The 57,039-nt window shown below is 61.1% G+C and carries 51 protein-coding genes, 2 tRNA genes and 1 pseudogene (1 of these 54 only partly in view); 26 read left to right on the top strand and 28 right to left on the bottom strand.

Annotated elements, in window-relative coordinates; translation table 11 throughout:
• Positions 1–56, top strand: the 3' end of a protein-coding gene (locus HKD24_RS07710) for a hypothetical protein (RefSeq protein WP_322783297.1). Its footprint begins 481 nt before the window's first position; 56 of the gene's 537 nt are visible here — the last part of the coding sequence; its start codon lies beyond the left edge, outside the window; its stop codon occupies positions 54–56.
• A gap of 32 nt (positions 57–88) precedes the next feature.
• Here the strand turns inward: HKD24_RS07710 and uvrA are convergent, their stop codons facing one another.
• Positions 89–3,133 carry an excinuclease ABC subunit UvrA gene (gene uvrA, locus HKD24_RS07705; protein ID WP_194259760.1) on the bottom strand — a complete coding sequence of 1,015 codons (3,045 nt, stop codon included), beginning with the start codon at positions 3,131–3,133 and terminating at the stop codon, positions 89–91.
• A gap of 132 nt (positions 3,134–3,265) precedes the next feature.
• Here uvrA and ssb point away from each other — a divergent pair, with 132 nt between their 5' ends.
• A complete protein-coding gene (gene ssb / locus HKD24_RS07700; RefSeq protein ID WP_194259759.1) occupies positions 3,266–3,835 on the top strand; it encodes a single-stranded DNA-binding protein in 570 nt (189 codons plus the stop codon).
• A 96-nt stretch (positions 3,836–3,931) separates the two neighbouring features.
• Here ssb and HKD24_RS07695 read toward each other — a convergent pair whose 3' ends face one another.
• From HKD24_RS07695 to gyrA, 4 genes are all read right to left on the bottom strand, one after another.
• Positions 3,932–4,108, bottom strand: coding sequence for a hypothetical protein (locus tag HKD24_RS07695; protein ID WP_194259758.1), 177 nt, complete (start codon positions 4,106–4,108; stop codon positions 3,932–3,934).
• A gap of 186 nt (positions 4,109–4,294) precedes the next feature.
• Positions 4,295–4,780, bottom strand: coding sequence for a peptidylprolyl isomerase (locus HKD24_RS07690; RefSeq protein ID WP_194259757.1), 486 nt, complete (start codon positions 4,778–4,780; stop codon positions 4,295–4,297).
• 31 nt (positions 4,781–4,811) lie between these two features.
• Entirely contained in the window at positions 4,812–5,342 is a 531-nt protein-coding gene (coaD, locus tag HKD24_RS07685) for a pantetheine-phosphate adenylyltransferase (RefSeq protein WP_194259831.1), read from the bottom strand.
• Positions 5,323–8,166: a DNA gyrase subunit A gene (gyrA, locus tag HKD24_RS07680; RefSeq protein WP_194259756.1), complete on the bottom strand. Its 2,844-nt coding sequence runs from the start codon at positions 8,164–8,166 to the stop codon at positions 5,323–5,325. The genes coaD and gyrA overlap by 20 nt, the downstream gene beginning before the upstream one ends.
• Positions 8,167–8,440: 274 nt before the next feature.
• Here gyrA and HKD24_RS07675 point away from each other — a divergent pair, with 274 nt between their 5' ends.
• Positions 8,441–11,470 carry a Hint domain-containing protein gene (locus HKD24_RS07675; protein ID WP_194259755.1) on the top strand — a complete coding sequence of 1,010 codons (3,030 nt, stop codon included), beginning with the start codon at positions 8,441–8,443 and terminating at the stop codon, positions 11,468–11,470.
• 156 nt (positions 11,471–11,626) lie between these two features.
• Here HKD24_RS07675 and HKD24_RS07670 read toward each other — a convergent pair whose 3' ends face one another.
• Together HKD24_RS07670 and arfB are read right to left on the bottom strand one after the other, a co-directional pair.
• Complete coding sequence (locus tag HKD24_RS07670; protein WP_194259754.1) at positions 11,627–14,269, bottom strand: TonB-dependent receptor plug domain-containing protein; 2,643 nt, start codon at positions 14,267–14,269, stop codon at positions 11,627–11,629.
• A gap of 334 nt (positions 14,270–14,603) precedes the next feature.
• Complete coding sequence (gene arfB, locus HKD24_RS07665) at positions 14,604–15,026, bottom strand: alternative ribosome rescue aminoacyl-tRNA hydrolase ArfB (protein WP_194259753.1); 423 nt, start codon at positions 15,024–15,026, stop codon at positions 14,604–14,606.
• Positions 15,027–15,198: 172 nt separating this feature from the next.
• On the opposite strand from arfB, the gene HKD24_RS07660 reads away from it, so the two are divergent.
• Together HKD24_RS07660 and HKD24_RS07655 are read left to right on the top strand one after the other, a co-directional pair.
• Positions 15,199–15,274, top strand: a tRNA-Lys gene (locus HKD24_RS07660).
• A gap of 113 nt (positions 15,275–15,387) precedes the next feature.
• Positions 15,388–15,549, top strand: a complete 162-nt coding sequence (locus HKD24_RS07655; RefSeq protein ID WP_167494581.1) for a hypothetical protein — start codon at positions 15,388–15,390, stop codon at positions 15,547–15,549.
• A gap of 22 nt (positions 15,550–15,571) precedes the next feature.
• Here HKD24_RS07655 and HKD24_RS07650 read toward each other — a convergent pair whose 3' ends face one another.
• Both HKD24_RS07650 and HKD24_RS07645 read right to left on the bottom strand, forming a co-directional pair.
• Complete coding sequence (locus HKD24_RS07650) at positions 15,572–18,229, bottom strand: 2-oxoglutarate dehydrogenase E1 component (RefSeq protein WP_194259752.1); 2,658 nt, start codon at positions 18,227–18,229, stop codon at positions 15,572–15,574.
• 132 nt (positions 18,230–18,361) lie between these two features.
• Positions 18,362–19,324, bottom strand: coding sequence for an alpha/beta hydrolase (locus tag HKD24_RS07645; RefSeq protein WP_194259751.1), 963 nt, complete (start codon positions 19,322–19,324; stop codon positions 18,362–18,364).
• 192 nt (positions 19,325–19,516) lie between these two features.
• Here HKD24_RS07645 and HKD24_RS07640 point away from each other — a divergent pair, with 192 nt between their 5' ends.
• From HKD24_RS07640 to HKD24_RS07625, 4 genes are all read left to right on the top strand, one after another.
• Entirely contained in the window at positions 19,517–19,840 is a 324-nt protein-coding gene (locus tag HKD24_RS07640) for a hypothetical protein (RefSeq protein ID WP_194259750.1), read from the top strand.
• Between the two features lie 80 nt (positions 19,841–19,920).
• Entirely contained in the window at positions 19,921–20,559 is a 639-nt protein-coding gene (locus HKD24_RS07635) for a 2OG-Fe(II) oxygenase family protein (protein WP_194259749.1), read from the top strand.
• Between the two features lie 23 nt (positions 20,560–20,582).
• Positions 20,583–21,647 (top strand): aspartate-semialdehyde dehydrogenase, encoded by a 1,065-nt coding sequence (locus HKD24_RS07630; protein WP_194259748.1) that lies wholly within the window; start codon positions 20,583–20,585, stop codon positions 21,645–21,647.
• 3 nt (positions 21,648–21,650) lie between these two features.
• Positions 21,651–22,541, top strand: a complete 891-nt coding sequence (locus tag HKD24_RS07625; protein WP_194259747.1) for an N-acetylmuramic acid 6-phosphate etherase — start codon at positions 21,651–21,653, stop codon at positions 22,539–22,541.
• A gap of 102 nt (positions 22,542–22,643) precedes the next feature.
• On the opposite strand, the gene HKD24_RS07620 is transcribed toward HKD24_RS07625, so the two are convergent.
• Positions 22,644–23,066: a host attachment protein gene (locus HKD24_RS07620; protein ID WP_194259746.1), complete on the bottom strand. Its 423-nt coding sequence runs from the start codon at positions 23,064–23,066 to the stop codon at positions 22,644–22,646.
• Between the two features lie 459 nt (positions 23,067–23,525).
• Here HKD24_RS07620 and hemH point away from each other — a divergent pair, with 459 nt between their 5' ends.
• Both hemH and HKD24_RS07610 read left to right on the top strand, forming a co-directional pair.
• Positions 23,526–24,557 (top strand): ferrochelatase, encoded by a 1,032-nt coding sequence (gene hemH, locus HKD24_RS07615; RefSeq protein WP_194259745.1) that lies wholly within the window; start codon positions 23,526–23,528, stop codon positions 24,555–24,557.
• Between the two features lie 406 nt (positions 24,558–24,963).
• A complete protein-coding gene (locus tag HKD24_RS07610) occupies positions 24,964–26,274 on the top strand; it encodes a glycoside hydrolase family 68 protein (protein ID WP_194259744.1) in 1,311 nt (436 codons plus the stop codon).
• A gap of 114 nt (positions 26,275–26,388) precedes the next feature.
• Here the strand turns inward: HKD24_RS07610 and HKD24_RS07605 are convergent.
• The 7 genes from HKD24_RS07605 to metK all read right to left on the bottom strand — a co-directional run bounded on the left by HKD24_RS07605 (position 26,389) and on the right by metK (position 32,704).
• Positions 26,389–26,465, bottom strand: a tRNA-Pro gene (locus tag HKD24_RS07605).
• A gap of 59 nt (positions 26,466–26,524) precedes the next feature.
• Entirely contained in the window at positions 26,525–27,232 is a 708-nt protein-coding gene (gene lepB, locus HKD24_RS07600) for a signal peptidase I (protein WP_194259743.1), read from the bottom strand.
• Positions 27,233–27,368: 136 nt separating this feature from the next.
• Positions 27,369–28,274, bottom strand: a complete 906-nt coding sequence (locus HKD24_RS07595) for an FAD-binding protein (protein ID WP_194259742.1) — start codon at positions 28,272–28,274, stop codon at positions 27,369–27,371.
• On the bottom strand, positions 28,274–29,023 hold the full coding sequence (locus tag HKD24_RS07590; RefSeq protein WP_194259830.1) for an electron transfer flavoprotein subunit beta/FixA family protein: 750 nt from the start codon (positions 29,021–29,023) through the stop codon (positions 28,274–28,276). The genes HKD24_RS07595 and HKD24_RS07590 overlap by 1 nt, the downstream gene beginning before the upstream one ends.
• A gap of 106 nt (positions 29,024–29,129) precedes the next feature.
• Positions 29,130–30,770 carry an electron transfer flavoprotein-ubiquinone oxidoreductase gene (locus HKD24_RS07585; protein WP_194259741.1) on the bottom strand — a complete coding sequence of 547 codons (1,641 nt, stop codon included), beginning with the start codon at positions 30,768–30,770 and terminating at the stop codon, positions 29,130–29,132.
• Between the two features lie 38 nt (positions 30,771–30,808).
• On the bottom strand, positions 30,809–31,504 hold the full coding sequence (gene trmB / locus HKD24_RS07580; protein WP_194259829.1) for a tRNA (guanine(46)-N(7))-methyltransferase TrmB: 696 nt from the start codon (positions 31,502–31,504) through the stop codon (positions 30,809–30,811).
• Between the two features lie 15 nt (positions 31,505–31,519).
• Positions 31,520–32,704, bottom strand: coding sequence for a methionine adenosyltransferase (metK, locus tag HKD24_RS07575; RefSeq protein WP_194259740.1), 1,185 nt, complete (start codon positions 32,702–32,704; stop codon positions 31,520–31,522).
• Positions 32,705–33,007: 303 nt separating this feature from the next.
• Between metK and HKD24_RS07570 the strand changes: the two genes are divergently transcribed.
• Entirely contained in the window at positions 33,008–33,796 is a 789-nt protein-coding gene (locus tag HKD24_RS07570; protein ID WP_194259739.1) for an SDR family NAD(P)-dependent oxidoreductase, read from the top strand.
• A gap of 61 nt (positions 33,797–33,857) precedes the next feature.
• On the opposite strand, the gene dapB is transcribed toward HKD24_RS07570, so the two are convergent.
• Positions 33,858–34,604: a 4-hydroxy-tetrahydrodipicolinate reductase gene (gene dapB, locus HKD24_RS07565; protein ID WP_194259738.1), complete on the bottom strand. Its 747-nt coding sequence runs from the start codon at positions 34,602–34,604 to the stop codon at positions 33,858–33,860.
• 24 nt (positions 34,605–34,628) lie between these two features.
• Complete coding sequence (locus HKD24_RS07560) at positions 34,629–35,042, bottom strand: winged helix-turn-helix transcriptional regulator (protein ID WP_194259737.1); 414 nt, start codon at positions 35,040–35,042, stop codon at positions 34,629–34,631.
• Positions 35,043–35,133: 91 nt separating this feature from the next.
• Between HKD24_RS07560 and HKD24_RS07555 the strand changes: the two genes are divergently transcribed.
• Positions 35,134–35,742, top strand: a complete 609-nt coding sequence (locus HKD24_RS07555) for an FMN-dependent NADH-azoreductase (RefSeq protein ID WP_194259736.1) — start codon at positions 35,134–35,136, stop codon at positions 35,740–35,742.
• Here HKD24_RS07555 and hmpA read toward each other — a convergent pair whose 3' ends face one another.
• Positions 35,743–36,924 (bottom strand): NO-inducible flavohemoprotein, encoded by a 1,182-nt coding sequence (gene hmpA, locus HKD24_RS07550; protein ID WP_194259735.1) that lies wholly within the window; start codon positions 36,922–36,924, stop codon positions 35,743–35,745.
• Positions 36,925–37,004: 80 nt separating this feature from the next.
• On the opposite strand from hmpA, the gene HKD24_RS07545 reads away from it, so the two are divergent.
• Positions 37,005–37,475 (top strand): RrF2 family transcriptional regulator, encoded by a 471-nt coding sequence (locus HKD24_RS07545; protein WP_194259734.1) that lies wholly within the window; start codon positions 37,005–37,007, stop codon positions 37,473–37,475.
• A 79-nt stretch (positions 37,476–37,554) separates the two neighbouring features.
• On the opposite strand, the gene dnaJ is transcribed toward HKD24_RS07545, so the two are convergent.
• Together dnaJ and dnaK are read right to left on the bottom strand one after the other, a co-directional pair.
• Complete coding sequence (gene dnaJ, locus HKD24_RS07540; protein ID WP_194259733.1) at positions 37,555–38,697, bottom strand: molecular chaperone DnaJ; 1,143 nt, start codon at positions 38,695–38,697, stop codon at positions 37,555–37,557.
• Positions 38,698–38,840: 143 nt separating this feature from the next.
• Positions 38,841–40,745 carry a molecular chaperone DnaK gene (gene dnaK / locus HKD24_RS07535; RefSeq protein ID WP_194259732.1) on the bottom strand — a complete coding sequence of 635 codons (1,905 nt, stop codon included), beginning with the start codon at positions 40,743–40,745 and terminating at the stop codon, positions 38,841–38,843.
• Between the two features lie 269 nt (positions 40,746–41,014).
• Here dnaK and HKD24_RS07530 point away from each other — a divergent pair, with 269 nt between their 5' ends.
• From HKD24_RS07530 to murA, 8 genes are all read left to right on the top strand, one after another.
• Positions 41,015–42,166 carry a hypothetical protein gene (locus HKD24_RS07530; protein WP_194259731.1) on the top strand — a complete coding sequence of 384 codons (1,152 nt, stop codon included), beginning with the start codon at positions 41,015–41,017 and terminating at the stop codon, positions 42,164–42,166.
• A 151-nt stretch (positions 42,167–42,317) separates the two neighbouring features.
• Entirely contained in the window at positions 42,318–42,698 is a 381-nt protein-coding gene (locus HKD24_RS07525) for a glycerol dehydrogenase (protein ID WP_194259730.1), read from the top strand.
• On the top strand, positions 42,698–44,932 hold the full coding sequence (locus tag HKD24_RS07520) for a pyrroloquinoline quinone-dependent dehydrogenase (RefSeq protein ID WP_194259729.1): 2,235 nt from the start codon (positions 42,698–42,700) through the stop codon (positions 44,930–44,932). The genes HKD24_RS07525 and HKD24_RS07520 overlap by 1 nt, the downstream gene beginning before the upstream one ends.
• 188 nt (positions 44,933–45,120) lie before the next feature.
• A complete protein-coding gene (locus HKD24_RS07515; protein ID WP_194259728.1) occupies positions 45,121–46,305 on the top strand; it encodes a glycosyltransferase family 4 protein in 1,185 nt (394 codons plus the stop codon).
• Positions 46,295–46,474 (top strand): hypothetical protein, encoded by a 180-nt coding sequence (locus HKD24_RS07510; protein ID WP_194259727.1) that lies wholly within the window; start codon positions 46,295–46,297, stop codon positions 46,472–46,474. The genes HKD24_RS07515 and HKD24_RS07510 overlap by 11 nt, the downstream gene beginning before the upstream one ends.
• A 6-nt stretch (positions 46,475–46,480) precedes the next feature.
• Positions 46,481–47,395 carry a DMT family transporter gene (locus tag HKD24_RS07505; protein WP_194259726.1) on the top strand — a complete coding sequence of 305 codons (915 nt, stop codon included), beginning with the start codon at positions 46,481–46,483 and terminating at the stop codon, positions 47,393–47,395.
• A gap of 92 nt (positions 47,396–47,487) precedes the next feature.
• Positions 47,488–48,039 (top strand): dCTP deaminase, encoded by a 552-nt coding sequence (gene dcd / locus HKD24_RS07500; protein WP_011252421.1) that lies wholly within the window; start codon positions 47,488–47,490, stop codon positions 48,037–48,039.
• 52 nt (positions 48,040–48,091) lie between these two features.
• Complete coding sequence (murA, locus tag HKD24_RS07495; RefSeq protein ID WP_194259725.1) at positions 48,092–49,348, top strand: UDP-N-acetylglucosamine 1-carboxyvinyltransferase; 1,257 nt, start codon at positions 48,092–48,094, stop codon at positions 49,346–49,348.
• 125 nt (positions 49,349–49,473) lie between these two features.
• Here murA and HKD24_RS07490 read toward each other — a convergent pair whose 3' ends face one another.
• Positions 49,474–50,949 (bottom strand): mannitol dehydrogenase family protein, encoded by a 1,476-nt coding sequence (locus tag HKD24_RS07490; RefSeq protein WP_194259724.1) that lies wholly within the window; start codon positions 50,947–50,949, stop codon positions 49,474–49,476.
• Between the two features lie 219 nt (positions 50,950–51,168).
• On the opposite strand from HKD24_RS07490, the gene HKD24_RS07485 reads away from it, so the two are divergent.
• The gene (locus tag HKD24_RS07485; RefSeq protein WP_194259723.1) at positions 51,169–51,645 is read left to right on the top strand and encodes a GAF domain-containing protein; all 477 of its coding nucleotides are present in this window, start codon (positions 51,169–51,171) and stop codon (positions 51,643–51,645) included.
• A gap of 28 nt (positions 51,646–51,673) precedes the next feature.
• On the opposite strand, the gene HKD24_RS07480 is transcribed toward HKD24_RS07485, so the two are convergent.
• From HKD24_RS07480 to dinB, 4 genes are all read right to left on the bottom strand, one after another.
• Positions 51,674–52,228 (bottom strand): LOG family protein, encoded by a 555-nt coding sequence (locus tag HKD24_RS07480; RefSeq protein ID WP_194259722.1) that lies wholly within the window; start codon positions 52,226–52,228, stop codon positions 51,674–51,676.
• A 32-nt stretch (positions 52,229–52,260) separates the two neighbouring features.
• Positions 52,261–53,454, bottom strand: coding sequence for an MFS transporter (locus HKD24_RS07475; protein WP_194259721.1), 1,194 nt, complete (start codon positions 53,452–53,454; stop codon positions 52,261–52,263).
• 130 nt (positions 53,455–53,584) lie between these two features.
• The gene (locus tag HKD24_RS07470; RefSeq protein ID WP_194259720.1) at positions 53,585–53,941 is read right to left on the bottom strand and encodes a hypothetical protein; all 357 of its coding nucleotides are present in this window, start codon (positions 53,939–53,941) and stop codon (positions 53,585–53,587) included.
• A 202-nt stretch (positions 53,942–54,143) separates the two neighbouring features.
• Positions 54,144–55,214: a DNA polymerase IV gene (gene dinB, locus HKD24_RS07465; protein ID WP_194259719.1), complete on the bottom strand. Its 1,071-nt coding sequence runs from the start codon at positions 55,212–55,214 to the stop codon at positions 54,144–54,146.
• Between the two features lie 50 nt (positions 55,215–55,264).
• Here dinB and HKD24_RS07460 point away from each other — a divergent pair, with 50 nt between their 5' ends.
• Positions 55,265–55,855, top strand: a complete 591-nt coding sequence (locus tag HKD24_RS07460; RefSeq protein WP_194259718.1) for an NUDIX domain-containing protein — start codon at positions 55,265–55,267, stop codon at positions 55,853–55,855.
• 75 nt (positions 55,856–55,930) lie between these two features.
• Positions 55,931–56,446, top strand: coding sequence for a hypothetical protein (locus HKD24_RS07455; protein ID WP_194259717.1), 516 nt, complete (start codon positions 55,931–55,933; stop codon positions 56,444–56,446).
• 2 nt (positions 56,447–56,448) lie between these two features.
• Here the strand turns inward: HKD24_RS07455 and HKD24_RS07450 are convergent, their stop codons facing one another.
• Positions 56,449–56,742 (bottom strand): putative quinol monooxygenase, encoded by a 294-nt coding sequence (locus HKD24_RS07450; protein ID WP_194259716.1) that lies wholly within the window; start codon positions 56,740–56,742, stop codon positions 56,449–56,451.
• Between the two features lie 190 nt (positions 56,743–56,932).
• On the opposite strand from HKD24_RS07450, the pseudogene HKD24_RS15285 reads away from it, so the two are divergent.
• Positions 56,933–57,039 (top strand): annotated as a pseudogene (locus tag HKD24_RS15285) (IS5/IS1182 family transposase); the annotation flags it as partial.

Here is a 57,039-nt window from a genome sequence, read left to right as displayed (position 1 = left end):
ACGGTACGGTTCTGGTGGTGTTCGGGCTGGCTTATGTTCTGGGATTCTTGTCCTGAAGAGAGACTGATTCTTCAGGACAAGACCGGGTTCAGGCTTTGGTTTTGTTGCGGGAGCCGGCGGGGCGGCCTCGGGGTTTCTTTTCAGTAGCTTTTTTCGCTGCTTTTTCTTTGGCGGCTTTTGCCTTTTTCGCGGCTGTGCGTTCGGCTTTTGGTGGCGGCAGACTGGCGGCGAGCATGGCCTGTGTGATTTTGGTAGCCGTGACCTTGCGCGGCTGTCTTGCGCCCGGTGCGTCCAGCAGCGGGGCCAGGAAGCGGCCGGTATGGCTGGCTTTGCAGGCGGCGATGTCTTCCGGCGTTCCGGCTGCGACGACCTGACCACCGCCGTCCCCGCCCTCGGGGCCGATATCGATCAGCCAGTCGGCCGTCTTGATGACTTCCAGATTGTGCTCGATCACCAGAACCGTGTTGCCCTGATCGACGAGGGTGTGGAGTACTTCAAGCAGTTTGCGGACGTCTTCCGTGTGCAGGCCGGTCGTGGGTTCGTCGAGAATATAGACCGTGCGGCCAGTGGCGCGTTTGGCCAGTTCTTTCGACAGCTTGACGCGTTGGGCCTCGCCGCCCGAAAGCGTGGTGGCCTGCTGGCCGAGGGCGACATAACCCAACCCCACCTGTTGCAGGATGGCGAGACGGTCGCGGATTTTCGGCGCGGCCTGAAAGAACGGCAGGGCCTCGTCCACGGTCATGGAGAGCACGTCTGCGATGGATTTGCCGCGGAATTTCACGTCCAGCGTTTCGCGGTTATAGCGTGCGCCTTTGCAGGTGTCGCAGGTCACGTACACGTCCGGCAGGAAGTGCATTTCGATCTTGAGAACACCGTCGCCCTGACAGGCTTCGCAGCGACCGCCCTTCACGTTGAAGGAGAAGCGGCCAGGCTTGTAGCCGCGCGCCTTGGACTCGGGGAGTTCGGCGAACCAGTCGCGGATCGGGGCGAACAGGTCCGTATAGGTCGCGGGGTTGGAGCGTGGGGTACGACCGATCGGGGACTGGTCGATCTCGATGATCTTGTCGAGATTGTCCACGCCTTCCAGACGGTCATAGGGCAGCGGCGTCTGGCTCGATTTCATGAGTTGGCGGGACAGCGCCTTGTACAGCGTGTCGATGACCAGCGTGGACTTGCCGCCACCCGAGACGCCGGTGACGGCGATGAAGGTGCCGAGCGGGAAATCGACCGTCAGATCCTTGAGGTTGTTGCCGCGTGCGCCGTGCAGGGTGAGCATGCCGCTGGGCTTGCGACGTTCGGTCGGCACGGGAATGACTTTGCGGCCTGACAGATAGGCGCCGGTGATGCTGTTGGGATTTTTGGCGACCTCTGCCGGGGTGCCGACGGCAATGACTTCACCGCCGAGCTTACCCGCACCCGGTCCCATATCGATCAGGTAATCGGCGGCACGGATGGCGTCCTCGTCATGTTCGACGACGATGACGGTGTTGCCGAGGCGCTTGAGGCGGTCGAGCGTGCCGAGCAGGCGTTCGTTATCGCGCTGATGCAGGCCGATGGAGGGCTCATCCAGCACATACAGTACGCCCGTCAGGCCCGAACCGATCTGCGACGCCAGACGGATGCGCTGGCTTTCGCCGCCGGACAGGGTCGCGGAACCGCGCGAGAGGGTGAGGTAGTCCAGCCCGACATCATCGAGAAAGTGCAGCCGGTCCGTGATTTCGCGCAGGATGCGGCGGGCGATCTCGGCGCGCTGGGGCGTGAGGGTTGCTTCCACGGTGGAGAACCAGTCGAGAGCCTTGCGGATCGGCATGTCCGAGGCTTCGGCAATGTTGAGGTCCTTGACTTTCACGCACAGGGCTTCGGGCTTGAGGCGTGCGCCGTGGCAGGCATGGCACGGCTTTTCGGACTGGTAGCGGGAGAGCTCCTCGCGCACCCACATGCTGTCCGTCTGGGCCATGCGGCGACGCAGGTTCTTCAGCACGCCTTCGAACGGCTTGGTGATGATATGGACCTTCCCGCCATCGCTGTAGGGAATGTCGATCGGCTCTTTCGAACCGTTGATGATGAGGTCCTGCGTCGCGGGCTGAAGCTCGCTCCAGGGCGTGTTCATGTCATCGCCGCAATGGCGGGCGAGGGCGGCAAGCGTCTGGTCGTACCAGTCCGTGCTCGCACCCTTCCACGGGGTGATGGCACCTTCGGCCAGTGTCAGGCTGTCATCCGGGACGATCAGGTTCGCGTCGAAATGGGTCTCGGTGCCGATGCCGTCACACACAGGGCAGGCGCCCATTGGCGCGTTGAAGGAGAACAGCCGCGGCTCGATCTCCTCGATCGTGAAGCCGGAGACGGGGCAGGCGAAGCGGGACGAGAACACGACATGCGCCGGGGCTTCCTTTTCGCCTGCACGTTTGACTTCCTCGGCGTATGCCAGACCGTCGGAGAGTTCGAGCGCGGTCTCGAAACTGTCGGCCAGGCGGGATTCAATCCCTTCCTTGACGACAATCCGGTCCACCACGACTTCGACGGTATGACGCGTCTTGCGGTTCAACTCCGGTGCCTCGGCGATTTCATACAGCTCGCCGTCGATCTTCACGCGCGTGAAGCCCTTGCGCGTCAGTTCAGCCAGTTCGCGCTTGCAGTCGCCCTTGCGGTCCCTCACGACTGGCGCAAGCAGCATCAGGCGCATGCCGTCCGGCATGGCCATGACGCGGTCCACCATCTGGCTGATGGTCTGGGCTTCGATCGGCAGGCCGGTCGCGGGGGAGTAAGGGATGCCGACACGCGCCCAGAGCAGACGCATGTAGTCGTGGATTTCCGTGATCGTGCCCACGGTCGAGCGGGGGTTCTTGGATGTGGTTTTCTGTTCGATCGAGATGGCCGGAGAGAGGCCCTCGATGGAGTCCACATCCGGCTTGCCCATCAGTTCCAGGAACTGGCGCGCGTAGGCGGAGAGGCTTTCCACATAGCGCCGCTGGCCCTCGGCATAGATCGTGTCGAAGGCCAGGGAGGATTTTCCGGAGCCAGAGAGGCCCGTGATGATCGTCAGGGAATCACGGGGGATCGTGGCATCGATATTCTTGAGATTATGGGCGCGGGCCCCACGGACACGGATCGAATGGTTGTCTGGAAAGCTCACGGAAACCCCGGAATGTGGAGAAAAGGTAGTTGTGAGATCAAACGCGCTTGAATGGCGTTGGATTGTTCCCCATTAGATGGGGACTTACGCACGTATGAAAAGAACAATTCGAGAAAATTGGTTGGGACGGGAATGGCAGGCAGCGTCAACAAGGTGATTCTGGTCGGAAATCTGGGTAAGGATCCGGAAGTCCGCAACACGCAGTCGGGGGCGAAGATCGTCAACCTGACCGTTGCGACGTCCGACACCTGGAACGACAAGCAGTCGGGTGAGCGCAAGGAGCGCACCGAGTGGCATCGCGTGGTGATCTTCAATGAGCGCACGGCCGATGTTGCCGAGCGTTATCTGCGCAAGGGCCGCAAGGTCTATATCGAGGGTGAACTCCGCACCCGCAAATGGACCGACCAGTCCGGCCAGGAAAAATACACGACCGAAGTCGTGATCGACCGTTTCCGCGGTGACCTCGTGCTGATCGACAGCAATCGCAGCGGTGGCGGCGATGATGGCGGTTTTGACAATGGCGGTGGCTATGGCAGCGGTGGCGGCTTCGGCGGTGGCAGCCGGGGCGGCTCAGCTGGCGGCTCGGGCGGTTTCGGGGGAGGATCCCGCGGTAATACCGGTGGCGGTAACCGTTCGGGTGGCAGCAATGGTGGCTGGGATGCCCCGCCGGACAACGATCTGGACGACGAAATCCCGTTCTGATCCTGTCAGGGAAACCGGATAGCAGATAAGAGAATGGCGGATGTCAGCCGACATCCGCCATGGCAGGGCGTTTTCCGTCAGCCCACGGGCCCGGTCTTAAAAGACCGCACGGTCCGGAATACTGGACGGGTCCGGCGTCATCACAGCAACCGTGTTGGCAAAATGGCTCCGGCCGTCGGTTCCATTGGCAACACCGCCTGAGCAGGCGGGCAGGGCTAGAGCGCAGGACAGTAATACTGCGTCGAATACCAGAGCTTTCTTTTTGATCATCATTGTTATTCTTCCTTTTCTGATCGTGATGATCATACGATTCTGGAAAAGGAGAGTGAAATCTTATGTTTCTATCTGTTCATAAGTAAGACTTATGAACCGGCGCATGATGCGCGCGTCGGAGAAAAGACAAAAAAAGCCGGTGCATTTCTGCACCGGCTTTCCCGTAGTCCTGCTTTTCAGCGGAACTCAGGCTTCGACATAAGCCTTGACGATGGTGTCGGGGTCCTTGACCACGCCGCCTGCGCCCGAACCGCGCTTGAGCTGATCCACATATTCCATGCCTTCGATCACCTTGCCGACGATCGTGTACTGACCGTTCAGGTGCGGGCTGTCGGCGAACATGATGAAGAACTGGCTGTTGGCGGAGTGCGGTGCCATCGTGCGGGCCATGCCCACCGTACCGCGCTCGAACTTGGCCTTGTCCGTGAATTCGGCCTTGAGGTCCGGATAGTGGCTGCCTTGCGTACCGGTTCCCGACCGATCCCCACCCTGGGCCATGAAGCCTTCGATCACGCGATGGAACGGCACGCCGTTATAGAACCCTTCGGTGGCCAGGAGCTTGAGGCGCTCGCATGCCAGCGGAGCCAGGTCAGGGCGCAGCTCGATGACGACCTTGCCAGTCTTGAGCTCGAAAACCAGCTTGTTGCCGTCGGGCACTGCAGTATCGGACATCTTGGAACCTTCCAGAAATCATTGAAGGCTCTTATGTCGGCCCTCGGCCCAGTTTCGACAAGACGATACGTGCAACATCTTCGCTGACGAAGGGAGAAATATCGCCCCCCAGTCGTGCGATTTCCTTCACGATCCTGCTGGCCGTGCTGCGATGTTCTTCGGAAGACAGCAGGAAGACCGTCTCGATTTCCGGGGCCAGACGACGCAGCGCACCGGAAAGCTGGCTTTCGTAGTCGAAATCCCCGCCGGACCGCAGCCCGCGCACGACTGTACCTGCGCCCGCCTGACGGACGGCATCGACCAGCAGCGTATCGAAGCCGACGACCTCGATCCGGTCGCCATGCGGCAGCCTGTTCACTTCATGGCGCAGGGCCGTAAGGCGTGCCTCCAGATCCAGAAGCGGCTGCTTGCCCTCATTCACTGCTACGCCGACCAGAAGTCGGTCGAACAGGGCGGAGGCCCGGTGGATGATGTCGAGATGCCCGAACGTGACCGGATCGAACGTGCCGGGATAGAACCCGACACGTGGATCAGTCGGCGTTTCAGGCGTCAGGTGCGGCATCGTCGCCTGCGGAGGGAGCTTCAGAAGCCGCTTCGGAGGAACTGGCATCACCAATCACCTTGGCGCCTGCTTCCGATCCTTCATCCGCATCGCCTTCTTCCGTGTCATCTTCCAAAACCGGGAAGACACAGATGACGGTCTCGGTATCATTGAGACGGAACAGCGTCACACCGCTGGCCTGACGGGCCATGACACGGACCTGCGACACTGGCAGGCGGATCAGACGACCCGTATCCGTGACCAGCATGACATCCGTGCCATCAAGCGTCGGCAGCGTGCCCACCACTTCCTTGCCACGACGGTTCGCGGAGAAGGTCATGTTGGTGATGCCCTGACCACCACGGCCCGAGACACGGTAATCATAGGCTGAAGAGCGGCGACCGAAGCCACCATCCGTCACGGTCAGGAGGATTTCCTCCTGCTGCTCCAGTTCCTCGAAACGCTCCTGCGTCAGATCGCCCGTGATCTCGACAGTTTCCTCGTCATCGGAAACGGTCTCGTCCTCGGCACTGTCGTCCAGAGCCGCATTTTCGGCGCGGCGCTTGGCATTGGCCATCCGCAGATAGGCCGAACGCTCTTCGACGCTGGCTTCGACGTGATTGAGGATGCACAGCGAAATGACGGCGTCGCCCTCACCCAGACGGATGCCGCGCACACCCGTGCTGCCACGGCCGGCGAACACACGCAGCGTCTCGTCCGTGATCTGGAAGCGGATGCAGCGTGCATTCTTCGTCGCCAGGAATACGTCCTGACCTTCACGGCAGGTTGCCACGCCAATGAGAGAGTCGCCCTCATCCAGCTTCATAGCGATCAGGCCGGAAGCGCGGATGTTGCGGAAATCGCTCAGACGGTTGCGGCGCACATTGCCGCTGGCCGTGGCGAAGGCGAGGTGCAGGTCTTCCCACAGCTCCTCGTCCTGCGGCAGCGGCAGAACGGCCGTAATGGAGTCCGTTCCCAGTTCGGGGAGCAGGTTGACCAACGCGCGGCCCTTGGCGGTCGGCGCGGCTTCCGGCAGGTGCCAGACCTTCATCCGGTAGGCCTTGCCGCCCGAAGAGAAGAACATCACCCACTGATGGGTATGGGCGTTGAAGCTGCGGACGATCACGTCGTCTCCGCGGCGCCCGGAGGCCGTGCGGCCACGGCCACCCCGGTTCTGGGAGCGGAAGACCTCCAGCGGCGTGCGCTTGATGAAGCCGTCGCGCGTGATGGTGACGACCATCTGGCCGGGCTCGATCAGGCTTTCATCGGTCTGGTCACCGAGTGCATCGGAAATTTCCGTCACGCGCGGCGTGGCGACCTCGGCACGGGCGGCCAGAAGTTCTTCGCGCATGACTTCCATACGACGCGGGCGGCTCTCGATGATGGCCAGCAGTTCGCCGATCTTGTGGGCGACTTCACCGAGTTCGCCCTGGATCTTCTCGCGTTCCAGACCCGTCAGACGCTGCAGGCGCAGTTCCAGAATGCCGCGGGCCTGTGCTTCCGTCAGGCGGACCTTGCCATCGATGATGACATTGCCCTCGTCATGGATCAGCTCCAGCAGCGGGATGACTTCCGCAGCGTCCCATTCACGCGCCATCAGCGATTCACGGGCCGTTGCGGCATCCGGCGCGGCGCGGATCAGCGCGATGACCTCGTCGATATTGGCGACGGCCAGAACCAGACCGACCAGCAGATGTCCGCGGTCGCGGGCCTTGTTCAGATCGAAGCGGGCACGACGCAGGATGACTTCTTCACGAAAGCGCAGGAAGGCTTCCAGGATGTCCCTCAGGCCCATCGTTCGCGGCTTGCCATCGTCGAGCGCCAGCATGTTGGCGCTGAAGGACGTCTGGAGCTGCGTAAAGCGATAGAGCTGGTTCAGGACCACATCCGGGGTCGCATCGCGCTTGAGCTCGATGACGACACGCATGCCCGAGCGGTCGGACTCGTCGCGGATGTCGGAAATGCCTTCGATTTCCTTGGACCGCACCAGATCGGCGATCTTTTCCTGCAACGTGGCCTTGTTCACCTGATACGGGATCTCGGTGATGATGATGGCCTGACGGTCCTTGCGGATTTCCTCGATCTCGGCACGGGCGCGGACCGGGATGGAGCCGCGGCCTGTTTCATAGGCGCGACGGATGCCACTGCGGCCCATGATGATGCCACCCGTCGGGAAATCCGGCCCCGGGATGATCTGCATCAGCTCGTCGAGTTCGATGGCCGGGTTGGCGATCATGGCCAGCGTGGCGTCGATGACCTCACCCGGATTATGCGGCGGGATGTTGGTCGCCATGCCGACAGCAATACCGGCCGCACCGTTGACGAGCAGGTTCGGGAAGACCGCCGGCAGAACCTTCGGCTCGTTCTCGCTCTCGTCATAGTTCGGCTGGAAATCGACGGTATCGCGGTCGATGTCGTCCAGCAGGAAGGACGATGCCTTGGCCAGACGGGCCTCGGTGTAACGCATGGCAGCCGGGCTGTCGCCGTCGACCGAACCAAAATTACCCTGACCGTCGATCAGTTTGACGCGCATGGACCAGTGCTGCGCCATCCGGACCATGGCGTCATAGATCGAGCTGTCACCATGCGGATGGTATTTACCCATCACGTCACCGACCGCACGCGCCGACTTGCGATAGGGCTTGTCGGCCGTGAAGCCGCTTTCGCGCATCGCATAGAGAATACGGCGATGAACCGGCTTCAGACCGTCCCGCACATCCGGCAGCGCACGCGATACGATCACGGACATCGCATAGGCCAGATAGGAGGAGCGCATCTCCTCCTCGATCGTCACAGGAAGACGGCCGGAAGGGGTCAGATCAGTCGGCTCGGTCAGCTCGGTCAAGACAGGTCACCACGCTAGAATTCAGTTGTGTCAGCATACCGCATGCGTCGCCGACACGCTACACCTGCCCCGCAGGAGGCGCCCCCGTTGCGGAAGTTCCTGTTCCCTCATGCGGCAGGACAGGTCACGCGCACGAAAGATTCACGAATTTGCGCAAAATCAGGGTCGCGGTTTGCATATTATTAACTTGCGCGCCTTATTTGAAACCGTTAGCAATTCCCAAACCTACACCGGCGAGTCTTCTCTGCCGGAAATCTTTTTGGAAGATCTCATCATGGCCGATACGACCAACGGAACCGACGACGTCACCTACAAGAGCGGCGAAACCAGTTTTCATCAGCATGACTATGCCTGGGAATGGGCTGGCTCCTCAACGGGCGGTGACTGGTCCGATCCGAGCAACTGGGCTCTGAAAAATGCCGGCAATCCGGTGGACACGACCGATAGCTCCTTCAGCGGCGACGCCATTCCCCAGAGCGAGCAGAATGCGGACGTCAATGTCGGTTATTACGGCAACACCACGCCGTTCGTGGTCGTATCGAATGCCGTGCTTTACAACCAGATCCGCAGCCTCAGCGTCTGGCAGAACAGCACCCTGAAGATCACGGCGCAGGGCGGAAACGGAAATGTTTTCGCAACGGCCGGTCTGGAAAACTACGGTACGATCATCGTCGATACCCCGTCCAAGGTCGAACTCGGCGGCGTGACGTCAGGCGACGGCACCCTGACGATCATGAACAACAACGGGAACGTGACGCTTGACGATGCGCGCCTGAACAACGGTACGCTGAACCTGGTCAACTCGACCCTTGGCAGCGAGACCGCTCCCGTTTCGATCGCTGGTGGTACGGTCAACCTTCAGAACAGCACGCTCGTTGCAGGTCTGTATGGCGAAGGCTCCACGCTTAACGTCGATCCGGCAAGCGTCAACACGATCTATGTCCGGAACCTCTACACCAACGACAGCGGTTCCGTGCAGAACACCGTTATCAACGGCGTGTCTGAAAACACCCATTTTGGTGTCCTGAGCGGCGGTGACTCCACGCCGACCTCCGCCACCTATGCCGAGAACTCCGACGGGTCCTACACCCTGACGATCAATCTCAGTAACGGTCGTGCCATTACCTATCCGACGGTTCATGTCGCAGACGGCTTCACGCCTGCTGCCCACGCAACGATCGTCCAGGACGGAACGCAGGGCTGGCTGATCGAAGATGCCGGTACGAGCACGGCTTCGGCGTCTTATGCTACGAGCGATCTGCACCAGCAGATGGCTTCGACGGCCGCTGCGGCAGCCAGCGCCGGTGGTGACACCTCCCAGTACAGCACCAATGCCGTCAGCTATCACAATCACGATGCCGCATGGCGCTGGACCGGTCCCGCCACCGGCGGTGACTGGTACGATCCGAAGAACTGGACGCTGTATGACGGCCAGGGCCATGTCATTAATACGACGGGCAACTCCTTCAACGGCGACGCCATTCCGCAGAGCGAGCAGAATGCTGACGTCAATGTCGGCTATTACGGTAACACCACGCCGACTACCGTTGTCGCCAACGCACCGTCCTACAACCAGATCCGCAGCCTCAGCGTCTGGCAGAACAGCACGCTGGAAATCACGGCAAATGGCGGCAACAACTACAACGGCTATGTCTTTGCCACGGCCGGCTTCGAAAACGACGGCACGATCCTGATCAACACCCCGTCGAAGGTTGAACTCGGCGGCGTCACGATGAACCGTGACGACGGTACGATCACGATCATGAACAACGACAACAACGTCGTGTTCGATACCAACAACGTCAATAACGGCGGCACGATCAACCTGATCAACGCCACGCTGGGCTCGGCGACCAACCCGCTCTGGATCAGTGGCGGTACGGTCAACCTGTCGCAGGACAGCAGCCTGTTCCTGGACCCGAGCGAAAGCATCAACACCATCAATGTTGATCCTTCGACGGTGAATACGGTTTATGTCGAAGCCAACGGCTTCCTGCATAACAACTCGGCCAACAACCAGAACATCGTCATCAACGGTGTGTCCGCCAACACGCATTTCGGTATCTCCGGTGTCACATCCGCTCCGACGGCTGCGACCTACACGCCGAATAACGATGGCTCCTACACCCTGACGATCACGCTGGCTGACGGCCGCCAGCTGACCTATGGCAACATCCATACGGCTGACGGTTTCACGCCTGCCGCCACGGCGACCATCGTTCAGGACGGCAGCAACGGCTGGATTGTTGAAGACAATGGCACCACGACCTGCTTCCTCGCAGGCAGCATGATCCGTACGCCGGAAGGCGACGTTGCCGTCGAGACCCTGCGTCTGGGCAGCACGGTTCTGGCTTTCGTGAATGGTGAGGCCGTTGAGCGCACCGTCACCTGGGCCGGCCGGGCACATATGGTTGCCAAGACGGGTCTGAGCGATGCCGAGGCAGGTTATCCGGTCCGCATCATGAAGGATGCGCTGGCTGAGGGCGTGCCTTACAAGGACATGCTGGTCACGCCGGAGCACTGCCTGTTCATCAATGGCGGCTTCATCCCGGCCCGTATGCTCGTGAACGGTCGTTCCGTGGTCTATGACCGCACCATGCCGTCCTATGACTACTTCCATGTGGAAACGGCAGAGCATTCGGTGATCATGGCTGATGGCATGATGACGGAAAGCTATCTCGATACCGGGAACCGTCACTCCTTCCGCCAGAACGGCACCGTCGTGTCGCTCGGTGGCCGTGCACGCAACTGGAATGATGACGCAGCTGCACCGCTGGTTGTCAGCCACGAGGTGGTCGAGCCGATCTTCCGTGAGATCGAAGCCCGCGCCATCAACGCCGGTCTTGAGAACACCAGCCCGGCTCCGGTCCTGACCGAAGACTCGGGTCTGCATCTCGTCACCAGCACGGGCCAGACCATTCATCAGGTTCGGACCGCCAATGACCGCGTGATGTTCATGATCCCGTCCGACGTGACGGAAGTTCGCCTGATGTCCCGCACGTCCCGCCCGAGCGAGACGGTTGGACCGTTCGTGGATGACCGTCGTGACCTCGGTGTTCTCGTCGGTGAGATCACGCTGTTCGACTCTGGCAACACGATCCGCATCGACCAGCACCTGACGGAAGCTGGTCTGGCTGGCTGGGATGTTCAGGAAAACATCGCAGCGCGCTGGACAAACGGCAACGCCATGCTGTCCCTGACGGCACGTCAGCCGAACAGCCTCGGCATGCTGGCCATCCAGGTTCTGGCCGCAGGCCCGTATCTGGTCGCTTCGGAAGAAGCCGAAACGGCCCACACTGCCTAAGACCATCCGGTCTGAAACTGAAAAAGGCCTCATCCCTTCGGGGGTGAGACCTTTTTCTTTGTCCATTCTCTCAGGCGCTGGTCTGGAGCGCAGTTTCAACAAAAAAGGCGCCCCTGTATGGGACGCCTTTTTCTAGGGGCAGTTGGAAAAACGGTCTCAGAAGTTGGCGTTGATCCGTCCGTAGTAATAACCGCCCGTGATGGGCACTTGCAGCGAGAACTGGTCGTAGATCTGGGCGCCGCGGGAGTTGTTGATCTGCTGGACGCGACGGGGGCGGACGTTGAAGATGTTGTTCGCGCCGATCGCCAGATGCCAGTTGCTGTTGAAGCGGTAGCCGACTTCGATATCCGTCAGCCAGCGCGGCGTATTCTTGAACTGCGCAAAGCAGCTGTTGGAATAGGCCAGGCTTCCACCGCTCGGGCAGGGGAGCGTCTTGTCCGTCCAGTCGTAGTAGGTCAGCATGGACGTGGTTTCGCCATACCGTGTCTGACGGACGTTGAAGTCCCATTTTCCGACCGTATAGAGCGCGTTCAGGATGATCTTGCTGCGCGGATAGGCGGTCGTGATATAGGCGATGTTCTGGGCATTCAGCAGCGGATTGCCGTTGGTGTCGGTGCCATTGTGGTGTAGGCGCGTACGGTTCAGGTCCAGCGCCATGCTGAGGTTCAGGTTACCGGCATTGTGGAAGCGGATCATGTAATCCGCTTTGATATCCAGACCCTGCGTGCGGGTGCTGGCGCCGTTGGTCATGTAGTAGGCGGACACGTTGTCAGGCGTGATGCTGTTGAGCGGCAGGGAATATCCCATGGCTTCAATAGCCTCGATGGCGGACTCGCCCTTGACGGTGCCACCACCCACGATGCGGTCACGCAGATTGATCTGATAGACGTCCGCTTCGACATGGAAGTTCTTCACGGGTTCCACAACGATACCACCGCTGGCGCTGACGGAGCGCTCCGGCTTCAGGGCACTGGCACCCAGGACGCGTGCGGCCGTTGAACTGACGGGAAGCAGACCAGAGGCGCCGGTCGGGTCCACGTTCATGGCGCTGTAATGCTGCTCGGCCAGGGTGGGCGCACGGAAGCCGGTGCTGATCGTGCCGCGGAGCGCAATCTTGCTGGTTACGTCGTAACGGGTCGAGACCTTGCCGTTTTCCGTGTTGCCGACATCGGTGTAGTGCTCGAAACGCCCGGCGAAATCGAGATCCCAGTGCTTGAGCGGATGGAAGTCGCCATCAATATAGGCCGCCCAGATGTCACGGCTCCAGTTGCCGGCACTGTTGGGGCCGAGACCGGCATAGCCCTGCGTCCCACCCAGTTCATAGGACGGCGGGGTACCGGCCTTGATCTGATAGGTTTCGAGACGATGCTCGCCACCGAAGGCCAGTGTCATCGGAACGGTATGGGCGATGTTGAACTGGCGGCGGAAATCCAGATTGTTGGTCCACTGCGCCATGCGATAGGTTTCGGCACGCGTCGTGTTGGGTGACCAGCCGCAGCCATCGGTTGAATAATAGGACGACGTCGGATCGGTCGAGCAGGTGCTGGCGAGCATGCCCGTATTGGCCGTGTTCTTGTTGCCGATCTTGTTGCCATCCGCGCCGTATGTGGTGCTCAGATCCCAGTCGAACCCGAAGAAATTGTCTCCCTTGAGGCCAAGTGTAGCGGCGTAATCGTTCTCTTCCGATGTTTCGAGCGGTGAGAAACCGGCCGGATACATGGTCGGCGCGATCGCCGGCGTCCGGTAGTTTTCATAGGCTTCGCCATGGCGGTGCATGTAGGTGATGAGGCCGTAGAAATTCACGCCTTCGGTAAGGGTCTTGCCGAAGTCGATGGCGAGGCTTTCGCGGGTCTCTTCCGGCGTGCTCATGATCTTGTTGGAATCAGCAGGCACGTTCATCGCGTTTGGAACGAGGCCGGTATAGTAACCCGTCGTGGTGGCATTGGTGGGCCAGCTTCCGATCAGGCGGTGATCGCGTGCGCCGACGACCATGTGATCGGTGTGATAGACTTCGCCGCTGAGATGCAGGTAGCCGTCATTGCCCCATTTCACACCACCATCGGCATCAACCTTGTACTGCCAGCCGTCGCCGTTATAGGCGTTTGCGCCGGTCTGCACAGAAGTGTGGATGGCGTGTGCCTGCTTCTTGGTGATGATGTTCACCACGCCTGCAATGGCGTCGGAGCCGTACATCGCGGCGGCACCGTCTTCCAGCACTTCGATATGGTCGATGGCGCTTGCGGGGATCGTGTTCAGATCGGCGCCTGTGGAGCCGAACTGCGGGCCGGCATCGGCCGTGATGTTGGCTGTGTTGTGGCGGCGCTTGCCGTCCACCAGAACCAGGACTTCATTCGGACCGAGACCGCGCATCTGGATGGAGGACGTCAGGGCTGCGGAATCCGCGCCCATGGCCACAACGTTGATGGAAGCGTAGGTACGCGTCAGGGCGTCGGCGACGTTCATCATGCCGGAATGGCGCAAGGTTGCGGCCGAAATCACGCTGACGGGGGACGAGCTTTCGCGCGCCTTGCGGTTGGTCGCATGGGTACCGGTGGTGACGTTGATCGTTTCGGCTTCGCCCGTGAAATTGACGTCGGTCTTTTTGCGGCGCGGTGCGGCCGCAGGCTTGGCCGTTGAAGCTGTGGCAGGCCGGGCAGCAGCGTGAGCGGCGCTGGTAGGCTTTGCGCTGTGATGGCGGGTGGCAGGCTGATCGGTGGTCGTTGCGGCCATGGCAGACATGCAGGGCATAACCGAGACGGCCGTTGTCATGAGCAGGGAGATGCGATGCCGGTACTTCATTACTACTATCTATACCTCCATGAGACGCCGCTCTTGGGTTCAGAGGGGGTTTCGAAAGAGTAATGATAAAATCTCGTTACATGAAAGTAGCAAAAATGATTCGTGTGACAGATTTTCTGCCTGTTGCATAAGGGCAACAAAAGCCTGCGGGGGTACCTGTTCCGGACATGATGTTTCCAATCGGGTATCAACCGGGAAACATATTTTCAAAGTCGGTCATGTGGTAGCTGAGGCGCTCAGGGGCTGAATGGCGCGATTCTATGTTACTTGAACGTATCAGATGGCAGTTGAAGACGCATAAATGTGCGTTGGCTCTGTTTCGGTCTGTGCTCTCTCAGTCGTCAAGACGGACCTTCCGGTTGCGCTTGATGCCGGCCCGGTGGGATTTGCCATCCAGGCGACGCTGCCGCGCCGCTTTGCCCGGGCGTGTGGCAACGCGGAATGTCGGGCGGTGAGCTGCCTTGCGGATCAGCTCTGCCAGACGCTCGATGGTGTCTTCACGGTTCCGCTGCTGGGTCCGAAAGCGGCGACCCGTGATGATGATTTCGCCATTCTGGGTCGCGCGGCTGCCTGCGAGTTCGATCAGCCGCGTACGGATACGGTCGGAAAGGGCAGGGGAACGCGCAGCGTCAAACCGGAGCTGTGCAGCGGTGGCGACCTTGTTGACGTTCTGTCCGCCCGGGCCGGAAGCCAGGATATAGGTCACTTTCAGTTCGTCTTCTTCGAGAAAGAGACCGGGAAGAATCTGAATGGACATCTCTCTCTTCCTTATGAAGCTGAAAAAGGAACGGCCGTCCGCAAAACAGACTGTCTGGCGGCCATAGCCTCTTTCGGCGTGGGAAACCATGCAGGGCTCCGGCTAAACGGCCTGTTTTTCAGGGAGATGAGGTTGACGCCCTCATGGGTTGTGGGGTAGCCAGCGTGCGGATGAACCGGTAGCTCAGTTGGTAGAGCATTCGACTTTTAATCGAATGGTCCTGGGTTCGAGTCCCAGCCGGTTCACCAACTCCCCTTTAAAATCTGTAAAAACCATCGTCTCCTGCCAGGGTTGCACTGTAGCGCATGGCCGTTTTGCGGCGTAGGGTGGCGCAACGGAACGACATTAAGGGGAAACGCTGATGACGCGTGCTCGGATTGGGGTGGCGCTTGCGCTGCTGGCGGCTCTTGCGGCCTGCGGGCCGGATTATGGTGGTCAGGGATCGCGGCAGTTCCGTGGCGACGACTATGGGAATGTTGGTGCGGGCCGCAGCAGCTATGGCTATCAGGGCGGCCCGACCTGAGGTTTTCCTGATGTAAAAAGGTTCAGGACAGGGCGTCTTGAACCAGTTTTGCCTGCTGGGCCGCATGAGCGCCGGGCAGACCGGTCGCGGGTGAGGCTGCGCCTTCGCGACCGACATAGTCCGGACGCTGCACGCGATGATTGCAGCCCCGCAGTGCGCGTTCGATGCGACGGTCCACGAAAATCCAGGCACCGTTGTTCTGTGGCTCTTCCTGACACCACAGGACCTGTTCCGCGTCCGGATGGCGGGCAAGCTGCTCCATCAGGGTGTGATGCGGAAATGGATAGAGCTGCTCGATGCGGATGATGGCGACGTCGTCACGGTTCTGGCGCGTCCGTTCGGCAACGAGATCATAATAGACCTTGCCGGTGCACAGGATGATGCGTCGTGCGCCGTCTTCCTTTGCCGGGTCCGCGATGACGGGCTGGAAACGTGTGTGCGGCCCCATCGCGTCCAGCATCGAAACCGCGTCTTTGTTGCGCAGCAGGGATTTCGGCGTGAAGACGACCAGCGGCTTGCGGCAGCGGCGTGCGATCTGGCGGCGCAGGGCGTGAAAATAGTTGGCAGGCGTGGTGATGTCACAAACGCGCATGTTGTTTTCGGCGCAGAGCTGAAGGATGCGCTCGGGGCGGGCTGAGGAATGTTCCGGGCCGCCGCCTTCATAGCCATGCGGCAGGAGCAGGGTCAGGCCGGAGGTCCGCAGCCATTTGGTTTCGCCCGAGGCGATGAACTGGTCGAGGATGATCTGCGCGCCATTGGCGAAATCGCCGAATTGCGCTTCCCACAGGACCAGCGCTTCCGGATCGCCGAGAGAATAGCCGTATTCGAAGCCGAGGACGGCATATTCCGAGAGCGGCGAGTTCCAGATGTTCAGGGGTGCCTGATGGGGTGCGATATGGGTCAGGGGCGTGTCTTCGCGTCCTGTATCCTGATCGAACAGGACGGCATGACGCTGGCTGAACGTGCCCCGGCGGCTGTCCTGCCCGGACAGGCGGACGGGATGTCCGTCCATCGACAGTGTTCCGAAAGCGAGGGCCTCGGCCGTCGCCCAGTCGATCGGACCACCATCGGCGACGGCCTTGCCGCGGGCAATGATCTGCCGGGCCAGACGCGGATGAACGGCCAGACCTTCGGGGATCGTGCCGATGGCCTCTCCCACTTCCTGAAGGCGCCGGAGAGGTACGCCGGTCATGGGCTGGATGCGGTCCTGTTCGTCCTGCAGGCGGGTCGGATCTTCGGGGCCGTCCAGCCAGTCCGTCCCGTCGGGCTGATAGGTTTTGGATTTCTCGAACTGTTCTTCCAGACGGTGTTGGAAGTGGGTCCACATCTCCTCGACTTCGGCTTTGGTCATGACGCCGCTGCGGATCAGATGAGCGGCATAAAGGCTGCGTGTCGTGGCGCGGGACTGGATGGCGTGGACCATCGCGGGCTGCGTGAAGGCGGGCTCGTCGGTCTCGTTATGGCCGTGACGGCGATAGCAGACGACATCCAGCACGATGTCGGACTGGAACGTGCGGCGCCATTCATGGGCCAAAAATGCACAGCGTGAGACGGCTTCGGGATCGTCGCCATTGACGTGCAGGATCGGGGCCTGAACGGATTTGGCAATGTCGGTGTTGTGCAGGCCGGAATGGGCGTCGGACTGGACGGTGGTGAAGCCGATCTGGTTGTTGATGATGACGTGAACCGTACCACCCGTCCGGTAGCCTTCCAGCTTCGAGAGGCTGAGGGTTTCGTACACCACGCCCTGACCGGCGAAGGCCGCGTCACCATGGACGAGAATGCCCAGATGGTGCTGGCGGTTGCGATCCTTTTCGCGATCCTGATCGGCGCGGACGCGGCCGAGCACGACCGGGTCCACCGCTTCCAGGTGCGATGGGTTGGGCAGGAGCGAGATGCGGACGGTGTGGCCGGCATGTTCAAGCGTGGTGGCGGTGCCGAGATGGTACTTCACGTCTCCGGAGCCCTGGATGTCATCGGGTTTGAAAGAGGCGCCGGCGAATTCGCTGAAAATGGCGGCGAACGGCTTGCGCAGGATGTTGGCCATCACGTTCAGGCGGCCGCGATGTGGCATGCCGAGTGAGACGGAACGTACGTCATCCTGTGCCGCGGCATCGATCAGGGTTCTTAGGGCCACGATAACGCTTTCGCCGCCTTCAAGGCCAAAGCGGCGCATGCCCATGAAGCGCTTCTGGCAGAACTGCTCGAAGCCCTCGGCGCGGGTCAGGGCGAGGAGAATGCGCTTCTGGTCCAGTGACGGGCCGGGGGCCGGATTTTCCAGACGGTCGATCCACCACTGGCGCTGGGCCGGGTCCTGAAGATGCATGAACTCGGCGGCCGTGGTGCCGCAATAGGCGCGGCGCAGACGGGCGATCAGGTCCCGGTCCGCACCCGGAGGCGTCAGTTCGGCAATGTCGGGTGTGGGGGCGAGGCCAAGCGGGTCCAGCCCTGCGATGGAATGCCCGCGCAGGCGATAGGCGAATTTCAGGCTCTCGGCACTGGCATCGTTCTGATCAGCCGTGTCCGGGCCGGTCAGGCGGTCGGAGCCGAGGGTCTCGAACAGGGACGCGAAAGCCGGGTCCACAGAGGCCGGGTCGTGCTGCCAGCGTGTGTGCAGCTCCGCCAGATAGACGGTGTTTTCGCCATTGATGGCGTCCCGGTCATCGTGATGGTCGCCCATGAACTCGTCTCCTGTGTCCCCGGGGGCCGCGCTCCTGCCGGGGAGAGGCGGAACCGGGGGCTGTCATATGGCCGCGCAGTTTAGCGGACTGGCAGAAGAGGGCCAATCTCTGCCTGTCCCGAACATCCTTTGTCAGAGACCGAAGCCGCGTTTCATGGCGTCAATCCGGCGTGCGATGGAGCGGGTGGCGACCGGGGTGTCTGTCTGGTCGAAGATATGGCAGGCGCCGGGCACGATTTCCAGTTCTACGGAGATACCCTGATGGATCAGGCGCCGCGCATAGGCGAGATCTTCATCCAGAAACAGGTCCAGCGCGCCAACACACAGATAAACCGGGGGCAGATCGGTCAGGTCGGTTGCGCGGGCGGGAGCGGCATAGGGTGAGACATCGGCCGAACCGGGCGCTACGGGATTGAGGAGGGCCGTCCACATGAAGGTGTTGCTGGCGCGGGTCCACAGGAACTCGCCCCCGACAGGTGAAGCGTCAGGCTGGCCCGTAATCGTGTGGTCGTCGAGCACGGGATAGACGAGGTTCTGGAACAGCAGCGTCGGTCCTTCGCGGTCCCGGGTCAGCAGAGCCAGTCCCGCAGCAAGGCCGCCGCCCGCGCTTTCGCCGGTCAAACCGATGCGGCCAGCGTCGATCCCGAGTGTGTCGGCATTGCGGGTGATCCAGCAGAGCGTTGTGTAGGCGTCCTCGATCGCGGCCGGAAACGGATGTTCGGGGGTAAGGCGGTAATCAGGGGAGATGACCACGCAGTCCAGCTCCTGTGCGAACTGGCAGAGCTGGGTCGTGGTGAGCTCGGGCTGGCCAGCGAAATAGCCGCCGCCATGCAGATGCAGCAGTGCCGGGCGCGGGCCTGTGGCCTCCTTGCGGGGGCGGACGGTCAGGAGGCGGATGGGGGGTGCGTTTTCCGTGCCAGGGATGTTCAGGCGCTCAAGGGTGACGGGATAGTCTTCGGCCTGAAGGAAGGACTGGCCAGCAGTCTGTTCCAGTCCGCTGCGGAATGCGGGCAGGGATTCAGGAGACAGATCGACTGTCGGAATTTCCTCAAGGAGTGGAAGAAGTTCGGGAAGGACCAGAGAACGTGTGTTCATGAAAGGACGCCTTGGGTCGGAAAATGGAGAGCAATTGAGGCAGGAAAATCATGTGGGATTCCAGTGGTCGGACCGCTTGAAGGCAGAAATCTGTCCGATCTGCCACAAAGTTGCCGCAACTTTTGAGGGCCGAGAGTCGTCTAGTCCGATGACCGGTCTTGAGCCGGCCTCGTTGAGATGGGAGTTCCGCACATGCGTGCTCTGCTGTTTCTGGCGGTTGTGACAGGAAATGTTCTTGCCCTGACTGGGATGTCCCTCGCGGCTGATGGCCCTCAGCGCGATGATCTCTCCGCGCATACTGTTCTGACAGATGATGCTGGTCAGTCGGGTGTGGATCATCGACTGCTGGAATGCAGGATCGATCCGCGCCTTCTGCACACCGTATGGAACGGGCAGGTTTCGTCCCAGCCGAAACCCCATGTCTGCACAGGTGGTGCAAACCGTCTGGGGGCAGGATATGTCCGCTATCTGGCGACAAGCCGGATGGTGAAGGTGCACAGGCTGCTGCGGGGGTAATATTCTTTCGCAAAAGGCAGGTCTCACATGTGTGGAATAGGCCTTGTCGCAGACGTGGGCCGCGTCTAGCCTCCTGCACCATGAGCAGGATTTCCCTTGATTATGATGCGTTCGAGAGCACGCCCGTTGCGGAAAAACCGTTTCCGCATGTGGTGGTGCCGCACTTCATCGGCAATGACGATCTGAAGGCGGTTGTCTCCGAACTGCCGGAGATGAAATCCGGCGGCTCCTTTCCGCCGGAAGCGCTGAAGCTGACGCCGCATGTCTCGGCCATGATCGCGGAACTGCAGGGTCCGAAGCTCAAGGCGCTGGTGGCTGAAAAATTCGGGCTGGATCTGGCGGATGCGCCGACCATGCTGACAGTGCGCGGACGCACGCGGGAAAAGGACGGGCGGATCCATCGGGACTCTGAGGCCAAACTGGTCACGATCCTGCTGTATCTCAATCCGCGGGGCGAGGACTGGGCGTCGCGTGATGGCTGTCTGCGGCTGCTGAACGGGCCGGATGATGTCGAGGATTTCGACGTCGAGGTGACGCCGGCGGAAGGGACACTGCTGGTGTTTCCGAACGGTCCGGCGACCTGGCATGGGCACCGGCAGTTCGTGGGAACACGGTATGCGATCCAGCTCAACTACATGGCGACGGGGCGCAAGGCCCGCTACGAACTGCGGCGGCACCGTCTGTCGGCGCTTTTAAAGCGTCTGCCCTTTTCGGGCTGATTTTCAGGGAACGGGAAAAGATCATGGGTTATCGGGTTGCGGTTGTTGGCGCCACGGGTGCGGTGGGGCGTGAACTGCTGCGAATTCTGGCGGAGCGGGACTTTCCGGTCGATGAAGTTGTGGCGCTGGCTTCTCCGCGTTCGGCCGGGCGTGAGATTTCTTTCGGGGACAAGAAAGTCCTGAAGGTCCAGAACCTCGAAACGTTCGACTTCAAGGGCTGGGATATTGCGCTGTTCTCGCCGGGTGGTGCGGTTTCGGCCGTCTATGCGCCGAAGGCTGCGGCTGCGGGATGTGTGGTGATCGACAACACGTCACATTTCCGCATGGAGCCGGGCGTGCCGCTGATCGTGCCGGAAGTGAATGCGGCGGCAATCGGCAAGGCCAGCCGTGGTATCATCGCCAACCCGAACTGCTCGACCGCGCAGATGCTGGTGGCGCTCAAGCCGCTGCATGACCTGTTCCGGATCAAGCGCATCGTGGTCTCGACCTATCAGGCTGTTTCCGGCGCGGGCAAGGACGGCATGGACGAGCTGTTCGCCCAGACCAAGGGCACGTTCGTCAATGATCCGCCGACGGTCGCGCAGTTCACCAAGCAGATCGCCTTCAACGTCATTCCCCATATCGACCGTTTCATGGACGACGGTGCGACCAAGGAAGAATGGAAGATGGTGGTTGAGACCCGCAAGATCATGGACCCGGACATCAAGGTCCTAGCGACCTGCGTGCGCGTTCCGGTGTTCATCGGACATTCCGAGGCCATCAGCATCGAATGCGAGAAGCCGGTTGATCTGAAGAAGGCACGCGAGGCGCTGCGCAAGGCACCGGGCGTGATCCTGCGGGATGAGCGCGAAGACGGCGGCTATGTCACGCCGATCGAATGTGTGGGTGAGGATGCAACCTATGTATCCCGCCTGCGGATTGATCCGTCGGTCGAGAACGGTCTGGCGCTGTGGTGTGTGTCCGACAACCTGCGCAAGGGTGCGGCGCTCAATGCGGTCCAGATTGCGGAAAGCATCGTGGAGCAGGGGCTTCTAAAGGACGGGCAGCTGTTCCGTCGCAACGAAGTGCCGGATGAAGACGAAGACTGAGTGATGACGTTATCCCGTACCGAGACGGTTCTTGCAGCCAATGAGGATATCGAGCGCCTGTCGCTCGACGTTCTTCTGGACCGGCTTCTGACGTCCCAGAAAGCGGCTTTGGACCGGGTTGGCGAGGCATTGCCGTCTATTGAGCGGGCCGTCGAGGCAGCTGTGCCCCGGCTGCAAGCTGGTGGCCGGCTGGTCTATGCGGGGGCGGGGACGTCCGGGCGGATCGGATTGCAGGACGGTGTTGAACTGACGCCGACCTTTGGTCTGGCTCCGGAGAATCTGGTTCTGCTTCTAGCCGGCGGGGCAGGGGCGACGACCCAGGCCGCCGAAGGCGCGGAGGACCGGGAAGATCAGGCGCGGCTTGATCTGATGGAGCATCATCCGAATGAACATGACGTGGTGATCGGCGTCGCGGCGAGCGGCAATACGCCCTATACCTGCGCCATCGTTCAGTTCGGGCGGGAAGTGGGTGCGCTGACGATCGGTATCAGCGGCAATCCGGAATCGCGTCTGCTGAGGGAAGCGGAACTCGGAATCTGCATTCCGACGGGTGCCGAGGTTCTGGCTGGGTCAACGCGCATGGCCGCCGGGACTGCGCAGAAAGTCACACTGAACCTGTTTTCCACGGCGCTGATGACGCGCTTGGGGCATGTCTATCGCGGTCGCATGGTGGATATGCGCATCAGCAACGACAAGCTTCAGGCCCGTGCGGAGCGGATGGTCATGGAATTGGCTGGTGGAACGGCCGAGGAGGCGCGTGAAGCCCTCAAACTGGTCCAGGGGAACACGAAACGGGCTGTTCTGTTGCGACGTGGAGTGGCTCTGGCTGATATCGAGCCGCTTCTGGAACAGACGCGGGGAAATCTGCATCTGGCGCTTGCCAGACGGATCTGAAGTCTTCGGGACTGTCATCGCTCTGACCGGAAACGATCGAAGCGAGGCAATCCCGTGTTGCGGGAAAGCTGTCTGAAAGCCATCCCGCAGATCTGATCGAAATCAGACGGAAGCGAGTTCGGGCCAGCCGGTTTCCGGGCGGTCGAGGTGCTTCAGCAGGTCGTGGTCAGGCGTGTTGACGAGATCCTTGACCACCGTCTTGAAGAGCTTCTTGGTCGTCGGTTTGTCGAGATGTTCGCGGATTTCATGCATGGCCTGCGCCGGTGCAACAAGCAGGATTCCTTCCACATCGCTGTTCTGTGCGGCCTTGTTGATGTGGCCAGCCAGATCGCGGGTGAAATGTTCCTTGAGCTGCTCATGCGGATTTTCGCGCGGTGCCTTGATGGAGCCGACATCCGTCTCCGCATTGGAACCCTTGTGCAGGTCGAAGCTTGCGATGGTGCGGAGCTGCGGGCCTTCAAGGCGCAGGAAACGGGCTTTTTCGCCGTCGGCAACAACGTAAATGACGGGATCCTGTGTAGCCATGTCTGGAAATCCTTGTTTCAAAATCGGACTGTGCGTCTGTAACAGCTTTGAGATGGGATGGTTGCCATCAGCAGACAAGGTGACGCAGAGTCGTATTCTCTTAATATGCTGAAAACAGGGGAATATTTCATTTCCTTGAATGTTTTTTGAAGAATTCGGAATTTTTTTGTTGAAACGCAGACGCGATGTGCTCAATCTCTGAATCGAGCCCACCAGAAAATCTTTTCCAAAGGCTCAAAGGAGGCAAGTATGGCTTTGACGAATACTCTTCTGCCGTATGTTGGTCCGATGACAATCGCTGTTGCGGTGTTTGCCTATACTATGTTGCAAGGGACGCGGAAACCGGATGTTTCCTATGCGAAAGTAAGGCATCGACGATAGCGTCCCGCAAGGGGCGCGTATCTCCAGACGCTTTACCTCTTTCCTAAGTGCCTTCCCGGTTCCAGAGTAGAGGGCACTATGGCATTTCTTCACAAAACCCCCCGTATCGCTCCTCCGCCAGAAGGCCGGACCGGTATTCTCCTTATCAATCTCGGGACGCCTGATGACACAGGCTATTTCTCGGTAAGGCGATATCTGAGCGAATTTCTCTCTGACCGACGTGTCATCGAGAGCCCTCCCCTGATCTGGCAGCCGATCCTGCAGGGCATCATCCTGACAAAACGTCCCTTTGCCAGCGGCGCAAACTATGCGCGGATCTGGCACAAGGAAGAAAACGCGTCCCCGTTGCGGGTCTATACGCGCAGGCAGGCCGAAGGTCTGGCGGAACGGCTTCGTGCCGATGGCGTCCCCGTTGAATGGGGGATGCGTTATGGTCGCCCTTCTGTTGCGAAGGCTGTTGAAAGCCTGATGGATCAGGGCTGCGACCGGATCGTCAGCATCGCGCTTTACCCGCAATATTCCGCGACAACGACCGCAACCGCCAACGATCAGCTTTTTCGCGCGCTCATGCGCCTGCGTCGCCAGCCGGCCGTGCTGACCGTCCCGTCATTTCCGGATCATCCCGCATTCATCCGCGCTCTCGAGACATCCGTGCGGGAGACGCTGGCCGGTCTGAGCTTCAAGCCGCAGCAGATCGTGGCCTCGTTCCATGGGCTGCCCAAGGTCTGTATTGAAAAGGGCGACACGTATCGCGACGAATGCGAGCGGACTATTGCTGCCCTGCGCAAGACCCTGGATCTTGATGAAGCGCAGATGCCACTGACATTCCAGTCCCGGTTTGGACCGCTCGAATGGGTTCAGCCCTATACGGCGCCCTTCGTCACGGCTCTTCCGAAGCAGGGCATCACGAAGATCGCCGTTATCATGCCAGGGTTCATGGTGGACTGCCTTGAGACTCTCGATGAAATCGGAAACGAGCTTCGGGAAGAGTTCATGGAAGCAGGAGGGGAGGAATTTGCCCTTATTCCCTGCCTGAACGATTCGAAAGGCGCCGTCGATCTTCTGGAAGAGCTTTCACGCTCGGCAATGGCCGGTTTCCAGCGCCGCTGAGTGCTGTAACCTTCTGGTTTCCTGAAGGAACCCACCCGTCACCGGGTGGGTTTTTTTGTGCCCATGCGCGGCTCGGACGACGGTCGGCGGGGAAGTACAGCATTTTTCGGCTTGCATTGCGCGCAGCCTTTCCCTATAACTGTGGCATTGAGCCATAAAACACAGTCAATAAATGGCTCATAAAATAATTTGAGATAAAGTTTTTGCAAAAAGGTCTCTCCGAAAGGACAGGCCTTTTTTTGTTGCCTGCTTCAGAAGAAAGATACGGTGTCCTGTGGAGAAATTACGGCTCCATACAGGCCCGAGACAGCTTTCTTCTGCAAGGTTTCCAGGATCTGGAATCAATACGATGTTCCGGTTCCTGGAAACTGTCTGAAACTTTCTTTTTTCATTTACGGGAAAAATCATGAACGCTGTTTCCAGCACGCAAAGCGCAATCCAGTCGGGTTCGCGCTGGACGATCGCTGACGCGATGAAGATCCATACCGATGATCCGACCACGACCATGCCGGTCATCGACTATGCTTTCCCGGTCATCGATTCCGATGTGTGGCAGTGGGATACCTGGCTGCTGCGCGACATCCACGGCAAAACCGTGACCTTCAAAGGCTGGTACGTCATGTTCGCCCTCGTGGCCGACCGCTCCGCAACGGGCGATACGGTTGAGGGCTGGCACAGCCGCAACAACTATTCCTATATCGGCTACTACTACAGTCGCACCGGCAATGGCGCGGACTGGAAGTTCGGCGGTCGTGTCATCAAGGAAGGCGCCAACTCCCGCAGTTGGGAATGGTCCGGCTGCGCGGTCATGCGCGAGAACAGCGGCAGCACGGTCGATCTGTTCTACACCTCCGTCAATGACACCCCGTCCGAGTCCGTTCCGTCCTACACGACGGGCCGTGTTCTCGCGGATGCCAATGGCGTGTGGTTCGAGGGCTTCGATGTCTGCACGGACATGTTCCAGGCGGACGGCGTGAACTACGCCAACATCGTCGAGGACCAGTACTGGGACTTCCGCGATCCGCACATCTTCCGTAACCCGGACGACAACCAGATCTATGCCCTGTTTGAAGGCAATGTTCCGGGTATGCGCGGTGACTTCACCATCGGCTCCGACGAGATGGGTCTCGTGCCGCCGGCCACGACCGTTCCGGCCGGTGCGCAGTATGGTGCCGCCGCTATCGGTATTGCGCGTCTGAAATCCGACTCCACAAAGGGTGATTTCTCGCAGTGGGAAATGCTGCCGGCGCTTGTCACCGCGCTCGGCGTCAATGACCAGACGGAACGCCCCCATGTCGTGTTCCAGGACGGTCTGACCTATCTGTTCACGATTTCCCATCACTCCACCTTCACCGGCAACAGCACGGGTCCGGATGGTGTGTATGGTTTCGTGTCACGCAACGGCATTTTCGGCCCGTATACCCCGCTGAACGGGTCCGGCCTCGTGCTCGGCAATCCGTCCGCTGCGCCGTACGAGACCTACTCGCACTTCGTCGATCCTGCCGGTTACGTGCAGTCTTTCATTGACACCCTGCCGCAGCCCGGTTCGGCTGATCCGCAGAATCCGGAAATCTATCGCATCGGTGGCACGCTGGCGCCGACGGTGAAGATCGTCCTCGACGGTGAGCGGACCTTCCTGACGGAAGTTCATGCTTATGGTCAGGTCTACGCCCAGGGCGTCTGGCCGACCTCTTCGGCCTGGGACAAGCGTTCCTGAAGCCGTTTTGCCCTCTTCCGAAAGGGGGAGGGCATTTTTCTGCGTTTCAGGCGCAGAAATGCGCTGGCCTGAGGCCAAGAAACTGTATCGGCGATTTCTGGAAAAATTATCGGCTGGTCGGAGTGAGAGGATTCGAACCTCCGGCCCCTGCGTCCCGAACACAGTGCTCTACCAGGCTGAGCTACACTCCGGCCGACGGCGCTTCTCCTACAGGGGTTAACGCTTTCCTGCAAGAGGCCAGAGCGAAAAATCAGAGAATGAGTGCCGTTCGGGTCATATGTCTCCATGACCAGAGGACGGCTTTTGCCTGTCCCTGAAGATTCCAGACCGGAAGAAGCCCTACGCCGCCTTCCGCAACACTCACCCGTGAGTCGGCGGAATTGTCGCGGTTGTCGCCCATGACGAACAAATGACCGGCCGGGACCGTGAAAGGCGCGATGTTATCCAGTTCGCCGTCCTGCGAGAGTTTGAGGATGTTGTGATGCACATTGCCCGGCAGGGTTTCCTCATAGCGTTCTGCGGGCAGCCAGACGCCTCTGCGGCTCTCCTCGCGGGCAGGGCCCATGTCCTTCCATGGCAGTTCGGTCCCATTCAGGACGACATGTCCGTGGACGAGCGCGATCCTGTCACCGGGAAGGCCGATGACGCGCTTGATCCAGGTCTGATGCAGATTGGCCGGTGCGCGGAACACGACGACGTCTCCGCGGCGGGGCAGATGCCCGAAGAGGCGTCCTCCGCTACTGTCATGCGGCTTCAGGGCATCACCGAAGGGCAGGTTGGCCGTGCTGAGACCATAAGAGGGCACAACGACGCCAATCTGGTCCCCGATCATCAGTGTCGGCTCCATCGAGGCCGAGGGCACGATGTAGGCGGCGGCAAGGGCGCTGTGAATGGTCAGGAAGCCCAGAAGGACGGGTAGGCAAGACAGGATGTCTCGGGCGAACTTGCGTAGGGGCATGATGGGTGTCTCCGTGCCTGGAAGAGTGCCTCATGGGCGGCGGAGAGCCAGTTAAACCTCTGTCAGGTCCTGTCATGAAAAAAGGGGCGTCCCGTCATGGGGCGCCCCTTTTTTGCCGTTTCAGGAACAGGACGCCTTACAGCGCCTTTTCAAGCTCCGGCAGGACTTCGAACAGATCGCCCACGATCCCGTAATCGGCGACCTTGAAGATCGGCGCTTCCGGATCGGCGTTGATCGCCACGATGACGCGGCTGTCCTTCATGCCGGCCAGATGCTGGATCGCCCCCGACAGGCCCACGGCGATGTAGAGTTCCGGTGCCACGATCTTGCCGGTCTGGCCGACCTGCATCTCGTTCGGGGCAAAGCCGGAATCCACGGCCGCACGCGATGCGCCAATGGCAGCATGCAGCTTGTCGGCGATGGGTTCGAGCAGCTTGAAGTTCGCTGCGTCCTTCATGCCCTTGCCGCCGGAAATCACCACGCGGGCGGATTCCAGTTCCGGACGGTCGGATGCCGAAAGCTCGACCTTCACGAAGACGGACTTTTCGCTGACCGGAGCCTCGACCGTCTCAACGGCAGCAGAGCCACCTTCGGCCGCAACCGGATCGAAATTGGAGCCGCGGATCGTCAGCACCTTGATGCTGTCGGAAGAGCGGACCGTCGCCAGGGCGTTGCCAGCATAGATCGGGCGCACGAACGTGTCAGCGTCCTTGATCTCGACCACGTCGGGGATGGGCTGCACGTCCAGCAGACCTGCCAGGCGCGGCAGGATGTTCTTGCCGGTGGCGGACGCTGCGGCCACGATGTGGCTGTAGTCCTTCGCGCGGGTTGCGAGCAGATCGGCAGCGGGCTCGGCCAGATCATTGACCAGACCCGGCACGCTGAGAACGCGCGTCACCCTCGGCAGGGCAGCAGCGGCTTCCGCACCCTCTCCGAACACGATGGCATCGACGTCACCGAAGCGGGAGGCTGCGGCAACGGCCGAACGGGAAGCCTGACGGACCGCGCCGTTTTCGACTTCAACCAGAACAAGAGCGGTCATCAGATCACCTTCGCTTCTGTCTTGAGCTTCTCGACCAGTTCGGCCGCGCTGTTCACCTTCACGCCTTCCTTGCGCTCGGACGGCTCGGCCACGGAGACCACCGTCAGGCGCGAGGCCGTATCGACGCCGAGGCTGTCGATCTCGATCGTCTCGAGCGGTTTCTTGCGGGCCTTCATGATGTTCGGCAGGGACGCATAGCGCGGCTCGTTGAGGCGCAGATCCGCCGTGATCACGGCCGGGAGCATGAGAGACACGACTTCCGTACCGCCATCGATCTCGCGGGCGACCTCGACGCGACCATCGGCAACCGTCACGGCACTGGCGAACGTGCCCTGCGGCCAGCCAAGCTTGGCGGCCAGGATCTGGCCCGTGGCGTTCATGTCGTCGTCGATCGCCTGCTTGCCCATGCAGATCAGGCCGGCTTCCTCGCGCGTGGCGATGGCTTTGAGCACGTTGGCCACGGCGCGCGGCTCCAGCGTGTCGTCCGTACGCACGAGAATGGCGCGGTCCGCACCCATGGCCATGGCCGTGCGCAGGACGTCCTGCGCGGCCTGTGCGCCGATGGTCACGGCCACGACTTCTTTTGCGGCACCCTTTTCACGCAGGCGCACCGCTTCTTCGACCGCGATTTCGTCGAACGGATTCATGGACATTTTCACGCCCTGCGTTTCGACACCGCTGCCATCGGCCGCTACACGTACCTTGACGTTGTAATCGACCACCCGTTTGACTGGGACCAGAACTTTCATCGTCATCTTTCGCTGCTGTCGCCGCCACAAAAACGGGCGTTACCGTAGCGGGACTGACTGAAAAAGTCACATTCCGCTCCGGATGCGCCCGATCGTCGGAAGAAATTCACATCCCGACGGGATAGTTCGGACCGCCGCCACCTTCGGGCGTGCACCATTCAATGTTTTGCGTCGGATCCTTGATGTCGCAGGTCTTGCAGTGCACGCAGTTCTGGGCGTTGATCCGGAGCTGCCAGGCGTTTTCGCCCGTCTGCTCCTGCTCATACACCCCGGCCGGGCAGTAGCGGCTCTCCGGCGAATCGAACACGTCATGATTGACCGTGCGCCAGATGGCCTCGTTACGCAGCTTGAGGTGAACCGGCTGGTTTTCCTCGTGGTTCGTGCCGCTCAGGAAGACCGAGCTGACGCGATCGAAGGTGATCTTCCCGTCAGGCTTGGGATATTCGATCTTCTTGCACAGCGAGGCCGGGCGCAGCGTCTCGTTATCGGCATGCGGATGGCGCAGCGTCCAGGGCGCCCGGCCGCGCAGGATCATGCTGTCGATGCCGGCATAAATTGCGCCGAGCTTCATGCCCCATTTCGCGAAGGCCGGGCGGATGTTGCGGACGTCGCGCAGTTCGGACCACAGCCAGGACTGGCGGACACGCGCCGTCATGCTGGCGGCTTCCTTTTTGTCTTTTTCCAGAGCCTCGGCCACGGCTTCGGCCGCGATCATGCCGGATTTCATGGCCGTATGCGTGCCCTTGATCTTCGGCACGTTCAGGAAGCCTGCCGAATCACCAGCCAGCACACCGCCCGGGAAGGTCAGGCGCGGAATGGACTGGAAACCGCCTTCGGATAGCGCACGTGCACCGTAGATCAGGCGCTTGCCGCCTTCGAAATGCTCCCGGAACGCCGGGTGCAGCTTAGTGCGCTGCATTTCTTCGAACGGGGACAGATAGGTGTTGGCGTAATCGAGGCCGGTCACAAAGCCGAAGCTGACCAGATTTTCCCCGAAATGATAGAGCCAGGCGCCACCATAGGTATGGTCATCGAGCGGCCAGCCGAAGCTGTGCTGCACGAGGCCGGGGCGGTGTCTTTCGGCCGGAATTTCCCAGACTTCCTTGACGCCAAGGCCATAGGTCTGCGGATCGACGCCCTTGCGCAGGCCGAAACGCTTCATGGCATGACCCGTGAGGGAGCCGCGTGCGCCCTCAGTCAGGATGGTCTGCTTCGCGCGCAGGATCATGCCGGGCGTGAAGTTCGGCCCGTGCTCGCCGTTGCGCTCGATGCCCATGTCACCCGTGACCACACCGGCAACACGGTTGTCCTCGATGAAGAGCTCTGCGCCCGAAAAGCCCGGATAGATTTCCACGCCAAGGGCCTCAGCCTGCTCGCCGAGCCAGCGGCAGACTTCGCCCAGTGAGACGACATAGTTCCCGTGATTGGCCATCTGCGGCATCACGCGGTCCAGATACGGCACCTCGAACGAGCGCGTTTCGGTCAGGAACAGCATCCGCTCTTCCGTCACCTGCGTGCGGAGCGGGGCGTCCAGATCGCGCCAGTTCGGCAGAAGTTCGTCGAGCGTGCGCGGCTCGATCACGGCGCCCGAGACAATATGGGCGCCGATCTCGCTGCCTTTTTCAATCAGGCAGATGCCTGCATCCGGCATCAGCTGTTTCAGGCGGATCGCGGCGGACAGACCGGCGGGACCGCCACCGACCACCACGACATCGAATTCCATTTCTTCGCGTTCGATCTGGGTCATGATGTCAGGAAACTCGCTGAATAACAGGGTTGGAGAGTTCAGGGACGGCGCGTGAAAGTCCAGTAGAATGGCACACGCCCTTCGCGGAAGGCCTTGGCCTCATAGCGCGTGGGCGACCAGCCTTCGGGACGTTCTTTGGCCGGGGGCGGCGCATCGAACAGGTCCTGCTGGCCCATCACCTCCGTGACCCACTCCTGATAGACAGGATGGTCACTGGCGACGCGCCAGATGGCTCCGGGTTTCAGGACGCGGTGCATCTGTCTGATGTTTTCCGGATGCACGAAGCGGCGCTTGGCATGCCGGGCCTTGGGCCACGGGTCCGGGAACATCAGATACGCCCGGTCCAGACACGCATCGGGCATGTCCTTGAGCAGCAGGCGGGCATCTTCGGCCCAGATGCGGAAATGGGGAGGCGGCGTGGTTGTGTCTTCCTCACCTTCAGGTACAAGACGCGAAAGCAGGGAGCACAGACCGTTCTCGAAGACCTCGGAGGCGATATAGCCGACATCCGGGTTCAGTTCGGACTGGCCGATGGCATGTTCGCCGCCGCCAAAACCGATTTCGAGAAAGACGCGCGAAACCGCATCGGAGAATCCCGCAGCGGGATTCTCCGGTGAGGTAAAGGAAAGCCGGGGCAGCGCCTTCTCAAGAAGGTGCTGCTGCCGGGCCCGGAGCGGATGGCCGCGCTGGCGGCCGTAAAGCCGCTCCGGCTGGGGTTTGAGAGACTCGACCAGGGGTTTTCTGCCAGATTACCGGTTCAGGGCGCCACGCAGCGTGGTGACCAGATCGGTCTGTTCCCAGGTGAAGTTGTCCAGAACCGGATCCGGCGCACGACCGAAATGGCCATAAGCGGAGGTCGGAACATAGATCGGACGGTTCAGACGCAGATGCTTGCGGATGCCGCGCGGGGAGAGGTCCACAACTTCGTTGAGGATCGCACCCAGACGGGCTTCGTCCACATCCTTGCCCGTGCCGTCGAGGTCAACATAGACCGAGAGCGGCTTGGAGACGCCGATGGCGTAGCTGAGCTGGATCGTGCAGCGGTCGGCAAGGCCGGCAGCCACGACGTTCTTGGCGAGGTAACGTGCGGCATAGGCTGCCGAACGGTCCACCTTCGTGGGGTCCTTGCCGGAGAATGCGCCACCACCATGCGGGGCTGCGCCACCATAGGTGTCGACGATGATCTTGCGGCCCGTCAGGCCTGCGTCGCCGTCCGGTCCGCCGATGACGAAGTTGCCGGTCGGGTTCACGTAGAACTCGTCTTCCGGGCAGGTCCAGCCTTCCGGCAGGATGCCGTTGACCACGTCGCGCAGGGTCTCGCGGATCGTGTTCTGGCTCATGCCTTCGACATGCTGCGTGGAAATCACGACGGACGTGACGCCAACGGGCTTGCCATCGACATAACGCAGCGTGACCTGGCTCTTGGCATCCGGCAGAAGGCCGACGCCACGGGCGTCACCGTTCTTGCGGTAGTCGCGGATGCGCTCGAGGATCGTCTGCGCATAGAACAGCGGCGCAGGCATCAGGTGCTCGGTTTCGCGCGTGGCGTAGCCGAACATGATGCCCTGGTCACCAGCGCCCTCGTCCTTGTCGCTGCCGCTGTCAACGCCCTGGGCGATGTCGGCGGACTGTGCGTGCAGATAGGAAGTGATGTCGGCCTTCTTCCAGGAGAAACCTTCCTGGTCGTAGCCGATGTCCTTGATGGCTTCACGGGCACGGTCGATCAGCGTGTCCTCGACCTCTTTGGGGCCGCGGACTTCACCGGCCAGGATGACGCGGTTGGTGGTGACCAGCGTCTCACAGGCAACACGCGCTTCCGGATCGGCCTGCAGATAGGCGTCCAGAACGGTATCGGAAATGCGGTCCGCCACCTTGTCGGGATGGCCCTCGGAAACGGACTCGGACGTGAAAAGGAAATCGCCGTGATTGCGCACTCAGGGACCTCGCAGGGAATGAGTGGTGAGAAGGGCCACAAGGTGTCTTGGCAGACAGGCTGTGGCATTCAGGGAGGGGACGGCTTGGCGGAATTGGGCGCAAGGGTCAAGGGGCTGCGTGAAGGCTGAACGCGGTTTTCTGCGGGAAAGTCCCGGAAACCGGCCACAAATCACAAAAAAGAGAGCGCGCGAACCCGTTTCATTTTTCAACGACACCGTCCATGCTGCGTTCGTGCTCCCGTGAACCTTGTTGCCCGTCATGGGCACGGTCCCGGGAAAAACAGAGAGTTTGAGGCATTCGACATGTCGAATCAATTTAACGGTAAAGTCTGTCTGGTCACTGGCGCAGGCGGCAATATCGGTCTTGCGACCGCCCTCCGTCTGGCAGAAGAGGGCACGGCCATCGCCCTTCTGGACATGAACCGCGAGGCCCTGGAAAAGGCGGAAGCCGCCGTCCGTGAAAAGGGCGTCGAAGCCCGCTCCTATATCTGTGACGTCACATCTGAAGAGGCCGTGACCCAGATTGTGGATACCGTGGTCCGGGACTTCGGGAAGATCGACTTCCTGTTCAACAATGCCGGTTATCAGGGCGCCTTCGCCCCCGTTCAGGACTATCCGTCCGACGATTTCGCGCGTGTGCTGACAATCAACGTCACCGGCGCCTTCCACGTCCTCAAGGCCGTTTCGCGCCAGATGATCACGCAGAACTACGGTCGCATCGTCAACACTGCCAGCATGGCCGGTGTGAAGGGACCGCCGAACATGGCAGCCTATGGCGCGTCCAAGGGCGCCATCATCGCCCTGACCGAAACGGCCGCGCTCGACCTCGCCCCCTACAACATCCGCGTGAACGCCATCAGCCCCGGTTACATGGGGCCCGGCTTCATGTGGGAGCGTCAGGTCGAGCTTCAGGCCAAGGTCGGCAGCCAGTATTTCTCCACCGATCCCAAGGTCGTGGCCCAGCAGATGATCGGCAGCGTCCCGATGCGTCGCTATGGTGACATCAACGAAATCCCTGGTGTGGTGGCGTTCCTGCTTGGGGATGATTCCAGCTTCATGACGGGTGTGAACCTGCCGATTGCTGGCGGTTGATGCGAGATCCGGGCTCTGCCCGGGCCCGGCAGGGATCTTGATCCCTGCACCCTGTTTTAAGTTAGCGTTTTAAGGCGTCGGCCATTGTGTAGAGGCCGGCGGGGCGTCCTGCGAGCCATCTTGCGGCCAGCAGGGCGCCTCTTGCGAAGACCCTGCGGTCCAGCGCGCGGTGCGACAGGGTGATCTGTTCGTCCGCCGCCATCAGGACGAGGTCATGTTCGCCCACGATCTGTCCGCCACGCAGGGAAGCGAATCCGATCGCGCCGTCCGGACGGCGGCCGTTCTGGTCGGTCCGGGCCACGTCCTCGAGCCTGACCCCACGCCCTTCCGCTACAGCACGGCCAATCGCCAGTGCCGTGCCGGACGGCGCGTCCAGTTTCTGGCGGTGATGCACTTCCAGGATTTCCGCATCATAATCCGGCAGTCCCGCACCAAGCTGCCGCGCCAGCTCCAGAAACAGCGTCAGTGCGGGCGAGAAATTGGCGGCCTGAAGAACGGGAATATGCTGCGCCGCCGCGTTCACGGCATCCTGCGCGCCCTGATCGAGCCCCGTCGTCCCCAGAACCCAGGCGCATCCGGCCTGTGCGAAGGCTGCCGCATGGGCCGGGACGGTCGAAGCATGGCTGACATCGATCACCACGTCGCAGCTTTTCGCAAGCGTGGCAGGATCGGTCGTGATGTTGCGCTGGGTGTCTGCGGTGCGGGACAGGCCGCCGACGAGGGCGTCCCCGGCCTCTTCGGCACAAAGCGTTCCAAGCCGGCCCGTAATGCCGGCGATACCAATACGGGGAGCGGAAATCTGGGTCATGGTCGGTCCATCAGAACGGAAAAATCAGGTGTTGGCGTCAAGCCGGGCGTCGAAACGGCTGCGGGCGGCCTCGATTTCGGGACGGTTCGACAGCGCCCACTGACCGAAGGCTTCCGTCAGCGTCCACAGCGATTCCCCGAGCGTCGTGAGTTCATAGTCCACACGCGGCGGAGTCGTTGGCGTAACGGTTCGCAGCACGAGGCCGTCGCGTTCCAGATTTCGCAAAGTGAGCGTCAGCATCCGTTGCGAAATCCCGTCGATCGCACGGCGCAGTTCGCTGAAACGGTGCGGTCCGCGCCCGAGCGACTTGACGATCAGGATGCTCCATTTGTCCGTCGTGCGCGCCAGAATGGAGCGGATGACGGCACAGGCATCGCTGTTCTGCGTGCAGTCTGGCGGGGATGGAAGCGGAGTAGTCTCGCTGACGCGAACATCCATGTGCCTATGGTTCCGGAATGTGCCTTCTTGCGGCGGGGTTCAAAGGTTCCTTATCTGGTGCTGGTTACGATCAGGAACCGGAAAGATCAAAATGAAACTTCTCCATATCGATTCCAGCATCCTCGGTGACAGCTCTGCCAGCCGTCATGTCAGTGCCGCCGCTGTCGCCCAGTTCCGCAAAAAAGATCCGTCCGTCGAGGTCATTTCCCTCGACCTTGCCAGCGATCCGCTGCCGCATCTGGACGTCGAGGCGCTGTCCTGGCTTGGCAAGGACCTGACGCCGGATGTTTCGGGCCGTCCCGAGCTGATCGCCGGCGCCAATGCCCTGAAGGACTTCAAGGCTGCCGACATCGTCGTCATCGGCGTACCGATGTATAACCTGTCGATTCCCAGCCAGCTCAAGGCCTGGATCGACCGCATCATGGTGGCGGGCCAGACGTTCCGCTACATATCCGGCGGCGGGATCGAAGGTCTGGCCAAGGGCAAGAAGGTTGTGCTCGCCGTGGCCCGTGGCGGCCTCTATGGCGAAGGCTCCCCGGCCGCATCCTTCGAGCATCAGCTCAGCTATCTGAAATCCGTGTTCGCCATGATCGGCATCACGGACCTCACCGTGATCGAGGCCGAGGGCCTCGCCACGAATGGTGGCGCCGACCGTGCCCGCATCCTCTCGGACGCAGAGCAGAAGGCCAGCGCGCTTTAATCAGTCCGTCACGCCAGTATCCGGTCCGAACGTCTCGTAACGCAGGCGCTCGGCCGGAACGCCGGCTGCTGGCAGGCCCTGCACCATGTCACGCATGAAGCCTGTCGGACCACACAGATAGGTCGAGACTCCGCCGGGCAGCTGCTCGGCCACCCAGGCGGCAGTCGGGCGACCGTCTTTCTCCGTCAGGCGCGTGATCACCCGGATGCGACCTACAGAATTGTGGGACAGCTCCGCCAGACGCTCCGCGAACGGCGCGGTCTCTGCAGAATGGGCGATCTGCACGACATGAACGGGCGTCGTGACACCGGGCTGGGCCAGCGCTTCCAGCATCCCGATCATCGGTGTGATACCAATTCCGGCGCAGACAAATGCCAGCGGTCCTTCGACCTTCTCCGGCAGCACAAAATTACCGGCAGGCGGCGACAGCAGGACTTCCGTCCCCTCACATTTCCCGCTGTTCAGCCAGCCTGAAACGGCACCGTTCGAAACATGACGCACGCTGATGCGATAGCCCTTCCGGTTCGGGCTGGACGTGATGCTGTAATTGCGGCGCGTGCGTCCATGGCCCGGAATATCCAGATCAACGCCCAGATACTGCCCCGGAACGGCGCTGATGACCGGCTTGCCATCCACAGGCTCCAGCTCGAGCGACGTGACATTTGCACATTCCGGCACGGCGCGGGCAATGCGAAACGGACGCCAGCCGGTCCAGCCGCCTTCCGCATGGGCGCTGCTGTCATAAAGCTGATGCTCGCGGCCGATCAGGATATCCGCCAGCGCCCAGTAGGCCTTGCCCCAGGCGTCAAGGATTTCCGGCGTTGCGGCATCGCCCAGAACGTTCGAAATCGCGCCGAGCAGGGCGGTGGCGACATGCGGATAATGCTCCGGCTGGATTTCGAGGCTAGCATGTTTCTGCGCGATCCGTTCGACCGCACCGCCCATCACACCCAGATTGTCGATGTTCTTTGCATAGGCCAGCACGGCCATGGCCAGCGCACGGGGCTGCGTACCGTTGGACTGGTGCGTCGGGTCGAACATTTCCGCAATCGCGGGATCGGCCAGCAGGCGGCGGTACATTTCGGACGTGATCGTCACGCCATGGGCTTCGAGCGCCGGGATGGTCGCCTTGATGATGGCGATGGTTTCGGGCGTGAGGCTGCGGTCGGCGGAAGTGGACATGAGCGGTCCCCTTAAAGGTGTATTTCAAATACATCTTTAAAAACGTGACCTGCGCCTGTCAATCTGGCAGAGGAGTCGCCATGCGCCTGACACTGCACACCGATTACGCCCTGCGCGTGCTGATCCATCTTGGCGTTCACACGTCACGCCGCGTCTCCATCCGCGAGATCGCGCAGGCCTATCGCATTTCAGAGAACCATCTGGTGAAGGTCGTGCACCGCCTGGGGCAGGGCGGTTTCGTCACGACCGTTCGCGGACGTGGGGGCGGGCTGGAACTCGCGCGCCCGGCTGCGGAGATCAATGTGGGCGCGGTCGTCCGCTTCACCGAAGACGACATGACGCTGGTGGACTGCGAGGGCCGCAACAGCACGGACGGCCAACCCTGCGTCCTGTCTCCGGCCTGCGTGTTGCGTGGTGTACTGGGCGATGCACTGGGCGCGTTTCTGGCAGTGCTGGACCGCTACACGCTCGCCGATCTGCTGACAGGTCGTGAGGTCGCGCTTCTTGGTCTCACCCGCCTTCCGGAAGGTGACCAGATTTACAGACCCTAAAGGATATTTTCGGCGCGGCCTGACATGAAAAAAACCGGTGTCTCCAAAGAGAGCACCGGGTTTTTGTAGATCTGAAAGATCAGCGGCCTTCGAAGAAGTCGCGGACCTTGGCGAAGAAGCCGCTGTTTTCGGGGCTGCCCTTCGCATGGTCGTCCCCGGCTTCCTTCTCGAACTCTTCGAGAAGTTCGCGCTGGCGCTTCGTCAGATGGCTCGGCGTCTCGACCGAGACCTGGATGTACATATCCCCACGGGCCGAGGAACGCAGGACCGAGAAGCCCTTGCCACGCAGGCGGAACGTCTCGCCCGTCTGTGTGCCGGCAGGGATGCGGACCTTGCTGCGGCCACCATCCACGACCGGAACCTCGACTTCCGTGCCCAGCGCCGCCTGCGTCATGCGCAGCGGAACGCGGCAGTAGATGTTCGATCCGTCACGCTGGAAAATGTCATGCGACAGGACGGAGATGTGAACGTACAGATCACCCGGCTGCACGCCTTCGCCACCGGCCTCGCCCTTTCCGGCCATGCGGATGCGGGTGCCATCCTCGACGCCGGCCGGGATATCGATGCTGATGGTTTCCGTCTTCGCTTCCGTGCCCGTGCCGTGACAGACCTTGCACGGATTAGCGACGGTACGTCCCGAACCATGACAGGTCGGGCAGGGGCGCTCGACGAGGAAAAAGCCCTGCTGTGCGCGGACCTTGCCCGCACCATGACAGGTCGGGCAGGTGCTGCTGCCGGCCTTCGGATCGGCCGAGCCCGAACCGTGACAGGCTTCGCAGGTCACGCGCGTCCGGACTTCGACGTCCTTCGTCACGCCCGTGAAGGCTTCCATCAGCGTGATCTCGACCTGAACCTGGACATCCGCCCCGGTCCGGCGGCCACCACCGCGGCGGCCCCCCATCATGTCGCCGAACATCTGGTCGAAGATGTCGCCCAGACCGCCAGCACCAGCAAAGCCACCACCGAAGCCGCCGCCCATTCCGCCCATGCCACCTTCGAAGGCGTCATGGCCGTAGCGGTCATAGGCCGCGCGCTTCTGCTCGTCCTTCAGGACCTCATAGGCTTCATTGATTTCCTTGAACTTCTGCTCGGCGGCATCGTCACCCGGATTACGGTCGGGATGGTAGCGCATGGCCTGCTTGCGGAAGGCTTTCTTCAGCTCGTCCTGCGAGGCCGTGCGGGAGACTTCAAGGGATTCGTAATAGTCGATTCTGGTGGCCATGTTCGGTCCTTGGGGCGGTCCTGAAGGGCGGTCCCTGTCGAGGGCCGGAAAACAAGAATGGCGCCCACCCCCTTGCGGGAACGGGCGCCCTCGGAAAACAGGGTCAGACGGAGCGTTCAGCTCCGCCTGCGGAAGTCACCCGATCAGTGCTTCTTGCTGTCGTCTTCGAGGTCTTCGAAGTCGGCATCAACAACGTTTTCGTCTTTCTTCTCGCCTTCCGGTGCAGCGCCACCTTCAGCGCCCTGACCAGCCTGGTACACAGCCTGGCCAACCTTCATGGCAGCCTGCGTCAGCTTCTCGCTGGCAGCCTTCAGGGTGTCGAGGTTTTCACCACCCAGAGCTTCGCGGGCTTCGGCGATTGCAGCTTCAGCTTCGGATTTGTCGGCCGCCGGAACCTTGTCGCCACCTTCGGTGATGGACTTTTCGGTCTGGTGGATGAGGCTTTCCGTGCTGTTGCGCAGCTCGACCAGTTCACGCTTGGCCTTGTCAGCGGTTGCGTTGGCTTCCGCGTCCTTGACCATGCGGTCGATGTCGGAGTCAGACAGACCGCCAGACGCCTGGATCTTGATCTGCTGTTCCTTGTTCGTGGCCTTGTCCTTGGCGGACACGTTCACGATACCGTTGGCGTCGATGTCGAAGGTGACCTCGATCTGCGGCACGCCACGCGGCGCCGGCGCAATGCCCTGCAGGTCGAAGTTGCCCAGCAGCTTGTTGTCAGCTGCCATCTCACGCTCGCCCTGATAGACCTTGATGGTCACGGCGTTCTGGTTGTCTTCAGCCGTGGAGAAGGTCTGGCTCTTCTTGGTCGGGATCGTCGTGTTGCGGTCGATCAGACGGGTGAACACGCCACCCAGCGTCTCGATACCCAGCGACAGCGGCGTCACGTCGAGGAGCAGGACGTCCTTGACGTCACCCTTCAGGACAGCGCCCTGAACGGCAGCACCGATAGCGACCACTTCGTCAGGGTTGACGTTGCGTGCCGGATCCTTGCCGAAGAATTCCTTAACCGTCTCGATGACCTTCGGCATACGGGTCATGCCGCCGACCAGGATGACTTCGTCGATCTCGTTCGGGGAGACGGACGCATCCTTGATGGCTGCACGGCACGGGCCGAGCGTACGCTGGATCAGGTCATCAACCAGGCTTTCCAGCTTGGCGCGGGACAGCTTGACGACGAGGTGCTTCGGACCGGAAGCGTCAGCCGTGATGAACGGCAGGTTGATCTCGGTTTCCTTGGAGGAGGACAGCTCGATCTTGGCCTTTTCGGCGGCTTCCTTCAGACGCTGCAGGGCAAGCTTGTCACCACGCAGGTCGATGCCCTGGTCCTTTTTGAACTCGTCAGCCAGGAAGCCGATGATGCGGTTATCGAAGTCTTCACCACCCAGGAACGTGTCACCATTCGTGGACTTCACTTCGATCACGCCGTCGGAGATCTCGAGGATGGAAACGTCGAACGTACCACCACCAAGGTCATAGACGGCCACCGTGCCGGAATCGCGCTTGCCAAGGCCGTAGGCGAGGGCTGCTGCGGTCGGCTCGTTGATGATGCGCAGGACTTCAAGGCCGGCGATCTTGCCGGCGTCACGGGTTGCCTGACGCTGGGCGTCGTTGAAGTAAGCCGGAACCGTGATGACAGCCTGGGAGACGGTCTCACCAAGATAGCTTTCGGCGGTTTCCTTCATCTTGCCCAGAACGTAAGCCGCGATCTGTGCCGGAGCATACTTCTCGCCACGTGCTTCAACCCATGCATCGCCATTGTCGCCACGGACGATGGCGTACGGCACCATCTCCTTGTCCTTCTGGACGGTCGGATCGTCGTAACGACGGCCGATCAGACGCTTGACGGCATACAGGGTGTTGGACGGGTTGGTGACAGCCTGACGCTTCGCGGCCTGTCCGACAAGACGCTCACCGTTATCGGTGAAAGCGACCATGGACGGCGTCGTGCGGGCGCCTTCGCTGTTTTCGATGACCTTGGTTTCGTCACCCTCGCGCACTGCAACGCAGGAGTTGGTGGTACCAAGGTCAATGCCAATGACTTTGCTCATATGTTCTTGTCCTCTCAGCGGTCCGTCCCGGCCCTGTGAGGCACCGGATCGAACCCTATTGACGTATCCAGACCCTCACGGGCCTGTGTTCCGACTACTGATCTAGGCAAGGCCGCAAGGGGTTTCAAGCACTTGGACGACACATTTCGTCGAGAATATTCTCTTCCTGCATGCCGAGGAGGAATATGACTGTTTCAGATATGGCCGGCGCCCTCTAGTAAGGTTGTGCCTTCCGCTTTGCCTGCCAATGGGACAGTCTTTACACAGCCATGCCGAACCATTCCTATTTTCGTGCCACGCTGCTGGCTGCCCTGGCCTGCCTTTCCGCAACCGGCCTGTCCGCCTGTGGACCGATGGGGCCAGGCAAGCTGCGGAATGACCAGCTCGAATATTCCCGCGCCCTGGGGGACACCCAGAAGCATGAGATGCTGCTCAATATCGTCCGTCTGCGCTACGCCGATCCCCCGACATTCCTTGATACGACGCAGGTGATTGCGGGCTACAGCGTTTCCAAGAGCGTCAGTGGCGGTTTCTATGCCTATCCGGCGACGGCAGTTGGAAACTATCTGTTCGGCACAGGGACGATGTCGCTCGGGGAAAGCCCGACCTTCACCTATCAGCCGGTGACGGGCCAGCAATATGCCGAGAACGTGGTCCGGCCGATCTCGCCGACCGTCATCATGCCGCTCAGCCTTGGTGGTCTGCCGATCGACACGCTGCTGCGTCTGACCGCACAGTCCATCGACGGCCTGTCCAATGTCCGCGGGTTGGGTGCAGGTCCGTTCGGGGGTGGTTCGGTCCGGTTCTATCTGCTTCTGCACGATCTGCGGCAGCTCCAGATTGCCGGAGCCATGACCATCCGCATCACCAATGAAGGTGCCTCGGCGCCCGATTCCAAGAAGAACGGTGGCAAGTCCGATAGTAATGGTGGCGGCAATAGTGGAGGTGCGGAGCGGTCCTATCTTGTCCTGACGTCCACTTCGGACAGCAATCTTCTGGCGATCCAGGCAGAAGTGCGCCGGCTGCTGCATCTCGATCCGGGCGCGGAAGAGGCCGAAATCGTTTACGGACCCTATCCCAAGCATCCCGGCAAGCAGATCGCCATTCTTACCCGTTCCATGCTCGCGATGCTGACGCAGCTCGCCTATGAGGTCGAAGTTCCGGAAGACGACATCAAGACCGGCCGCACGCCGCCCACGATCGGGCAGGTCGGAATCGAAAACCGCCCGGAAGTCGTGATCCATTCAGGCAAGCAGGAGCCGGACGCGTGCTACGCGGCGGTCAGTTACAATAACACCTGGTTCTGGATCAGTGACCGGGATTTTCAGAGCAAGCTGGCGTTTACGATGGTGCAGGTGCTTGCAGCCCTTGCGGCTACAAATCACACCGGCGGTGCAGTCGTGACAATTCCAGCTGGGTAATAAATATAACGCACATTTGAATTTACCGAAGCAGAACTGTATTCAAACACGGTTTTGTTAGAATGGAATTCAACAATATTTAAAAAGAGCCATAGCTTTCCTGAAAGTCTGGAACTACCGTCCGAACTATCAGTTCAGGAGGCTTTCACCAATGCCAACTACTTATGGCAACAGGACCCTGACCGAGTGGCTCACACTGGTCCTCGGGGTTGTTATCATTCTGGTGGGGCTGTTCTTCGTTATCGGCGGGGCTGACCTCGCGATGCTGGGCGGCTCTGTCTATTACGTCCTTTGTGGCATTCTGCTGCTTGCCGGCGGTGTTTTCATGGTCATGGGACGCACGCTGGGCGCATTCCTCTATCTGGGTGCGCTTGCCTACACATGGATCTGGTCGCTGTGGGAAGTGGGCTTCAGCCCGGTTGATCTTCTCCCGCGTGATTTCGGCCCGACGCTGCTCGGCATCCTTGTCGCCCTCACCATTCCGGTTCTTCGCCGGATGGAAACCCGCCGTACCCTGAGGGGAACCGTCTGATGCGCAGATCCCATCTTCTTGCCACCGCTGCCTGTGCCACGCTGGCCTGGGCACCGCTGGCTGCCAATGCCCAGTTTGCCCCTGCCGGAAGTGGTGGTGCACCGACATCCACTGTCCCGGGCCCCGGCAATGGCAGCAGTGGCAATTCCTTCGAGCCGACTGAAAATACGCCGGCTTCGAAAAGCCGTTTCTCCGGCCCGTCTCCCTATGCGCCCCAGGCTCCCGGTGTGAACGCCGCCAACCTGCCGGATATCGGATCCATGGATCCGAACGACGTCCCGCAGATGGTTCCGCAGCAGAGCGCCAATCCTGCACATGGTGACTGGGCCGCTTATGGCCATGACGACAGCCAGATGCGCTATTCGCCGCTGTCCGAGATTACGCCACAGAACGCCGATCAGCTTCAGGTTGCTTTCCGCTACCATACCGGCAGCTACCCGCGTCCGGGACAGGTGAACAAATGGGCGGCTGAAACCACACCGATCAAGGTGGGTGACGGTCTCTACATGTGTTCGGCGCAGAACGACATCATGAAGCTTGACCCGACAACGGGCAAGGAAATCTGGCGTCACAACATCAACGAGAAATACGAATCCATCCCCTATACCGCAGCGTGTAAGGGCGTGACGTATTTCACGTCGTCGCAGGTGCCGGAAGGCCAGCCCTGCCATAACCGTATTCTTGAAGGCACGCTCGACATGCGCCTGATCGCCGTGGATGCGGCGACCGGCAATCTGTGCGAGGGCTTCGGCAATGGCGGACAGGTCAACCTGATGCAGGGTCTGGGCGAGTCCGTTCCGGGCTTCGTGTCGATGACGACGCCGCCGCCGATCGTGAATGGTGTGGTCGTGGTCAACCACGAAGTTCTGGACGGTCAGCGCCGCTGGGCTCCGTCTGGTGTGATCCGTGGTTATGACGCCGAAAGCGGCAAGTTCCTGTGGGCCTGGGACGTGAATCGTCCCAACGATCACAGCCAGCCGACCGGCAACAACCATTACAGCCGTGGTACGCCGAACTCCTGGGCTGCGATGACCGGCGATAATGCCCTGGGCCTCGTCTACGTCCCGACCGGTAACTCGGCTTCCGACTATTACAGCGCCCTGCGCAGCCCTGAAGAAAACAAGGTCTCGTCCGCAGTTGTCGCGCTTGACGTGAAGACGGGTTCGCCGCGCTGGGTCTTCCAGACCGTTCACAAGGACGTCTGGGACTATGACATCGGCTCGCAGGCAACGCTCATGGATATGCCCGGCCCGGATGGGCAGCCTGTCCCGGCGCTCATCATGCCGACCAAGCGTGGCCAGACCTTCGTGCTGGACCGTCGGGACGGCAAGCCCATCCTGCCGGTCGAGGAGCGTCCTGCTCCGTCGCCGGGTGTGATCCCGGGCGATCCGCGCACGCCGACGCAGCCCTGGTCCACGGGAATGCCCGCCCTGCGCGTTCCGGATCTGAAAGAGACGGACATGTGGGGCATGTCCCCCATCGACCAGCTCTTCTGCCGGATCAAGTTCCGTCGTGCGAACTATGTGGGTGAGTTCACGCCGCCGAGCATCGACAAGCCATGGATCGAATATCCGGGCTATAACGGTGGCAGTGACTGGGGCTCCATGTCCTACGATCCGCAGAGCGGCATCCTGATCGCGAACTGGAACATCACTCCGATGTATGACCAGCTCGTGACCCGCAAGAAGGCCGACGAACTTGGCCTGATGCCGATCGATGACCCGAACTACAAACCGGGTGGCGGTGGCGCCGAAGGTAACGGCGCCATGGACGGCACGCCTTACGGTATCGTCGTGACCCCGTTCTGGGATCAGTACACGGGCATGATGTGCAACCGTCCGCCCTATGGCATGATCACGGCCATCGACATGAAGCACGGCCAGAAGGTGCTGTGGCAGCACCCGCTGGGAACGGCCCGCGCCAATGGTCCGTGGGGTCTGCCGACCGGTCTTCCCTGGGAAATCGGTACGCCGAACAATGGTGGCTCGGTCGTGACGGCCGGTGGCGTGGTGTTCATCGCGGCAGCTACGGATAACCAGATCCGCGCCATCGACGAGCACACCGGCAAGGTGGTCTGGAGCGCGGTCCTGCCAGGCGGTGGTCAGGCCAACCCGATGACCTACGAAGCCAATGGTCATCAGTACGTTGCCATCATGGCAGGTGGTCATCACTTCATGATGACGCCGGTCAGCGATCAGCTGGTGGTTTACGCACTGCCTGATCACAAGGGCTGAAAAAGCGGAGGCTGAGGCCTCCGGATGATGGAAGGGGTGGTTTTCGTGCCGGAAATGGCACGGAGACCGCCCCTTTGTCGTTTCCGGAGCCGTTTTTTCCATTTTTCGGGTGGGAAGCGCTTCCAGACCCGGCTACAGGCTGTTTTCGTTCACAAAGATCTTCCCGGAACAGGCCACCTCCGACTGTCATGACCGACCGCTCTCCCGTCATCCTTCAGGTTCTTCCGGCGCTGGGCACCGGCGGGCTGGAGCGCGGGGCTGTCGAGATTGCCGCGGCGATCACGCAGGGCGGTGGTACGGCACTTGTCGCCTCGCGCCCCGGCCGGCTGCTGGTGCAGCTCCGTCATGCCGGCGCACGCCATATCGAGCTTGATCTGAAGAAAAAATCCCCTGTCGCCGTGCTGCGCCGGGCGCAGGATCTTCAGGCCATCATCCGCAGTGAAGGTGTGGATCTGGTCCATGCCCGCTCGCGGATTCCGGCCTGGGCGGCGTGGATCGCCTGCCGCCGCGAAAACATCCCGCTCGTGACGACATGGCATGGCGTGCATGAGGCCAAATGGCGGGCCAAGAAGCTCTATAATTCCGTGCTGGCGAGGAGCACCCGGGTCATTGCGATTTCGGAGTTCATCGCCTGCCGCCTGCGCAGCGAATACGCCGTGCCGGAGAGCCGTCTGCGCGTCATTCCGCGCGGGGCGGATCTACAGGAGTTCACGCCCGGCACGATCTCCGGTGAGCGTGTGCAGAAACTGGCCGAGGCCTGGCGCGTGCCTGTCGAGGCCAGGATCATCCTCATGCCTGCGCGACTGACGGCATGGAAAGGGCAGGGCGTTCTGGTCGAGGCGCTGGGTCTACTGCGCTCACGGATGGGGACAGGCTGGATCTGCGTTCTCGCTGGCCCGGAGAATGACCGGAAGTTCTCGCGCAGGCTGCAGCAGCGCGTACGGGAACTCGGTCTTGAAGAGCATGTTCGCTTCGCCGGAACCTGCACGGATATGCCGGCGGCCTGTGAACTGGCGAGCGTCGTCGTGGCGCCCTCGCTCCGGCCCGAGCCGTTCGGACGCACGCTGGTGGAAGCGCAGATGATGGGCCGCCCCGTGATCGGCACGGCGCAGGGAGCCATGATGGAAACGATCCTGCCCGGCGAGACGGGTCTGGTTGTGCCTCCCGATGATCCGGAAGCCCTGGCCGACGCCCTGAAAAGCGTTCTGGAAACGGATGATGATGCGCTGGACTGGCTGGCGGAAAAGGCCCGGGCCCATGCCATCGCCAATTATACGACGACGCTGATGCAGGCCCGTACGCTGGGTGTGTATGACGAACTTCTGGGCACCCGTCTGCGGGAGACATTTGAGGAATACAGCCATGACCAGTAAGGACGCAAAACCGACAGAACAGATCATCCGTGACCGCGCCGCGGCCGCGAAGGAAGAGCGTGAAAGCCGTGAGGCCAAGGCGCTCCGGGCCAATCTGATGCGTCGCAAACAGCAGCAGCGTGCCCGCCCGCAGGATGAAACCGGCCCGTCATCCACCGATGATCGCTGAGTGCCTGTGAAACGGCATTTTCCGCTTCCCACGCCGCAGGAACTGGCGCTCACAGGCGTGACGGTGCTGTGGGGCGGAACATTTCTCGTGCTGCACATCGCCATGCAGCATTGCGGGCCGCGCTTTTTCGTCTTCGTCCGCTTCATGATGGCAGCGGTATTCGTCGGACTGCTGGCCGGGCGGAAGCTGCTGGATATCAACCGGCGTGAAATCCGTGCGGGCGCTCTGATCGGTGTGGCCCTAGCGACCGGCTATGTGTTGCAGAGTGCGGGCCTGCGGGACATCACCAGCAGCCGTTCCGCCTTCATCACCGCGCTTTACGTTCCGCTCGTGCCGATCTTCCAGTGGGCCTTCCTGCGCAAGGCACCGCATCTGATGAGCTGGCTCGGAATCGCGCTGGCGTTTGACGGACTGGTCTGTCTGGCGGGGCCGGCTGCGCTGTCGCTGTCCTTCGGGCACGGGGATCTGCTGACGCTGTGTGCCGCTATTGCGATCGCAGCCGAGATCGTGCTCATCAGTCTCTATGCGCGGGGCGTGGACAGTCTGCGCGTGACGGTCATGCAGCTCTTTGCCGGAAGCCTGTTTGCCGGGCTCATGATGCCGGTTTCGGGAGAAGCCATTCCCGCTTTTTCATGGGTCTGGTTCAGCTGCGCGCTCGCGCTGGGCGGACTGAGTGCGCTTGTGCAGGTCGTGATGAACTGGGCGCAGAAATCCGTCTCCCCCACCAAGGCAGCTGTGATTTATGCCGGTGAGCCGGTCTGGGGCGGGCTTGTCGGCTGGCTGGCTGGTGATCATCTGCCCCCTGCGACCCTTCTTGGTGCCGCGCTGATCGTAGGAGGCGTGCTGACCAGCGAACTGCGCCCGCAATGGCTGGAAGCCCTGCTGGGACGTTCATCACAGACCCTCACGAAAAATGACTGATCCGACACATTGCGTGATCGCCCATCGCTCGCTAGAGCAGGTGGGTTAGACGCACAGGGCGATTTGTACCGCCCTCGTTCAGGAGTGCCTTCATGCCCATCATGCCCGACACATGGATCCGCCAGATGGCGCGGGAAAAAGGCATGATCGAGCCGTTCGTGGAGGCCCAGAAGCGCGAAGGCGTCATTTCCTACGGCCTGTCGTCCTATGGCTATGACGCGCGCGTGGCGGAAGAATTCAAGATCTTCACCGACGTGGACAGCGCCATCGTCGATCCGAAGAACTTTGCGTCCAACAGCTTCGTGACCCGTACCGGCGACATCACCATTCCGCCGAACAGTTTTGCGCTGGCCCATACGGTCGAATATTTCCGTATCCCGCGTGACACGCTGGTGGTGTGCCTGGGCAAGTCCACCTATGCGCGCTGCGGCATCATCGTGAACGTCACGCCGCTTGAGCCGGAATGGGAGGGCCAGGTCACGATCGAGATCAGCAACACCACGCCGCTGCCCGCGCGAATCTATGCGAACGAGGGCATCTGCCAGTTCCTGTTTTTCCAGGGTGCCAGCCCCTGTGAGGTCAGCTACGCCGACCGTGCTGGAAAATACATGCGCCAGTCCGGCGTCACCACGCCCCGCCTCTAAAGCCTCGCTCTCAAGGCCCATTTCCCGAGGCCCGCTTCTCAAGGATCGCACCATGGACCGTTTCATCATTCGCGGTGGCCGCCGCCTGACAGGCGAAATCGAGATCGGGGGAGCCAAGAACTCCGGCCTCAAGCTCATGGTCGCGGGCCTGCTGACGTCTGAGCGGCTGGTGCTGTCCAACGTGCCGGCCATTGCGGACATCAAGACGATGCGCGACCTGCTGATAGGGCTGGGCATCACGGTTGAGGACGCCGGGCCGCGCACGCTGTCCATCGGTGGCGAGATCGGTTCCGTCGAGGCGCCGTATGACATCGTCTCCAAGATGCGCGCCTCTATTCTGGTGCTCGGTCCGCTTCTGGCCCGCGCACGTGAGGCAAAGGTCTCGCTGCCGGGCGGCTGCGCTATTGGAACGCGCCCCGTGGATATGCATCTCAAGGGGCTTGAGACGCTGGGCGCCGTAATCCGTCTCGAAAACGGTTACATTAACGCGACCGCTCCGGACGGGCTTAAAGGTGACCGGATCATCCTGCCGTTTGCCAGTGTGGGTGCAACCGAAAACCTGCTGATGGCCGCGACGCTGGCGAAGGGGCGCACCCATATTGTCAACGCCGCGCGCGAGCCGGAAATCAGTGATCTGGTGCACTGCCTCAACGCTATGGGCGCGCAGATCACGGGTGAAGGCTCGGGCACGCTGGTCATTGACGGTGTGGAGAAGCTGCACGGCGCGCATTACGCCGTCATGCCGGACCGTATCGAATGCGGCACCTATGCCTGCGCGGCCGGTATCACGGGCGGCGATCTGCTGCTCGTGGGCGGCCGGGCTGATGATCTGGGCTCCGTGATCCGTACGCTTGAAGAAACGGGCGTCGAGGTTCTGGAAGAAGAACGCGGCCTGCGTGTCCGTCGCAGTGGCACGCTTCAGGGCGTGGACATCATGACCGAGCCGTATCCCGGCTTCCCGACGGACATGCAAGCGCAGTTCATGGCAATGCTGTCGGTGGCCGAAGGTGCATCCATGATCACCGAGACGATCTTCGAAAACCGCTTCATGCATGTCCCGGAGCTCAACCGCATGGGCGCACGCGTGAACGTGCATGGCCGTTCCGCCATCATCCGCGGCGTGCCGAAACTGTCGGGCGCTCCCGTCATGGCGACCGACCTGCGCGCCTCGTTCTCGCTGATCCTCGCAGGGCTGGCGGCGGAAGGCGAAACACAGCTCAGCCGCATCTATCATCTGGACCGTGGCTATGAAGGCGTGGACCGCAAGCTCGCTGCCTGCGGTGCCGATATCGCCCGCGTTTCAGACTAACAGGCAAAACAGGGCACCCGACGATCGGGCTGCCCTGTTTGATGTATAAAAGTTTTTGGGTTCCGCCTTTTTTCAAAAAGGCGGAGAGCCCTGAAGCTTTTTAGAAAAAGCTTCACCAAAAACTTTTATACGTTTGTGACCAGATCCTTCAGGACGGCTGCTGTGCCGCGGGTTTTCAGGTCTTCGCGGGCCTGGATGAAGCGCGTGAGGAACTCGGCGGAGTTTTCAAGGCCCCACCCGGCAAACACGCTCATCTCCAGCGCTTTGGCTGGATTGGTGTCCAGAGCCAGAGCACGGTCTTCGGCGCTGAGGCGAGGTTCCGTGACAGCGAAGGTGGCTTCCACGTCATCGCGGCCGGTCAGATAAGCACAGTAGCAGGCGAGGACGAAGGCGATCCGGCGCGGGTCCTGAGCCTTTTTCAGAACGTCCTCGGCCGTAGCGCGCAGGAAGACCGGCAGCTTGGACGTGCTGTCGGATGTAATGCGCAGAAGCTGGTCGCTGACCGCATGGTTGCGGAACCGCTCCAGGAGCTGCGTGGCATAATCCGGCAGGCTGATGCCCGGCGGGGCGGTAAGCTGCGGCTCGACGTCATGGCGCAGGAACTGCTCCAGCAGAGCGGCCAGATGTTCGTCGCCCATGGCTTCATCGACCAGCCGGTATCCCATCAGAACGCCCGGAAGGGCGAGCGTGGAATGGGACGCGTTCAGCATCCGCAGCTTGACCTGTTCGTAAGGCTCGACGTCATTCGTGAACAGCACACCGGCCTGATCCCAGGCCGGACGTCCGGCAGGAAAGCTGTCTTCCACGACCCACTGGATGAAGTCCTCGCAGAACACCGGCACACGGTCCTCGACGCCGCTCTGCGCATCCAGACGTGCAACATCGGCCGGATGGACGGCCGGGGTGATGCGGTCAACCATGCAGGACGGGAAGGCGACATTGGACTCGATCCATGTGGCCAGTTCCGCGTCCCGCAGACGCGCGAAGGACAGCACGGCATTGCGCGCGACGTCGCCGTTGGACGGAACGTTGTCACAGGAGAGGATGGTGAAAGGCGCGATCCCGGCTTCCCGGCGCTGACGCAGTGCTTCGGTCATCATGCCGAACGCCGTGTGTGGCACCGGGCGGTGCAGGTCTTCGGCAATGGCGGGATGTTCGGTCATGAAGCGGCCCGCTTCATCCATGTAATAGCCGCCTTCGGTCACCGTCATGCTGACAATGCGGATGGCCGGATCCGTCAGGCGCTTCAGCGCGGCTTCACGATCGGCCGGGGCATGCATGTATTCGACCAGTGACTTCACCACCCGGACCGTATCGGGGCGGTTTGGCGGACATTCGCGCAGCGTGTAGAGCCCGTCCTGTGCGTGCAGGGCCTCGGCCTTTGCCACTTCCGCCGGATGGTCCATCAGGCCCATCCCGACAATGCCCCAGCCGGACTGGCCCGGCAGCGCAAGGGCCCGGTCCGTATAGACGGCCTGATGGGCACGATGGAAATTGCCGACGCTGAGATGGACAATGCCAGCCGTCACGCCATCCCGGTCATAGGGCGATGTCAGGATGGACCCAGGGAGGTCGGACAAAGTCTGGGAAGTCAGGATCATGGAATGGATCTTTCAGACGAAAGGACCGACTTCTTTTAGAAGCCTCGAACTTCGAGGAAACCGTTTTTGTATTTTGTGAATTATTTCTAATAATCCTCCCGGAACCGCGAGCATTACGAGAAACGGACAGTTTCCATAAAATATGGCGGCCTTTTCCGTTTTTTCCGAACTGCCGTATGATCGACGGCTTCATTCCCGTTTTTGCAGGACTGTCTTTGCATGAGTGCTCCCATCCATCGTCTGAGCTTGGACGAGCTGGTTCCGATGGTCCGGTCCGTTCTCCAGACCGAGACGGACATGATCGCCAACATGGCCAATATCGCGGCCCTGCTGTTTGAGGCCCTGCCACAGATCAACTGGGCCGGGTTCTATCTGTGGAAAGAGGCGGACGGCCAGCTCGTGCTCGGACCGTTCCAGGGCCGTCTGGCCTGCACGCGGATTCCGCTCGGGCGCGGCGTCTGCGGTACGGTCGCGCAGAACCGGGAGACGCTGGTGGTCCCGGACGTACATGCATTTCCGGGACATATTGCCTGCGACGCAGCTTCGGCATCGGAGATCGTGCTGCCGGTCGTGGCCAAAGACGCACTTGTAGGCGTGCTGGATATCGACAGCCCGGTTAAGGACCGGTTTTCCGAGTCGGATTGTGCGCGGCTGGAAGAGGTGGTCAGCCTGCTGGTGGCAACACTGGAAAACTGAGCGGGGACTGCCCCCGCTCTTTTGCGCGTCAGGCCGGAACGTTGACGGAGAGATGCTGCATCAGTTCCGGGACATCCTCGACGACCGTGAACAGCTTGCGGGCTGACGGGTCCGCAAAGCCCTGATCGACTGCATCATTGAGCGTACTGACCAGTGAGGTAGCCCAGCCGCCGATATTGACGATGTAGATCGGTTCCTGATGCAGGCCGAGCTGCTTCCAGGTCATGATTTCCATGAGTTCGTCGAACGTGCCGAGGCCGCCGGGAATGATCGCATAGGCATCGGACAACTCGAACATCCGGGCCTTGCGGGTGTGCATGTCCGGCGTGACTTCAAGCTGCGTCACACCCTTGTGCATGACTTCGCGGGCGTGGAGGAATTCGGGAATGATGCCGATGACCTTGCCGCCCGCCTGAAGGGCAGCATCCGCGACTGTTCCCATCAGCCCGACATGACCACCGCCATAAACCAGTGTGATTCCGTGTCGCGCCAGGGCCGTTCCGATCTCTTTTGCACCTTCGGCATAGACGGGGGAGTTGCCGAAGCGGGAGCCACAGAAGACGGCGCAGGAACGAATGGTCATGTCGGGTCCGTATAAGTTGAAGCGAGGATCTGTCACGCGGTCCGGCGGCCCAGAGAACGGCTGATCAGCACACCGACCAGACAGCAGATGGCGGTGGTGGCGAACATCGTCCTGTAGCCCGCGAACTCGATGACCTGTCCAAGAAACAGCCCCGAGCACGCAATGGCAAGGTCAATGAAGATGGAATAGGCGCCCAGAGCGGCACCGCGGTTCTCCGGACCCGCACTGTTGACGGCCAGAACGCCCAGTGCCGGGAAGAGCAGCGAGAAGCCGGCTCCCGTCAGCGCAGCGCCCAGAAGGGCCGCGGAGGGTGTCTGGAACACGCAGAGCGTGGCGAGTCCCAGGGCTTCCACCAGCAGCGAGACGATCGCCACGAACACGCCGCCCCGCTTTGCGATCTGTGAAGCAAAGAAAAACCGGATGACGACGAAGGTGAAGCCGAAGACTGCTAAGGCCGTGGCGGCACCCTGCCAGTGCAGGACCGAATAATACAGCGCAAGGAACGATGAGATCGCCCCAAAGCCGATGGACCCTGCGGCCAGTGCCGAACCATGCGGCAGGACAAGTCTGAGCGCGCGGGAGAAAGGAATGGGCTGGCTGGTCGAGGGGATGGGTTTGACGCCCGGATAGAACCCGATCAGCGCTAGTCCGAACAGCGGTAGGGCCACAGAGAGAATCCCGACCGAGACCAGCCCGCCATAAGGTGCGGGCAGCATGGACAGCTTGGCCCCGATCGGCGCGCCCAGCGCGATCCCGCCATAGGAGCAGATGCCGTTCCAGGAAATGGCGATGGCCGTGTTTTCCGCACCGGCGCGCCGGATGTTCCAGACGATCACCCCGGTCGCGGCCCAGCTCTCCGCCCAGCCTAGCAGAAGGCGGCTGAGCAGCAGGGCGCCCAGTGACAGCAGTGGCGTTGCCGCTAGCAGCCCTGATCCGGCAATGAGCAGCCCCGACAGCACGCAGGTCACAAGCCCGCCAATGACGACCGGTTTGGGGCCGATCCGGTCCACCAAGCGCCCTGCGGAGGGGCGGGCCGCGAAGGTCGCAAAATACTGCAGGGAGAACGTGATGCCTGCGACGGTTGTGCTGTAGCCCAGTCCCTGATGGACGAAAATCGTCAGGACGGCATTGGGCAGGCCGATCACGATATAGACGAGAAGATTGAACAGGACGACAGCAAGAACGCGTTTCGTCGGTGAGCCCGCCGGCGTGTCTTGCGCGGTCATGGAATCTGTTCTCCCGGGAGTTTGAATATTGAACGATCCTCCATGGCATAAGCCAGATGAAGGATATCGTCACGGGGGCGCGTTCTTCTTTACTTCACGATCCCGCGTGGAATTGTCCTGAATAAAGCCTTCAGACGGGCTGCCGCAGCAGGGTTGAAATGGATGTGCAGACGGTCTGGCGCAGGGGGGCGGGCATGGAGGGCAGGGCGTACTGCTCAGGCTGCCCCGTCCGGAGACTGAGAGCCTGAAGAATTCCCTGTCTTCCGGCATTATAGGCGCTGTCGCTCTGATCGGGACTCAACGGACGCGTGGTTTCGCCGCCGGTCAGGGTGGTGTTCTGCAGACAGTAATGCAGCGTCCCGGCGAGATTGGCGGGTTTGGCCGAAGACAGGTCGGGTTCGCCCAGAAAAGACACCGGATTGCGGGCCGTGGAAAACGGATGTCCCTGCTGGTTGTGGGAAAGGGTTTTTTCAAAACCGGGCGACATGGACGCTCTGGACGCGCAGCCTCCACACAGAAGGAGGGGTGCCATCAACAGGGCGGAAAGCATCAGTCGGTGCAGGCATGCGGCCATGAACAGCAGTGGTCCGTGCGGTGAAGAAACAGCCCGTTCCGGGACAGGCTGATCCCCAACGCATCAGAAGGCTGAAAGAATGCCATGATTTATGCCCGGCATTTCCGGACGTGTTCTAGAAGAGCAGTTCCATCTGGTCACAGGACACGGTTTCGGCTGCATGAAAACCCGACAGTGTCAGTCCAAGCAGGCGTACGCCGGGGACGAACGGAAACAGGGGCGCCATAAGGCTCTGACCCGTCTCCAGCAGAATTTCTTCGGACGGGACCAGGGCAGACAGGGTCCGGGCACGCGTAATCTGGCGGAAATCGGCGTATTTGACCTTCAGGGTTACGGTCCGTGCCTGAAGCTGCCGCCGCTCTGCACCTGTCCAGAGCTTGGCCGCGATCTGCGCCAGGGCCTTGTGCGCGTCAGCCTCGGAGGTCAAATCCTGAAGATAAGTCTGTTCGGTTCCGAGGGATTTGCGCTCCCGGTTCACCACGACAGGCCGGTGATCAATCCCGCGCGAGATCCCGTGATAGAACGCCGCCGCCTTGCCGAAATGCCGGGTCAGCGTCTCGATGTCCCGCTCCCGCAGATCCGCCCCCGTTTCAATGCCCAGCGCCCGCATTTTTCGAGCGGTCGCCGGGCCGATGCCGTGAAATGCATCGACGGGCAGGCTGGATACGAAATCCGGCCCCATTGCCGGCGTGATGACGAACAGCCCGTCCGGCTTGCGGTAATCTGAGGCCAGTTTGGCCAGAAACCGGTTGTAGGACACACCGGCCGAGGCGGTCAGTCCGGTCTCGGCGTGAATATCCGCGCGGATACGGTCCGCGACCAGCGTGGCAGACCCATAGGCGCCAAGATGATCCGTCAGATCCAGATAGGCTTCATCCAGCGACAGCGGCTGGATCAGGGGCGTGTAGCGCGAGAAGATGTCATGGATCTGTGCCGAGACGCTGCGATAGACATCAAACCGCGCCGGCACGAACACAAGCTCCGGACACAGGCGTTTGGCCGTGACCGATGGCATGGCCGAACGAACACCAAAGCGCCGGGCCTCATAGCTTGCGGCGGCCACAACGCCCCGTGCCTCGCCCCGTCCCACCGCGAGCGGGCGGCCGCGCAGGGAGGGGTCGTCCCGCTGTTCGACAGACGTGTAAAATGCGTCCATGTCGATATGCACGATCCGGCGTTGCTCCATGATGCAAGTTTCGCCGATTCGGAAGAACGAAACAAGATCAGGATCCGTCCATGAGCTCCGATAAAAGCCCCGGGAAAAGTCTCGAAGACGCCCGCAAAGACGCCGGCTTCCAGACGCTTTCAACCCGGCTGGCCTATAGCAACCCCTGGACCGCCATGCGCGAGGACATCATCGTCCATCCCAACGGAAAGCAGGGTCTGTATGGCATCGTAGAACGTGGCGAGTTCGTCGTAATCCTGCCTTTGCATGCGGATGGGAAAGTCACGCTGATCCAGCAGTTCCGCTATCCGGTGGGCGAGCGGCTGTGGGAATTGCCGATGGGAATGTGGGAGACGAAAGAGAATGTCGATCCAGTCAAGCTCGCTCTGGGCGAACTGCGGGAGGAAACCGGGCTACGCGCTGGTGAGATGATCCATATCGGCAGCATGTATCAGGGCGCGGGTTATTCGAACCAGAAAGGGCATGTCTTTCTGGCCCGCAATCTCACGCGCGGTGAGACGGCGCTTGAGGCGACGGAAGAGGACATCACCTGCCACGATATGACGCTGGACGCGTTCGAAACCATGATCCGCAACGGCGAACTGAAATGCATGGTGTCGCTGGCCGCCTTCGCGCTGATCCGGGCAAAAGGCCTGATCTGAGCGGATTTTTGGCTTTTATTGCGGAACCTGCAGGATATCTGGAGCGCTAGCCAGTCTCCAGATTTGCAGAAGGTCATGATGGTCGAAACCGCGTCGCCGTCTCCCGATACCAGCGAAATCATCACCCGGGGTCATCCGACCGATAATGAGCTGCTTGCTTTTTACCGCTCGGAAATCCGGTTCGAGACCGAAGTCGTGAATGGCCGCCTGCAGGCTCTTCTGGGGTCACAGGCCTTTCTGGTTATCGCCTATGCGACCGCCATGACCGGTTCCACGAAGCGATGGGGTGACAGCATGGTGCTTCTGCTGCCGCCCCTGTTCTCACTGCTGGGATTTGTGCTGGCTGTGATGGCGCTGCCGGGGATCCGGGCGGCCTATGCGGCAATCAGGAAATGGGAAGACAAGCAGCGGGTTCTGCATCAGAGCAGTCCGGACCTGACCGATTTTACACTGGCCCCGAATGAGAACGAGACCCGCGATATGATGCGCCGCGCTCAGCGTGGCGCTCTGTTCGCCCATCAGGCCCCGTTCATCTTCATGATCGCCTGGGCGCTGTTCGGGATCATCCCGTTTTATCTGTACCTGAAATAGAGTCAGATCACGACGTCAAGAAAGACAACTTCCGATCCGCCCCCTTCGACCAGCGGCGTAATCGTCTGGTTGAATACCCTGCCGTGCTTGGTCGCCATGTGAGCCTCGAAGGCCGCATCATCCCGGTAGGTTTCTTCCACATGAAACAGGTCGGGATCCGAGGCGAGCGTATAGACCATGAAACGCTCGCAGCCGGGTTCGGCGCGAACGTCCCCAGCCAGTTTCGTCAGCAGATCGCGCAGCGTCTCACGCTTGCCGGGCAGGGCTTTGAGCGTAGCATAAAGGGACTTGGCCATGACGCGGAACCTCGTACTGGTGAAGGGTCCGTCATCATTGAGCCATTGGGCCCGATCCGCAACGGCACAGCTGCGTGAGGCTGGTTAGGACTTGATATAGTCTGCTGTAGCAGCGATGATACAGCCCGCCATTCCTTGAGCCTTGCCCACAGATGTTTCGACCAGATGCCAGTGTCTGTAAGCCCATCCGGGACTGGACCTGTTGGCTCGTGTGCCTGATGCCAGAACGGTCTGGCTGTTCTGCGAATGTCTGATGCAGGCGGGTGCAATTGAAAGACTGTTCAACCGGTTCGATAC

It is taken from the genome of Gluconobacter vitians, assembly GCF_015244565.1.
Lineage (GTDB): Bacteria > Pseudomonadota > Alphaproteobacteria > Acetobacterales > Acetobacteraceae > Gluconobacter > Gluconobacter vitians.
Note: the sequence above shows the minus strand (reverse complement) of the source record. Positions and strands in the feature narration are given on the sequence as shown.

Excerpts from the sequence above, each read along its gene's own strand:
- ssb (WP_194259759.1), top strand. The coding sequence starts at position 3,266 with ATGGCAGGCAGCGTCAACAAGGTGATTCTGGTCGGAAATCTGGGTAAG.
- HKD24_RS07695 (WP_194259758.1), bottom strand. The coding sequence starts at position 4,108 with ATGATGATCAAAAAGAAAGCTCTGGTATTCGACGCAGTATTACTGTCC.
- HKD24_RS07690 (WP_194259757.1), bottom strand. The coding sequence starts at position 4,780 with ATGTCCGATACTGCAGTGCCCGACGGCAACAAGCTGGTTTTCGAGCTC.
- coaD (WP_194259831.1), bottom strand. The coding sequence starts at position 5,342 with ATGCCGCACCTGACGCCTGAAACGCCGACTGATCCACGTGTCGGGTTC.
- HKD24_RS07675 (WP_194259755.1), top strand. The coding sequence starts at position 8,441 with ATGGCCGATACGACCAACGGAACCGACGACGTCACCTACAAGAGCGGC.
- HKD24_RS07670 (WP_194259754.1), bottom strand. The coding sequence starts at position 14,269 with ATGAAGTACCGGCATCGCATCTCCCTGCTCATGACAACGGCCGTCTCG.
- arfB (WP_194259753.1), bottom strand. The coding sequence starts at position 15,026 with ATGTCCATTCAGATTCTTCCCGGTCTCTTTCTCGAAGAAGACGAACTG.
- HKD24_RS07655 (WP_167494581.1), top strand. The coding sequence starts at position 15,388 with ATGACGCGTGCTCGGATTGGGGTGGCGCTTGCGCTGCTGGCGGCTCTT.
- HKD24_RS07650 (WP_194259752.1), bottom strand. The coding sequence starts at position 18,229 with ATGGGCGACCATCACGATGACCGGGACGCCATCAATGGCGAAAACACC.
- HKD24_RS07645 (WP_194259751.1), bottom strand. The coding sequence starts at position 19,324 with ATGAACACACGTTCTCTGGTCCTTCCCGAACTTCTTCCACTCCTTGAG.
- HKD24_RS07640 (WP_194259750.1), top strand. The coding sequence starts at position 19,517 with ATGCGTGCTCTGCTGTTTCTGGCGGTTGTGACAGGAAATGTTCTTGCC.
- HKD24_RS07635 (WP_194259749.1), top strand. The coding sequence starts at position 19,921 with ATGAGCAGGATTTCCCTTGATTATGATGCGTTCGAGAGCACGCCCGTT.
- HKD24_RS07630 (WP_194259748.1), top strand. The coding sequence starts at position 20,583 with ATGGGTTATCGGGTTGCGGTTGTTGGCGCCACGGGTGCGGTGGGGCGT.
- HKD24_RS07625 (WP_194259747.1), top strand. The coding sequence starts at position 21,651 with ATGACGTTATCCCGTACCGAGACGGTTCTTGCAGCCAATGAGGATATC.
- HKD24_RS07620 (WP_194259746.1), bottom strand. The coding sequence starts at position 23,066 with ATGGCTACACAGGATCCCGTCATTTACGTTGTTGCCGACGGCGAAAAA.
- hemH (WP_194259745.1), top strand. The coding sequence starts at position 23,526 with ATGGCATTTCTTCACAAAACCCCCCGTATCGCTCCTCCGCCAGAAGGC.
- HKD24_RS07610 (WP_194259744.1), top strand. The coding sequence starts at position 24,964 with ATGAACGCTGTTTCCAGCACGCAAAGCGCAATCCAGTCGGGTTCGCGC.
- lepB (WP_194259743.1), bottom strand. The coding sequence starts at position 27,232 with ATGCCCCTACGCAAGTTCGCCCGAGACATCCTGTCTTGCCTACCCGTC.
- HKD24_RS07595 (WP_194259742.1), bottom strand. The coding sequence starts at position 28,274 with ATGACCGCTCTTGTTCTGGTTGAAGTCGAAAACGGCGCGGTCCGTCAG.
- HKD24_RS07590 (WP_194259830.1), bottom strand. The coding sequence starts at position 29,023 with ATGAAAGTTCTGGTCCCAGTCAAACGGGTGGTCGATTACAACGTCAAG.
- HKD24_RS07585 (WP_194259741.1), bottom strand. The coding sequence starts at position 30,770 with ATGACCCAGATCGAACGCGAAGAAATGGAATTCGATGTCGTGGTGGTC.
- HKD24_RS07570 (WP_194259739.1), top strand. The coding sequence starts at position 33,008 with ATGTCGAATCAATTTAACGGTAAAGTCTGTCTGGTCACTGGCGCAGGC.
- dapB (WP_194259738.1), bottom strand. The coding sequence starts at position 34,604 with ATGACCCAGATTTCCGCTCCCCGTATTGGTATCGCCGGCATTACGGGC.
- HKD24_RS07560 (WP_194259737.1), bottom strand. The coding sequence starts at position 35,042 with ATGGATGTTCGCGTCAGCGAGACTACTCCGCTTCCATCCCCGCCAGAC.
- HKD24_RS07555 (WP_194259736.1), top strand. The coding sequence starts at position 35,134 with ATGAAACTTCTCCATATCGATTCCAGCATCCTCGGTGACAGCTCTGCC.
- hmpA (WP_194259735.1), bottom strand. The coding sequence starts at position 36,924 with ATGTCCACTTCCGCCGACCGCAGCCTCACGCCCGAAACCATCGCCATC.
- HKD24_RS07545 (WP_194259734.1), top strand. The coding sequence starts at position 37,005 with ATGCGCCTGACACTGCACACCGATTACGCCCTGCGCGTGCTGATCCAT.
- dnaJ (WP_194259733.1), bottom strand. The coding sequence starts at position 38,697 with ATGGCCACCAGAATCGACTATTACGAATCCCTTGAAGTCTCCCGCACG.
- dnaK (WP_194259732.1), bottom strand. The coding sequence starts at position 40,745 with ATGAGCAAAGTCATTGGCATTGACCTTGGTACCACCAACTCCTGCGTT.
- HKD24_RS07530 (WP_194259731.1), top strand. The coding sequence starts at position 41,015 with ATGCCGAACCATTCCTATTTTCGTGCCACGCTGCTGGCTGCCCTGGCC.
- HKD24_RS07525 (WP_194259730.1), top strand. The coding sequence starts at position 42,318 with ATGCCAACTACTTATGGCAACAGGACCCTGACCGAGTGGCTCACACTG.
- HKD24_RS07520 (WP_194259729.1), top strand. The coding sequence starts at position 42,698 with ATGCGCAGATCCCATCTTCTTGCCACCGCTGCCTGTGCCACGCTGGCC.
- HKD24_RS07515 (WP_194259728.1), top strand. The coding sequence starts at position 45,121 with ATGACCGACCGCTCTCCCGTCATCCTTCAGGTTCTTCCGGCGCTGGGC.
- HKD24_RS07510 (WP_194259727.1), top strand. The coding sequence starts at position 46,295 with ATGACCAGTAAGGACGCAAAACCGACAGAACAGATCATCCGTGACCGC.
- dcd (WP_011252421.1), top strand. The coding sequence starts at position 47,488 with ATGCCCATCATGCCCGACACATGGATCCGCCAGATGGCGCGGGAAAAA.
- murA (WP_194259725.1), top strand. The coding sequence starts at position 48,092 with ATGGACCGTTTCATCATTCGCGGTGGCCGCCGCCTGACAGGCGAAATC.
- HKD24_RS07490 (WP_194259724.1), bottom strand. The coding sequence starts at position 50,949 with ATGATCCTGACTTCCCAGACTTTGTCCGACCTCCCTGGGTCCATCCTG.
- HKD24_RS07485 (WP_194259723.1), top strand. The coding sequence starts at position 51,169 with ATGAGTGCTCCCATCCATCGTCTGAGCTTGGACGAGCTGGTTCCGATG.
- HKD24_RS07480 (WP_194259722.1), bottom strand. The coding sequence starts at position 52,228 with ATGACCATTCGTTCCTGCGCCGTCTTCTGTGGCTCCCGCTTCGGCAAC.
- HKD24_RS07475 (WP_194259721.1), bottom strand. The coding sequence starts at position 53,454 with ATGACCGCGCAAGACACGCCGGCGGGCTCACCGACGAAACGCGTTCTT.
- HKD24_RS07470 (WP_194259720.1), bottom strand. The coding sequence starts at position 53,941 with ATGTCGCCCGGTTTTGAAAAAACCCTTTCCCACAACCAGCAGGGACAT.
- dinB (WP_194259719.1), bottom strand. The coding sequence starts at position 55,214 with ATGGAGCAACGCCGGATCGTGCATATCGACATGGACGCATTTTACACG.
- HKD24_RS07460 (WP_194259718.1), top strand. The coding sequence starts at position 55,265 with ATGAGCTCCGATAAAAGCCCCGGGAAAAGTCTCGAAGACGCCCGCAAA.
- HKD24_RS07455 (WP_194259717.1), top strand. The coding sequence starts at position 55,931 with ATGATGGTCGAAACCGCGTCGCCGTCTCCCGATACCAGCGAAATCATC.
- HKD24_RS07450 (WP_194259716.1), bottom strand. The coding sequence starts at position 56,742 with ATGGCCAAGTCCCTTTATGCTACGCTCAAAGCCCTGCCCGGCAAGCGT.